Below are 56,020 nucleotides of genomic sequence, written 5' to 3'. Positions count from 1 at the left end.
TCTTCGGCAACAAGACGCAGACGCAGATCGCCGAGCAGATCGGACTGTCCCAGATGCACGTCTCCCGGCTGATCCGCGCGACCCTGGACCGGCTCCGCACCGGCCTGCTGGCGGAGCGGTGACCACCCGCCCCCGGCTCGTCAGGGCCTGGGCAGCGCGCACGCCCTGCTCAGCACGACGTCGCCGCCCTGGCCCAGGCATCGGGCGAGCAGGTACGTCTGCTGCCCGTAGTGGATGCCCTGCCGGACGGTGACGTTCCCGGCGCGGTCGACCTCGCACGGGTTGTTGAGCGTGCAGCGCTCGCCGTCGTCGTTGCCGGTGTTGTTGACGCCGACGACCTGGTGCGTCCGGACGTCGATGACGGGCGACCCGGACGTCCCGTGGACGGTCCGACATTCCGGCCTGTAGCGGATGGAGTCCTTCCACGTCCAGTCCGCCTCGCGCAGCCGGTAGACGGTCGCGTCGGTCGCGCAGCCGTAGATCTTCCGCCAGTAGCCGGACACGATCCGGATCGGCGTCCCGTCGTGCGGCCTGGCCGTCGACAGGCGCAGCGCGGGGATCCCGTAGCGCTTCTGGATCGCCGCGTAGGTCGTGCTGAGCCGGTACACCGTCACGTCGGTGTCGGTCATCGTGGCGTACTCGACCCTCGTGGCCTGGAGGGTGCCGAGGTTCCGGCCGCCCGTCCGGTCGAGGAGCGTGAAAGTCCGGGACGACCTCTGGTCCACGATCACCTCGCCGGCCCCCGGCATGCCCGACTCCAGGCAGTGGCCGTTGGTCAGCACCAGCGCCGCGTCGGTGTCCCGCGACCGCGGCCCGCGCACGAGGGAGCCCGAGCAGTTGCTCAGCGCGACGATCCCGGTGAAGTCGACCGCAGCCCGCTGGGCGCGCGGTGCCTGCGGCCGGGCGGGTGCGGCCTGCGCGGGACCGGCGGTGAGCGCCCCGGCGCCCGCGAGGGCGAGCGCCCCGGCGGCGGCGAGGGCGGCTGCGGCGATGCGGCTGGGCATGCGGGTCCTCTCGGATGGGCCGGCGGCGGAGACCGCCCCGGCCGGGACGGTCTCGGCGGATGCTAGATCATTTGATTCCCGCTGAGAAGCACCGCCGACCTTCCCCGCGAGGCACCCTTCTCAGTCGACCTCGACCCATCCGTACGTGCGCTCGACGGCCTTTTTCCAGCCTGCGTAGCCTTGTTGGCGTTGGTCGTTGTTCCAGGTGGGTTGCCAGCGTTTGTCTTCGTTCCAGTTCTGGCGGAGTTCGTCGGTGGTGTTCCAGAATCCGACGGCCAGGCCGGCGGCGTAGGCGGCGCCCAGGGCGGTGGTTTCGGCGACGACGGGTCGGGAGACCGGGACGCCGAGGATGTCGGCCTGGAGTTGCATGCACAGTTCGTTGGCGGTGACGCCGCCGTCGACCTTGAGGACGTCCAGGGAGACTCCGGAGTCCTCGCGCATGGCTTCGACGACGTCGCGGGACTGGTAGCAGATGGATTCCAGGGTGGCGCGGGCCAGGTGGGCGTTGGTGTTGAAGCGCGAGAGGCCGACGATGGCGCCGCGGGCGTCCGATCTCCAGTAGGGGGCGAACAGGCCGGAGAAGGCCGGGACGAAGTAGACCCCGCCGTTGTCGTCGACCTGCCGGGCCAGCGACTCGCTCTGCGCCGCGCCGGAGATGATGCCGAGCTGGTCGCGCAGCCACTGCACCGCCGACCCCGTCACCGCGATCGAACCCTCCAGCGCGTAGACGGGCGCGTCGTCGGCGAACTGGTAGCAGACCGTGGTGAGCATCCCCGCCTTGGAGCGGACGAGTTCCTCACCTGTGTTGAGCAGCAGGAAGTTGCCGGTGCCGTAGGTGTTCTTGGCCTCGCCCGGAGAGAAGCACACCTGCCCGACCGTCGCCGCCTGCTGGTCGCCGAGGATGCCGGTGAGCGGGACCTCGCCGCCGAGCGGGCCGTTCGCGCGGGTCGTCCCGTAGGCGTCGGGCGCCGAGGACGGCTTGATCTCCGGCAGCATGGAGCGCGGGATCCCGAAGAACGACAGGAGCTGGTCGTCCCAGGAGAGGGTCTCCAGGTCCATCAGCATGGTGCGGCTGGCGTTGGTCGGGTCGGTGACGTGCACGCCCCCGTCGATCCCGCCGGTGAGGTTCCACAGCACCCAGGTGTCGATGTTGCCGAAGACCGCGTCGCCGTTCTCGGCCGCCTCGCGGACGCCGTCGACGTTCTCCAGGATCCACTGGATCTTCCCGCCGGAGAAGTACGTCGCGGGCGGCAGCCCGGCGCGGTGCCGGATCGTCTCGCCCCGGCCGTCGCGTTCGAGCGCGGACGCGATGCGGTCGGTGCGGGTGTCCTGCCAGACGATCGCGTTGTAGTAGGGGCGCCCGGTGCGCCGGTTCCACACCACGGTCGTCTCGCGCTGGTTGGTGATCCCGAACGCGGCCAGGTCGCCGTGGGACAGGTTCGCCCTGTTCAGCGTGCTCTCGATGACGGAACGGGTGCGCTCCCAGATCTCGGTCGGGTTGTGCTCGACCCAGCCGGCCTGGGGCAGGATCTGCTCGTGTTCGAGCTGGTGGCGGGCGATCTCGTTGCCGCCGTGGTCGAAGATCATGAATCGGGTGCTGGTCGTGCCCTGGTCGAGGGCCCCGACGAAGTCGGCCATGGACTCTTCCTTTCCGCCCGCGGGAACGGGCCCGTCAGGTGACGTCGTATTCAGGCTCCGGCCCCGTGGGCAGGCCGCCCTCCTCTTCTGGAAGGTGGCGCCCGACGAGCACCAGGTACAGGCCGGCGCCGAGCGGGCCGCCGATCAGCGGGGCGACGATCGGCACCCAGAAGTACAGGTCGCCGTACTGGTCCCGCCAGGCGGTGTCGTAACCGGTGATGTACTGGGCGAGCCGCGGCCCGAAGTCGCGGGCCGGGTTGATCGCGTAGCCGGCGTCGGAGCCCCACGCCATCCCGATCGCCACCACCACGATGCCGATGATCAGCGGCGCCAGGTTGGCCAGTGGCGGCGCGTTGCGCAGGTCGGTGAGGGCCAGGACGAGGAAGAGCAGGATGGCGGTGCCGATCACCTGGTCGCGGAACGCGCCCCAGGTGCCGATCGGCAGCGAGCCGTTGCCCGGCAGGGTGGAGAACACGAACTGGGTCTTCAAGGTGTGGCCGGGGTCGAACTTGGCGAGGATCTCGCTGTAGTCCCATCGGACGATCAGCGCGGCCACGAAGGCGCCGAGCGTCTGCGCGAACCAGAACGGCAGGACCTTGCGCCAGGGGAACCCCTTGAACACCGCGAGCGCGAGCGTCACGGCGGGGTTGAGGTGCCCGCCGCTGGTCCGGGCCGCGACGTACACGCCGAGCGTGACGCCGAAGCCCCAGGCCCAGGCGATGCTGTCGTGGTCGCCGAGGCTCTGCGGCTCACCGAGCCCGCTCCCGGCCACGACCTGGGCGACGACGGCGACGCCGAACAGGATAAGGATCAGAGTGCCGGCGAACTCCGCCGACATCTCCTTGGCGAGTTCGGGCAGCCTCGGCCCTCGCGTCATGTCTCCTCCTCGGGCGTGTGAAGCAGGCCACGGCGGCCGTGATCGTGATCGTTCCCAAGGAGAGCGCAGCTACACAGGGTCAGCTAATGACCACGGAACGCCTCCTCCAGCCACCATGAGGGACAACGGCGGGTGACCTTGGCGTCCACGACCATCGGCCGGTCGCGCGGCCCCGCCAGCCAGCCGGCCACCGCCGCGAGATCGTCCGCCGTCCGGACGGTCGCCGCCGCGCAGCCGAACCCGCGCCCGATCGCGGCCAGGTCCGCGGGCGGGAACGTCACGGCGTCGAGGGGGTGCCCGCCCGGACCGAAGTGGTGCACCTCCGCCCCGTAGGCCTCGTCGTCGTAGACGAGCACGAGCAGGCCGAGCCCGAGCCGGACGGCCGTCTCCAGCTCCGCGACCGACATCAGCGCGCCGCCGTCGCCGAGCGCGGCGACGGTGAGCCGGTCCGGGCGGGCCACGGCCGCGCCGATGGCGGACGCGAGGCCGAGCCCCACCGACTGGAACGCCTGCGTGAACACCAGGCCGTCGTCATCGGGGACGTCCAGGAACATCGCCGGGTAGCCCATGAAGTTGCCGGAGTCGACGGCCACCGTGCGCTCGCGGGGCAGCATCCCGTCCAGGGCGATCGTCAGCGTGCGCGGGTCGATGCGGGGGCCGTCGCCGCCGTCCTCGCAGGGGTGCTCGTCGTAGGGGACGTCCTGCCAGCGGCCCTCGCGGGCGAGCCGCTCCGCCACCTCGGGCGTGCGGTAGCCGGTGGCCCGGTGCCCGCGCGCGCCGAGCTCGGCCGAGGCGGCCCGCGCGGTCTCGGCGGCGTCGCCGATCAGGCCGAGGTCGACGGGGCGGTGCGCGCCGAGCGCGTGCGCGTCCACGTCGACCTGCACGACCGCGGCGTCCCGGCCGATGAGGGCGCCGTGCCGCGTCGTCCACATGTTCAGCGAGCAGCCCCAGGCGACGACCAGGTCGGCGCCGCGGATCAGCTCCGCGGCGGCGGGGGTGGCGAAGCCTCCGCTGACGTCCAGGGCGAACGGGTCGCCCGCGAACAGCCCGCGCGCCACCGCCGACGTCGCGGGCAGCGCCCCGCAGCGTCCGGCGAGCTCGGCCAGGGCGTCGCGCGCACCCGACAGGCGCGCGCCGCGCCCCGCGACGAACACCGGCCGCCGCGCCGCCTGGAGCGCGTCGGCGAGGCCGGCGATCGCGGCGGGCGGCGGCACCGGCAGCGCCGGCACTCTCCCCGGCCGGGCGCGCGGGGACGTCCGCGCGGGCGGGTCCGGCAGGTCGGCGGCCTGGACGTCCAGCGGCAGCCCGAGCAGCACCGTGCGGCGCTCGGCGACCGCCGTCCGGCACGCGCGCGCCACGTCGGCCAGGGCGGTCTGCGGGGAGTGGACCCGCTCGGGGACGGCGCCCACCGCCGCGGCGATCGCCGCCTGGTCGACGCGGAAGTTGGAGCGGACCGCGGCCGCGGCCACCTCGCCCGCGACCACCAGCAGCGGCGTGCGGCTCTTGGCGGCCTCCGCCATGCCTGTGACCGCGTTGGTCAGGCCGGGCCCCTGGTGGACGGTCACGACGCCGAGGCCGCGGCTCACCCGCGCGTACGCGTCGGCCATCGTCACGGCGCCGCCCTCGTGGCGGGCGGCGACGAACCGGGCGCCGTTCGCCGCGAGGGCGTTCGTGACGTGGAAGTTGCCGCTGCCGACGACTCCGAAGACGGTGCCGGCGCCGAACCGCGCGAGGGTCTGCCCCACCGCCTCGGCGACGTTCATCGCTCGATCAGCGCGAGCACCCGGGCCGGGCTCCCCGAGCCGCCGACGATCGGCAGCGGCGAGGCGAGCAGCACGGCGCCGCGGGCCGGGAGCCGGTCGAGGTTCCGCAGCTGGGTGAGCCCGTACTTGCCGGCGCCGAGGAAGTAGGAGTGGCACGGGAAGGGCGGGTCGAAGCCGTGGGCGCCGCCCGCGTCGGTGCCGACGGTCTCGACGCCGAGGCCGAGCAGCGGCGTCTCCTCGGCCAGCCACCGGGCGCACTCGGCCGAGATCCCCGGGGTGTGCGGGCCGTTCTCGTCGGCGTTGAGGAAGGCGTCCTGGTCGGCGGCGCGGGCGTCCCAGCCCGTCCGGTAGAGGAGCCAGCCGCCGTCCGGGAGCGGGCCGTGCGCCCGCTCCCAGTCGCGGACGTGGTCGATCTCCAGCAGGAAGTCGGGATCGGCGGCTGCGCGCCCGGAGGCGTCCAGCACCACGGCGGGGGCGACGAGCCGGGCGGGCGGGACCTGCGAGACGTCCTCGCCGTCGCGGCCGGTGGCCCAGTGCACCGGGGCGTCGAAGTGGGTGCCGACGTGCTCGCCGGTCTCGATGTCGTTCCAGTACCAGGCGGGTCCGCGGTCGTCGTAGCGGCTGATCTCCCTCAGCCGGAACGGGACGGTGTTGGCGAACGGCTCCGGCAATCGCAGGATCGGGGTCCGTTCCGACAGCGGTGCCGTCAGGTCGACGATCTCCACGGAGCCGTCGGCGACGGCGGCGAGCAGCTGGGCGAGCACGGACATCGTTCCTCCGGCGGCACGGGCGGCTGAGGGGACGCGGGGCCCGACGAACGTACCGCAGAGGGCCCTGTTCGGAGGGTCACCGGCCCCGGGCCGCGGGCCTTTGTGCCGCGACGCCATGTCCGCCTCCGGATTTCGTCGCCCCGCACCATGGACGCGGCGGCGTGTCGCGATCACCATCGGTGAGGAACCCGGCCGATCCCGCCCCCCACGGAGGTCCGATGCGCCGCAGGCCCTGGACGCTCGCACTCGCCGCAGCCGCCGTCACCGTCGCCCTCGCCGCTCCCCCGGCGAACGCCGCTCCCCCGGCGCCCGCGCCGCCGCCCCCGCCGTCCGTCGGCGTCACCGAGGCCGCGCGCGGCTTCGACCCCCTGCTGCCCTCGTCCGATCCCGTCGCCCTGCGCGAGGCGTACCGGCCGCTCGCGGTCACCTACACCTACGAAGGCCAGAGGCACACCCTCGACGACTACCTCGCCCGTACCGGTACGCAGGGGTTCGTCGTCCTGGACCGAAGCGACGTCGTCTTCGAGCGGTACGTCACCACCAACCGCGACACCCTGTTCCAGTCGTGGTCGATGGCGAAGTCGTTCACCTCGGCCGCGGTCGGCATCGCGCTCGGCGAGGGTTTCATCGACTCGGTCGACGACCCGGTCACCCGGTACGTCCCGGAGCTGGCGGGCTCGGGCTACGACGGCGTCTCCCTGCGGGACCTGCTGCGGATGTCGTCGGGCATCCAGTGGACGGAGACCAACGACGTGCCGTTCGTGCACGTCGCCGCGAGCCTCGGGTATCCGCTGACCGAACTGGCCAAGCAGCGCAAGCGCGGATGGGAGCCGGGGACGAGGTTCGAGTACACGAGCATGAACTCGTTCGTCCTCTCCTGGGTCGTGGCCAAGGCCACCGGGGTCCCGTACCACGCCTACGTCCAGAAGAAGATCTGGGGACCGGCCGGGATGGCCGCCAAGGCGTACCTCGGCAACGACTCCAACGGCAACAACATGGGGTACTGCTGCTACTACGCCACCGACCGCGACTTCGCGCGGTTCGGCCTGCTGTACCTGAACGGCGGCAGGGCGAACGGTCGCCAGGTCGTTCCCGCCTCGTGGGTGACGGAGTCGACGCAGCCGTCCGCCACGTTCAACAGGGGGTACGGCCTGCAGTGGTGGCTCGGCGAGAACGGCGACTTCTCGGCCAACGGCCTCGGCGGCCAGCTCATCTGGGTCTCGCCCCGGTACGGCGTCGTCATCGTGAAGTCGACGCTGGCGACCGTCCTCGCCGGAGAGGAGACCGACGCCGCGTTCGCGGCGATCGCCGCCGAGGTCGCACGGACCCGCACGGCCCGCCTGGCCTCGGCTCACTGATCGCCGGAATCCATCGGGGAACATTCGGGATCCGGCAGTGGTTAGGCTTGCCTAAGCACTGTGATCCGGATCATCTGAGGGGACCCTATGGCGACGGAACCGGCACGCAAGGGACGCAGGCTCCACCGGGGAACGGTGCTGCGCACCGAGCGCCTCACACCGCACATGATCCGCGTGGTCCTCGGCGGTGACGGGCTCTCGGACTTCGGCGCGGGCGAGTTCACCGACCACTACGTGAAGCTGCTGTTCCCGCGGCCGGGCGTCGCCTACCCCGAGCCGTTCGACATGGAGCGGGTGCGCGCCGAGCTGCCGCGCGAGCAGTGGCCCAGCACCCGCACCTACACCGTCCGCGCGTGGGACGCCGGGGCCGGCGAGCTGACGATCGACTTCGTCCACCACGGCGACAAGGGCCTCGCCGGTCCGTGGGCGGCGAGCGTCCGGCCGGGCGAGGAGATCTTCTTCAACGGCCCGGGCGGCGGCTACGCGCCCCGCGCCGACGCCGGCTGGCACCTGCTCGCCGGCGACGAGAGCGCCCTGCCCGCGATCGCGGCCTCCCTGGAACGCCTCCCGGACGGCGCCCCCGCCCGCGTGCTGATCGAGGTCGCGGGGCCCGAGGAGGAGCAGGACCTGCGCACGCCCGGCGACGCGGAGATCGTCTGGCTGCACCGGGGCGGCGGCCAGGTCGGCGACCTGCTGGTCGAGGCCGTCCAGAAGCTCGACTTCCCCGAAGGGGAGGTGCACGCCTTCGTGCACGGCGAGGCCAACCTCGTCAAGGCGCTCCGCCGCCACCTGCGCGTCGAGCGCGGCCTTCCCCTGGACCGGCTGTCGATCTCCGGCTACTGGCGGCGCGGCCGCGACGAGGACGGCTGGCAGTCCGGAAAGCGCGAATGGAACCAGCGGGTGGAGCAGGAGGAGGCGCAGGCCCTGGCATGACCGCCGGACGGGGGGCATGACCGCCGGGCGGGCTCAGGCGGTGATCTGCGCCTTGTCGTCGAGGTCGGGATCGGTGTCGGTGTCTGTGGAGAAGCCGGGGAGCCAGCGCTCGGCTTCGGCACGGTACTCGCCCTCGGCCTCCAGCTGGCACAGGACGCCCCCGCAGCCGGAGAGGGCGCGGCTGACGGCGAGGTACTGCGGCGGCAGGCGGAACGCGCGGGCGAGTGCGCCGGGCCGCAGGTCGGAGGCCAGGCCGAGGCCGCGGGCCGTCTGTTCGCGCAGCCATTCGCGGGAGTAGCGGAAGCGCTCCACGGCGAACGGGGCGGCGTGCGGGGCGACGAGCGCGGCGACCTCGTCGGGGTCCACTTCGGCGTCCCCGATCAGGAAGCCCTCCTCGAACAGCGCGTCCACGATGTCGTCGGGGTCGCCGAGGGTGCCGATGCGCAGCAGGCGCCCGATCGACCACTGGAGCTCGGCGGGGACGCGGGCGGCGCCGCCGAAGTCCATGACGCCGAGGCGGCCGTCGTCCAGCAGCCGGAAGTTGCCCGGGTGCGGGTCGATGTGGATCATCTCGCAGCGGGCCGGGCCGGACAGCAGGAAGCGGAACAGCAGCAGGCCGGCGCGGTTCCGGGCCTCCTGGTCGCCCTCGGCGATGACCTTGGCGAGCGGGGTGCCCTCCAGCCACTCGGTGACCAGCACGTTGCCCGACTGGGCGACGACGGCGGGGACGGTGAAGTCCGGGTCGCCGTCGTAGGCGTCACGGAAGGCGGTCTGGGCGCGGGCCTCGTCGACGTAGTCGAGCTCCTTCTCCAGGCGTCGCTTGAGGTCGGCGATGACCGGCTTGACCTCCACGCCCGGGAACAGCGGCGTGACGAGGCGGCTGAGGCGGGAGATCTGGTTGAAGTCGCTCATGAGGGCCTGGGCGGCGCCGGGGTACTGGACCTTGACCGCGACCGTGCGGCCGTCGTGCCAGACGGCCTTGTGGACCTGGCCGATGGACGCGGCGGCGGCCGGGCGGTCGTCGAACTCGGCGAACATCGCACGCCAGTCCTCGCCGAGCCCCTCGGCGAGGACGCGGTGCGTCGTCGCGGCGGGCATGGGCGGCGCCGCCTCCTGCAGCCGGGTCAGGCTGGCGCGGAACGGGCCGGCGACCTCCTCGGGCAGCCCCGCCTCGAAGATCGACAGCAGCTGGCCGACCTTCATGGCGCCGCCCTTCAGCTCGCCGAGCACGGCGAACAGCTGCTCGGCGGTGCGACGCTGGACCTCCAGCGCGACGGCCTCGGCGGGACGGCCGATGGTCCGCTTGCCGAAACCGAGGGCGGTGCGCCCGGCGAAGCCGAGCGGCAGGCTCGCCAGCTTGGCGGTCCGCGTCACCGCGCGGCGGGGGATGTCGCTCACGGCCCCTCTTTCGACGATGCGTCCAATGACTTTCAGCCTCTCACGGGGAGCAATGCCGCGAAACGGTCACGTCCCCAGAGATTCAGCGTCCCGCCGCGCCCGGTGATTCCCCGCCGCCCGGGCAGGGCCGCAGCAGCAGCTCGACGACCTCCAGCGCCTGGTCGATCTCCGGCCGGTTCCCGCCCAGGTAATGGGCGTACATGAAGGAGTCGGCGATCCGGACGATGGCCTGTGCGAGCGTCCGGGTCGGCAGCCGGGTGCGCAGCGCTCCACGGTCGATCTCCGCCTGGAGCTCGCCGGTGAGCAGCTCGGTGGCGCGGTCCTCGATGGTGCCGGGCATGGTGGCCAGCCTGATGAACAGCCGGGGCTCGCGCTCGGTGAACGCCTTCAGCGGCTCGGCGTCCACCACCGCGCGCATGAACCGGTCCAGCAGGGCGAGGATCCGTTCGGTGCCGGCGCCGCCGACGCCGCGCGCGGCGACGCGGTAGGTGCGCTCGGTCATCTCCCCGAGCAGGGCGGCCAGGAGCTGCTCGCGGCTGCCGACCCACCGGTAGAGGGTGGCGCGCCCGACGCCCAGTTCGGCGGCGAGCGCGGACATGTCGATCGGCTCGCCCCGCAGGTAGTGGGCGGACGCGGCGGCCAGCGCGGCGGCACGGCCGCCCTGGTGCGGCCATGGGCGGGCCGCGCCGGACGGCGGCCGCACGGCGTCGTCCGCGGGAACGGGGCCGCTCACCGGCACAGCATGTCACAGCACGACGCACCCCATCCCATGACTTGTCGCGTTCGCGCGACTACAGGCGGTTATCAGGGGTAGCTAGCACGTGTGAACCACAAACACGGAGGCGCCGGACGCAAGGGCCGGCTGCTGATCATCGGCGGTGCGGAGAACCGGATCTGCGGCTCCGGCCCGCTGGAGACGTTCGTCGAGCTTGCGGGCGAGGAGGACGCGCGGATCGTCGTCATCACCACGGCGACGGAGGTGCCCGAGGAGGTCGCCGACGAGTACACCGCGGTGTTCGGGCGGCTCGGCGTGTCCTCGGTGCGCGAACTGCGGCTGCTCGGCCGGGCGGCGGCCGACGACGCGGCGACGCAGCGGGCGCTGGAGACCGCGACGGGGGTGCTGTTCAGCGGAGGCGACCAGTCGCGGATCCGCACCCTGGTCGGTTCGAGGACCAACGAGCTGCTCAAGCGCCGGCTCGACCAGGAGGGTCTGGTGATCGCCGGGACGAGCGCGGGCGCCACCGCCATGGGCCACTGGATGATCCTCGGCGGCCGCGGCCACGATGTGGCCGCCTCCACCGTGAAGGTCGGCCCCGGGCTCGCCCTGCTCGACAACGTGCTGATCGACATGCACTTCAACGAGCGGGGGCGGCTGCCGAGGCTGATGAGCGGGATAGCGCTGGACACCCGGCTGCTCGGCGTCGGGATCGACGAGGACACGGCGATCGTGGTCGGCGACGGGCGGTTCGACGTCGTCGGGACGGGCGTCGTCACGGTCGTGGACGCCGGGCAGGCCACGGTCGCCTACGCCGCCTCCGACGACGAGCCGATGGCCATGCTCGACGTGTCGCTGCACCTGCTGCCGGCCGGCTGCGCGTTCCAGATGAACGACCGGCTCCCGGCGATCGGCAACATGCGCGGCCCGGAGGAGGGATAGCGGTGCGACTCGACCATGTGCGCCGCCTCGGCGGCCCGAACATCTACCTGTCCCGCCCGGTCGCGATCGCGCGGCTGGACCTGCAGGGCCTGACCGGCCACGAGACCACCGACCATCCCGGCTTCGCCGAGCGGCTCGTCGACGCCCTGCCCGGACTGGCCGAACACCACTGCTCGGCGGGCCGCCCGGGCGGGCTGCTGGAGGCGATGGCGCGCGGCACCTACTTCGGCCACGTCACCGAGCACGTCACGCTGGAGCTGTCCGGGCTGATCGGGCGGGAGGTGTTCTTCGGCCGCACCGTGCGCGCGGGCGGGCCCGCCGAGTACGACGTGATCCTGGAGTGCCCGCCCGACGAGCCGTCCCAGAGCCCGGTGGTGGAGCGGCTGATCACCCTGGCGGTGCGGATCGTGAACGGGGCGCTCGCCGGGCTCGTCCCGGGCACCTCGGCCGACCTGGCCCGGATCGCCGCCGTCCACGAGGAGGAGCGGCTCGGGGTGAGCACGGCGGCGCTGGCGCGGGCGGCGCGCGAGCGGGGCGTGCCGGTGCGCCGGGTCGGCGGGCTCAACCTGCTGCGCCTGGGGTACGGGCGGTACCGCCGGACGGTGTGGGCGGCGATGACCGACGCCACCTCGGCGATCGGGATGGAGGTCGCGGGCGACAAGCGGCTCGCGCACCGCCTGCTCGCCGACGCCGGCCTGCCCGTGCCGGAGGGGCGCGTCGCGGCGTCCCCGGGCGAGGCGCTGGAGGCGCTGCGCGCCGTCGGGAGCCCGGTGGTCGTCAAGCCGCTGGCGGGCCACCAGGGCGAGGGCGTGCACATCGAGCTGACCACGCCGCCGGAGGTGGTGGCCGCGTTCGCGTCGGCGGCCGGGGACGGCGGCGAGGTCCTCGTCGAGAGCTACATCCCGGGCAAGGACTACCGGGTGCTGGTGGTCGGCGGCCGGGTCGCGGCGGCGGCCGAGCTGACCGCCGCGTGCGTGACCGGCGACGGCACGGCCACGGTCGCGGCGCTGGTGGAGCGGGTCAACGCCGACCCTGCGCGCGGCCAGGGCCACGACCGGCCGCTGACCCGGCTCGTTCTCGGCCCCGCCGAGCTGGCGCTGCTGGAGCGGCAGGGGCACGGCCCGCGGTCGGTGCCCGCCGACGGGGAGCGGGTGTGGCTGCGCCGCAACGCGAACCTGTCCACCGGCGGCACCAGCCGGGACGTGACCGCGGACGTCCACCCCGAGGTCGCCGCGATGTGCGTGCGGGCCGCCGCGGCCGTCGGCATGGACGTGTGCGGCATCGACCTGCGGCTGCCCGACGCCGCCTCCCCGCCGCCCGCCGAGCGCGGCGCCGCCGGGATCCTGGAGGTCAACGCCGCGCCCGGCCTGCGGATGCACCTGGCGCCGCACCAGGGCGCGGGACGCGACGTCGCCGGCGACATCATCGGCCTGATGTACCCGGAGGGGACGCCCTCGCGGGTGCCGGTCGTGTCGGTCACCGGCACCAACGGCAAGACCACGACCGTCCGGATGATCGCGCACATGCTGGAGCTGGACGGGCGCCGGACCGGGATGACCAGCACCGAGGGCGTGTACGTCGGCGGGCAGCTGGTCCACCGGTCCGACGCGTCCGGGCCGCGCTCGGCGGAGATGGTGCTCGGCGACCGGTCGGTGGAGGCGGCCGTGCTGGAGACCGCGCGGGGCGGCATCGTGCGGCGCGGCCTCGGCTACGACCGCGCCGACGTCGCGGTCGTCACCAACGTCACCCGCGACCACCTCGGCGTCGACGACACCGAGACCGTGGACGACCTGGTCGACATCAAGTCCCTGGTCGCCGAGGAGATCCGGCAGGGCGGCCACGTGGTCCTCAACGCCGAGGACGCGGCGTCGGCGGGCCTCGCCGGGCGGCCGGGGGTCCGCGAGCGCGACCCGGTGCTGCGCTACTTCGCCCTGTCCCCCGACGCCCCCGTCCTCGCCGGGCACCTGCGCCGCGGCGGCGCCGGCTACAGCGTCAGGGACGGGTGGCTGACCGAGGCGCGCGGCGATCGCCGGACCCCGATCCTGCCGGCCGCCGAGGTGGCGGGCTCGTTCGGCGGGCACGCCCGCCACGTGATCGCCAACGCGCTCGCCGCGGCGGCCGCCGCCCGCGCCCTCGGCGTGCCGGTGGAGGTGGTGGCGCGGGCGCTGCGCTCGTTCGACCCGCACACGCGCAACCCCGGACGGGGCTGCGTGTACCAGGTCGGCGCCAACCCCGTCCTGGTCGACTACGCCCACAACCCGGCGGCGGTCGGGGCGATGGGCGCGTTCGTCGAGCGGTGCTGGGGCGGCGTCGGGGTCGCGGCGGTGACGCTGCCGGGCGACCGCTCCGACGAGCTGGTGAGCGAGACCGCCCGGGCGCTGGCGGGCTCGTTCGGCCGCGTCGTCGTCTACGAGGACGAGGACCTGCGGGGGCGCCGCTCGGGCGAGATGACCCGGCTGATCGTCCAGGGGCTGCGGGAGGTCCGCCCGGACGTGCGCCACCACCCGGCCGGGGACCTGAAGGGCGCGCTGACCTCCGCGCTGGACATGGCGGCGCCGGGCGAGCCCGTCCTGCTGCTGTACGAGAAGCTGCAGCCGGTGACCGAGCTGCTCGAGACGCTGGGCGCCGAGCCCGCGGGCTAACCGGCGGGCTCGTCCGCCGGCGGCGGGCGCAGCAGCAGGACGGTGACCGACAGCAGCGCCAGCACCACGATCCCGTCCAGCCAGTAGTGGTTGGCGGTGCCGACGACGACCGCGATCGTCGCGATCGGGTGCAGGAGCCACATCCACCGCCACCGCGTCCGGGACGTGACGACCAGCCCGAGCGCGATGACGGCCGCCCAGCCGATGTGCAGGGACGGCATGGCCGCGTACTGGTTGGCGATCGTGTCGGTCTGCGGCGCCCCGTACACCGAGGGCCCGTACCGGGCGGCGGTGTCGATCAGCCCCGCCGCGGGCAGCATGCGCGGAGGCGCCAGCGGCACGAGCAGGTGCAGGACGAGCGCCGCGGCGGTGAGCGCCACGAGCACCCGGCGCACCCACCGGTAGTGGACGGGCCGCCGCAGGTAGATCCAGAGCAGGAACAGCACGGCGGCTGGGAAGTGCACGTAGGCGTAGTAAGAGTTGGCCGCGTGCACGAGGAACTGGCTGTGAAGCAGCCCGTGCTGGACGCCCGCCTCGCCCGGCAGGCCGAGGACGTGCTCCAGGCGCAGGACGCGGTGGGCGTTGTCGAACGCCTCGCTCACCCGCCCGTCCGCCAGCAGCCGACCGAGCTTGTAGGCGGCGAACAGCACGATGATCAGCAGGAGCTCGCGGACGGGCCGCGGCCGGCCGCCGGGGCGTCCCGCGGCCGCGCCGGCCCGTCCCGGCCTGCGCAGTCGTGATAACGCGCCGACCTGGCGGGGCGGCTTGTCGAGGAGGCTCACTGCGCTGTCCTTCGCATCGGGTTCTGCGCCGGTCAGGGCCGGGCGGGGGCGGGCTCGCGGCCGCCGCCGGGCGGGCGGCGACGTCGAGCAGATGCCGAAGCCTTTCACCTTCCGCGTCCACGTGGGGGCACGGCACGCGCCGACGGCCGCCGGGCCGGGGGCCGGCGGCGCCGCCACGCGTCTCACCGTAGACCGAACTTGCCTACGTGGCAAAATGTCAGGGGCTGCTAATTTCGGTGACGTGCATCTCACCCGGGCGCCGTGAGCGCGCGGCTAGGTGAGGGGAAGGCCGGTGTAGTTCTCGGCCAGGGAGGTCTTGGCCGCCTCGGAGGAGGCCACGTAGTCCAGGTGGGAGCGCTGGAGCCGGCGCTCGAAGCCGGTCGCGGCCGGGTCGGTGTGCAGCAGCGTGGTCATCCAGTACGAGAAGTGCTCGGCCCGCCACACCCGCCGCAGGCACGCGTCGGAGTACTCGTCCAGCAGGGTGTGCGATCCGGAGGCGTACCGTTCGGCGAACGCCCGCGCCAGGACGGTCACGTCGGACACCGCCAGGTTGAGGCCCTTCGCCCCGGTCGGCGGGACGATGTGCCCCGCGTCGCCGGCGAGGAACAGCCGGTCGTGCCGCAGCGGCTCGGCCACGAAGCTGCGCATCGGCGTGATCGACCTGTCGGTGATCGGGCCCTCGCGCAGTTCCCAGCCGTCGTCGGTGGCGAACCGCGCCGCGAGTTCGTCCCAGATCCGGGCGTCGGGCCACGCGGCGATGTCCTCGTCCGGCGGCACCTGGAGGTAGAGGCGGCTGACCTGCGGGGAGCGCAGGCTGTGCAGCGCGAACCCGCGGTCGTGGTGGGCGTAGATCAGCTCGTCGGTGGAGGGCGGGACGTCGGCGAGGATCCCGAGCCAGGCGAACGGGTACTCGCGCTCGAACGTCCGCAGGCCCGGCACGGCGGGGCGGCCGACGCCGTGGAACCCGTCGCAGCCGGCGATGTAGTCGCAGTCCAGGGTGCGCGTCCGGTCGCCGTCGCGGAAGGTCACGCTCGGCGCGGAGGCGTCCAGGGCGACGACCTCCGCCTCGAACCGCACGTCGCCGCCGTCGGCCAGCCGCCGGGCGACGAGGTCCTTGACGATCTCGGTCTGGGCGTAGACCGTCACGGTCCGGCCGGTGAGGTCGGTCAGCGGGACCCGGTGCCCGGCGCCGCCGAACCGCAGCTCCAGCCCGTGGTGGACCAGGCCCTCCCGGTCCAGCCGCTCGCCCGCGCCGCTCTCGCGCAGGACGTCGGTCGTCCCCTGCTCCAGCATCCCGGCCCGCTGCCGGTGCTCCACGTAGTCGCGGTCGCGGCTCTCCAGGACCACCGAGTCGATCCCCTGGAGATGGAGCAGATGCGACAGCAGCAGCCCCGCCGGTCCTCCGCCGATGATCGCGACCTGGGTCCGCATCGATCCTCCTCGTGATGGCCTCGCGCCGATGGTCGCGCGCGTCGCCGCAGGTTCAGGCGCCGGCGTTCCGCTCAGCGGAAAACAGGTCGGGGCCTCCGGGCCAGTGCGCCGCCACGTCCCGGGACAGGGCGCGCACCGCGGTCGTCAGCGGCGGCAGCAGCCGCCGCAGGTCGGCGCTGCGGGTGCTCGACACCAGCGACACCGCCGCGACCACGTCGCCCGCGCCGTCGCGCACGGGGGCGCCGACGGACGACGCGCCCAGCGTCATCTCGTCGCGGGTCACCGCGTAGCCGGAACGGCGGACCTGCTCGACGCAGCGCCGCAGCTCGCCGGGGTCGGTGATGGAGCGCGCCGCGTGCCGGGGCAGCTCGCCGGCCAGGACCTTCTCCAGCACCCGCGGCGGCGCGAACGCCAGCAGCACCTTCCCGACGCCGGTGGTGTGCAGCGGCAAGGTCGCGCCGACCTGGGTCACGACCGGCACCGACCGCGTCCCGCGCAGCCGCTCCACGATCAGCACCCGCTCGTCGCGGAGCACGCCGAGCTGGACGTTGTCGTGGGTGGCCTCGTACAGGTCCTCCATGTGCGGGAGGGCCAGCTCTCGCAGCCCGGTGACCGCCGGGGCCTGGCTTCCGATGCGCCACAGCCGGGTGCCGATGCGGTATGTGCCGTCCGGCACCCGCTCCAGGAACCCGCCGCCGACCAGCTCCCCGACGAGGCGGTGGCCGGTCGCCAGCGGCAGGCCGGCGCGGCGGCAGATCTCACTCAGGTTGAGGCGGACGCCGCCCTGCGCGAAGGCGTTCAGGATGGCCATGACCTTGCCCGTCACGCTGACCGGCCGCGCGCGTTCCGCCCTGTCCCCTCTCCTGGGGTCCGCTCCCACGTGGCTCCTCCGCCCGGGCCCGTCACTCCTGTTCGGTGAGTACCCGCTGGGCGACGGCGAACGCCGAGTTCGCGGCGGGCACTCCACAATAGATCGCCGTCTGCAGGAGCACCTCCCCGATCTCGTCGGGGGTCAGTCCGTTGCGGAGCGCGGCGCGCACGTGCATGGCCAGTTCGTCCAGGTGGCCGCCCGCGACCATGGCGGTCAGCGTGATGCAGCTGCGGGTCCTGCGGTCCAGGCCGGGACGGCTCCAGACCTCCCCCCACGCGTAGCGGGTGATCAGGTCCTGGAAGTCGGCGGTGAAGCCGTCCTTGCGGGCCTCGGCGCGGTCGACGTGGGCGTCGCCGAGCACCTCGCGCCGCGTCCTCATGCCCAGCGCGTGCCGTTCCCCGTCGGACATGCGCTCGCTCATCGGCGGGCTCCCTTCCACGTGCGGTCCAGGTGCGCGGTGATCGCCTCGGTGACCTCGGCCGGGCGTTCGGCGTTCGCCAGGTGCCCGGCGCCCTCGACCACCGTCAGCCGGGCGCCCGGGATGCCGGCCGCGAGCCGGTCGGCGTGGCCGCGCGGCGGGGTCGGGCCGTCCTGCGCACCGGCGACCACCAGGGCCGGCGCGCGGATCTCGGCCAGGCGCTCGGTCGCGTCGAACGCGGCCAGGGCGTCGCAGCAGCCGGCGTAGCCCTCGGCGTCGGTGGCGCGGAGCATCGCCACGTAAGGGTCCGCTCCGGTGAAGGACGGCGTGAACCAGCGTCCCGCCGCGCCGTCCACGACCGGGCCGACCCCCTCGCGGCGGACGAGCGCGGCGCGTTCGCGCCAGGGCCCCGGGTCGCCGAAGCGCGGGGACGTGCAGCACAGGACCAGGCTGGCGACGCGCTCCGGGGCGCGCAGCGCGAGGGCCGTCCCGACCGCGCCTCCGAGCGACACCCCGGCGTAGGCGGCCCGCTCGACGCCGAGGCCGTCGAGCAGGGCGACGACCCCGCCGGCGAGGTCCTCGACGGTGAACGGGCCGCCGGGCGCTGGCGTGCCGCCGTGGCCGGGCAGGTCGTAGCGCAGCACGCGCCAGGCACGCGTCAGCGCGGGCATCTGCGGCAGCCACAGGTCCATGGAGGTGCCGAGGGACGGGCCGAGGACGACGACGGGCGCGCCGTCCGGTCCGTCCAGACGGTGGTGCGGTGCGGCGGTCACGCGCGGCTCCTGCGGTACGCGTCGAGGGCCTGGCCGACGAGGGCGGCGGCGGCGCCGGTCCCGGGGTCGTCGCCGAGGAGGTCCAGGAGGTCGTCGAGGTCGGCGCGCATCAGCTCGGTGGACACCTCCAGGCCGTCCAGCAGCTCGGCGGCCGTCTCGGCGGCGCCGCCGGTCAGCCGAAGGCACTCGCGCAGCGGCTGCCACTCGGCGTGCCACTCCCCCGCCGGCCGCTCGTGCGGCGCGGCCTGCGCGGCGAGGATCACCTGGACCTGCGCCGGGACCTGCAGGGCGGCGGACCGGACCAGCGCGGACAGCGCCGGGTTGCGCTTGTGCGGCATCGACGACGAGCCGCCCCGGCCCGCGCCCGCGGCCTCCGCGACCTCGCCGACCTCGCTCTGCGCCAGCAGCCACACATCGGTGGCGATCTTGCCGAGGGCGCCGGCGGCCACCGCCAGCGCCGCCGCGAGACGGGCGACGGGCGTTCGGCGGGTGTGCCACGGCAGGACGGGGCACGCCAGCCCGGTCTCCTCCGCGTAGGCGGCGACGAGGTCGAGGGCCCGGTCGCCGAAGGCGTCCAGCGTCCCGGCGGGGCCTCCGAGCTGGGCGGGCAGCAGGACGGCGGCCAGGCCCTCCCGCGCCTCCAGGCAGCCCATGAGCCAGCCCGCGGCCTTGGCGCCGAACGTCGTCGGCAGCGCCTGCCGGCCGAGCGTGCGGGCGGGCATCGGCGTGTCGCGGTACCGCGCCGCGAGCCCGGCCAGCGCGTCCAGTGCCCGGTCGAGGTGGGCGAGGACGACGCGCCTGGCACGGGCCGCGACGAGCATGGCGCCGGTGTCGGCGATGTCCTGGCTCGTGGCGCCCTTGTGGACGTGCTCGCCCGCGGCGCCCGCGAGCGCGCGCAGATCGGCGACCAGCGGCACGACGGGGTTGCCGGAGCCGCGGGCCCGGCGGGCGATGCCGGGCAGGTCGAACCGGTCCGCGTCGGCGGCGGCGGTGATCGCCTCCGCGGCGGGGGCGGGGACGAGACCGAGCCGGGCCTGCGCGCGGGCGAGCGCCGCCTCCGCGTCGAGCATGGCGGTCAGGTAGGCGAGGTCGCTGGTGGCGGCCTCAGCCTCCGTCCCCGCCCGGACGGGCGACAGCAGTCCCGCGTCCGGCGCCGGGCGGCGCTCCTGCGCCGGCCCGTGCCCGCCGGGCGGCGGCCCGTGCTCGTCAGAAGGCAAGGAACACCGTCTCCCGGTCCCCCTGGAGACGGACGTCGAACCGGTACTCCCGCTCGCCCTCACGTTCGGCGACCAGGGTCGCGCGCCGCTCCTCCGGGACGGCGTCCAGCAGCGGGTCGGCCGCGCGGGCGGCCCCGTCCTCGGGGAAGTACAGCCGGGTGAAGACCGGCTTCAGCAGGCCGCGGGCGAACACCAGCACGGCGATGTAGGGCGCGCTCCCGCCGACCGCGCCGGGCTTGACGGTGCTGAACCAGTAGCCGCCGTCGGCGTCGGTGCCGCACCGGCCGAAGCCGGAGAAGCCGTGCCCGGCGCGCACGATGCCGCCGGGGCGGTGCGGGACCTCGCCGTTGCCGTCGGCCTGCCAGATCTCCAGCAGCGCGTCCGGCACCGGCTGTCCCGCGCCGTCCAGGACGCGCCCGCGCACCCGGATCGCGTCGGGCCGCCACGGCGGGACCACCTGCGGGCCCGCCTCGTACGGCAGCGCGTAGCCGAAGAAGGGGCCGACCGTCTGGGAGGGCGTCACGGCCGAGGGCGTGGGGGAAGGCGTGCTCATCAGGCCTCCATCGGGGTGTCGCCGAGGACGATGTCCCACTGGTAGCCGAGCGCCCACTCCGGCGTGGTGGTGTCCATGTCGAACCGGGAGACCAGCTTCTCCCGGTCCCGCTCGTCCGGGATCGACTGGAAGATCGGGTCGTGGGCGAACAGCGGGTCGCCGGGGAAGTACATCTGGGTGACGAGCCGCTGGGTGAACGCGGTGCCGAACACCGAGAAGTGGATGTGGGCGGGCCGCCACGCGTTGTGGTGGTTGCCCCACGGGTAGGCGCCCGGCTTGATCGTGACGAACCGGTAGCGGCCGTCGCCGTCGGTCAGGCAGCGTCCGGCGCCGGTGAAGTTGGGGTCGAGCGGCGCCGGATGGACGTCGCCGAGGTGGTGGTACCGGCCCGACGCGTTGGCCTGCCAGACCTCCACCAGCGCGCCGCGCACCGGGCGGCCCGCGCCGTCGAGCACGCGGCCGGTCACGACGATCCGCTCGCCGAGCGGTTCCCCGGCGTGCTGGACGGTGAGGTCGTGGTCCCTGCGTCCCAGTTCCTGGTGTCCGAAGACCGGGGAGGTCAGCTCGATGCTGTCCGGCCCCAGCTTCGGCATGAGCAGATCCTGCGACGGGGCGCGGAGCACGGTGCTCTTGTAGCCCGGGTACAGGTACGGCGGGTGCGTCATGCCCTCATCCCTTCCTGCTCGGTGATGCCGGCCGTGCCCCGCTCGTCGAGGCCGGAGATGAGGACCGGCGGCGCCCCGCGGGGCCCGAAGCCGCCGACGGCCGGGGACGATCCGTCACCGATGTCGGCGACGGCGTCCGCCGCCGAGGCCACGACCTTGTCCATAAGCCTCCCCTTCCCGCTCGGCGGGAGGCCGTCACGGCGTCCCCGCCCGGCCACCACCCTCGCAGCCGGCGCGGCGCGCGCCCCGCCCCCATTTCCGCCCAGTGGAAGGGCGGGGGCGCGATCAGAGGCTCTCGGCCAGCCCGAACACCGGGAACAGGGTCGTGTCGAAGAACACCGAGACGTGGGCGACGCCGTCGCCGGTGACGCTCAGCACCTGGAGCTGGTACGCGCGGTGAACGCCCTCGTCGTCGCGCTTGTAGAGCCCGAAGGCCGGCTGCCCGTTCGCGGCGGCCGGGACCATCCGGATGTCGCCGGGGGTGGGACCGCACTGGGCCAGGATGAGCCGGACGACGTGGTCGGCGCCGACGAACCACTGCGGGAACGGCGGCATCTCCCAGACGATGTCCTGCTTGAACAACTCGATCAGGCTCGCGATGTCGGCGGACTCGAACGCCTTCGCGTAGCGCTCCAGGAGGTCGCGCTGGCCGGGGTCGGTCGGCTCGACCAGCTCGTCGCGCAGGGGGGCGTTCTCCTCCAGCTGCGCGCGCGCCCGCTGCAGCGCGCTGTTGACCGCGGCGGTGGAGGTGTCGAGGAGCTCGGCGACCTCGGCGGCCCGCCACTTCAGCACGTCCCGCAGGATCAGCACGACCCGCTGCTTGGCGGGCAGGTGCTGCAGGGCCGCCACGAACGCCAGGCGGGTGCTCTCGCGCGCGGTGACGATGGTCGCCGGGTCGGTGGCGTCGGCCCCGAGAACGGCGTCGGGGGCGGGCTCCAGCCACGGCACCTCGTCCGAGGCCACCACGGGCCGCTCCGGCTCCTCGCTCGGCGCCCCGAGACCGGACGGCATGGGCCGGTTGCCGCGCTGGTCGATGGCGGTCAGGCACACGTTCGTGGCGATGCGGTACAGCCACGTGCGCAGCGAGGAGCGGCCCTCGAAGCCGCCGTAGGAGCGCCATGCCCGCAGGTAGGTCTCCTGCACCAGGTCCTCGGCGTCGTGGATGGAGCCGAGCATCCGGTAGCAGTGCGCCAGCAGCTCCCGCCGGTACGGGTCGGCCAGCGACTGGAAGTCACGGTCTGTCTCGATGGTGTCGGGCATGGTGTCGGGCATGGTGGTCGTCACCTCTGCTGGGCGGCATCGCCAGGGCGGCGAGGGCGGCGGGCGCCGTCGCCTCCGACCGTAGACGAGCCCACTGACAGAACACGGGCGTCACCCCTGATCCTACGCCCGCGCCCCGTGGACGCCACCGGCGCCGTCGCCGGGGGGACGCCGGCGCCGAGGTTCGATCACCGTGATCCCGGCCCCGGACATCGCGGCGAGGGCGGCCGGGGCGTCGTCCAGGGTCAGGACGCGCCCCACCAGCAGGTCGGGGCGCAGCGCTCCGGAGCGGACCAGCTCCATCATCGGGCCGTAGGCGTGGGCGGCCATCCCGTGGCTGCCGACGATCTCCAGCTCCCATCCGATCACCCGCTCCATCGGCAGGTCGGCGCGGCCCGCGCCGGGCGGCAGCAGCCCGACCTGGACGTGCCGGCCGCGGCGGCGCAGGGACTCGACCGAGGCGCGGGCGGTGGCCGGGCTGCCGAGCGCGTCCAACGAGACGTGGGCGCCGCCGTGGGCCGCCTCGCGCACGGCCTCGGCCACGTCGTCGTGAGCCGCGGCGTCGACGACGGCGGACGCGCCGCAGCGGCGCGCCAGCTCCAGCGCCTGCGGCGACACGTCGACCGCCACGACCCGCGCGCCGGCCGCCGCGGCGATCATGACGGCGGACAGCCCGACGCCGCCGCAGCCGTGCACCGCCGCCCACTCGCCCGCGCGGACGCGTCCCTGCGCGAGGACGGCGCGGAACGCGGTGGCGAACCGGCAGCCGAGCGCGGCCGCGGTCGTGCAGGCCATCTCGTCGGGCAGGCGCACCAGGTTCACCTCGGCGGCGTCGATCGCGACGTAGTGGGCGAACGAGCCCCAGTGCGTGAAGCCGGGCTGGGTCTGGGCCTCGCAGACCTGCTGGTCGCCCGCCTGGCAGGACGGGCAGCGGCCGCAGGCGCACACGAACGGGACGGTCACCCGGTCGCCGGGCCGCAGGCCGGCGACGCCGGCGCCGGTCTCCTCGACCGTGCCCGCCAGTTCGTGGCCGGGGACGTGCGGGAAGGCGCGGATGTCGGGATCGTGGCCCTGCCAGCCGTGCCAGTCGCTGCGGCACACGCCCGTGGCCTCGACCCGGATCACCGCGCCGCCGGGCGGCACCCGCGGGTCGGGCAGCTCCCGGATCTCCAGCGGCCCGGCGAAGGCGTCGTAGGCGACCGCCAGCACTAGAACTCGAAGCCGCCGGGGCGGCCGTTGCGGTCGGCGATCAGGCCGGCGAGGGTCGCCAGGGCGATCTCGGCCGGCGTCCTGGAGCCGATGTTGAGCCCGATCGGGCGGTGCACGCGCGCGATGTCGGCCGCGGGAACGCCGAGTTCTGTGAGGGCCGGGATGTGCGGGGCGGGGTGCCGCGGGTTGCCCATGACGCCGACCCACCGGACGGGCTGCGTCAGCACGTCGCGCAGGACCGGCCCGAGCTCGGGCCGGTGGTGGTCTGTGACGACGACGTCCGCGGTGGCGTCCAGGGGCGGCAGGTCGGACGTGCCGTCGCGGTCCTTGTCGGGGTCGACGAGGAACGTGCGGTAGCCGAGGCCGGCGGCGTAGCGCAGCAGGTGGTCGGCGACGGGGCCGGCGAACACCGCGACCAGCGTCCGCTCCCCCGTTTCGGGCTGGACGTCGCCGTGCGCGACGGCGCAGGAGGAGTCGTGCTCGTGCGGTGCGGCCATACCGGAAGTCTGCCCCGCGCGGCGCCGGAAGGTCCAGCGCCCACGCCCTCGCCGCGGGTTCGTCGCGAACCGGTGCCCCCGGAACCTGGAACTCTCGCGCCGGAACGGGTATGCCTTCTGTCTAGACTGCTGTCACCCGGCGGCCACAGGAGGGACCGTGATCGCGAGACCGGAGGGCGGGCCCCGCGTCGTGGTGGGGGTGGACGACTCCGCGGGTGCGCGCTGCGCCCTCTCCTGGGCGATCGGCGAGGCGCGGCTGCGCCGGCTGCCGCTGCTGGTGGCGCACGCCGCGCCGCTGCCCCCGCACGTGTCGGCGGCGGGCCAGCTCGGCTGCGGCATCACCGAGGCGCTGCGCGGTTCCGGGGCCGAGCTCATCGCCCGGCTGCTGGCGGAGGTGTGCGGGGGCCCGCCCGAGGGCGTGGAGATGACCGCGCTGGCGCTCGTCGGGGAGCCGGGCGCGACGCTGGTGCGGCTGGCGGGCGACGACGACATCCTGGTCGTCGGGCGTGGCACGCGGGGCCCGTTCTCGCGGCTGCTGCGTCCGTCGGTGCGGCTGCACTGCGCCCGCAGGGCCCGCGCGACGCTGGTGTGCGTCCGCCCGCCCGCGTTCGACACGCTGCTGGAGAACCTGATGGTGCGGGACGAGTCGCCCGAGAGCGCTCCCGACTCCCGGTTCCGGAGGCTGGGCCGCCGCCTGCGCCTCCCCCTCTGACCGGGACGGCGCGCATAGGCTCTCCCCCATGCGCAAGTACGTCATCATCGGCGCTGTCGGAAGCGGCAAGAGCACGCACTCCGAGTTGCTCGCGCGCGATCTGGACATCGTCCACATCAGCGTCGGCGACATCTTCCGCTGGCACGTCAAGAACCACACCAAGCTCGGGGCGCAGGTGCGGCGCACCATGGCGGCCGGCGAGCTGGTCGGGGACGATCTCGCGGAGAGCGTCGTGCGGGACCGGCTAGCCCAGCACGACTGGAACTACGGGTTCGTCGTCGACGGCTTCCCCCGCAGCCGGCGGCAGACGGAGTTCTTCCTGGAGAGCTACGACATCGACGGCGTGATCCATCTGGACCTGCCGGACGAGGAGGTCCGCCGCCGGGTGCTGGCCCGCCGGCTGTGCAACGGGTGCGGGATGGACTACAACCTGATCGCCGACCGCCCGACGCAGGAGGGCCGCTGCGACGTGTGCGGGGGCGAGCTGGTGTCCCGCGAGGACGATACGGAGCAGGCGCTCGCCGAGCGGCTGCGCGAGTACCACGAGAGGACCGACCCCATCCTGGAGCTGTTCGGCCGCAAGGAGTACGTGGTCACCATCGACGCGCGGCCGGGCATCGAGGAGGTGCAGCGTACGCTCCGCGGGAGGCTCGGCCTGCCGATGCCATGACGCCTTCCCCCGAGACGACCTCACCCGTGGTGGAGCTGGCGGACGAGCGGGCGGCGCGCCGCGGTCTCCGGCTCTTCCTGAAGCGGGACGACCTGATCCACCCGGAGCTGCCGGGCAACAAGTGGCGCAAGCTCCGGCACAACCTCGGGCCCGCGCGCGAGCACGGGACGGTCCTGACGTTCGGCGGCGCCTATTCCAACCACATCCGGGCCGTGGCGGCTGCGGGCAGGATCCACGGGTTCGCGACCATCGGCGTGATCCGTGGCGAGGAGCGCCTGCCGTTGAACGACACGCTCGCGCGCGCCGAGCACATGGGCATGCGCCTCACCTACCTGGACCGCGCGGCCTACCGGCGCAAGCACGAGCCCGACATCATCGAGGCGCTGCGGGAGCGGTGGGGCGGCTTCTACCTCCTGCCGGAAGGCGGAAGCAACGCGCCGGCCGTCCGGGGCTGCGCCGAGCTGGGCGCGGAGGTGCCGGATTTCGACGTGGTGTGCTGCCCCTGCGGGACAGGCGGGACGCTGGCCGGCCTCGCCGCCGGGCTCGCCCCGGGGCAGCGCGCCGTCGGGTTCTCCGTGCTGAGGGGCGGTTTCATGACCGGGGAGGTGGCGCGTCTCCAGCGCGAGACCTACGGTGGGCGGCGCGGGGACTGGAGCGTCCAGGACGGCTTCCACTTCGGCGGCTACGCGAGGAGCACCCCCGAGCTGGACGCGTTCGCCGACGACTTCGCCGGCCGGCACGGGATCGTCCTCGACCGGATCTACACGGCGAAGATGATGTTCGGCGTGCTGGCGCTGGCCGAGCGCGGCGCGTTCCCCGAGGGCGCCCGGATCCTGGCGGTCATCACCGGTTAGCCGGACGGCCCCGTGGTCGCGGCCCGGGGCCGTCCGCCCGCCGTCAGGCACCGCCGTCAGGCCGGAGGAAGGTTCACCAGTTCGGCGAGGAGCGCGCGGTGCCGGTCGGGCGTGCCGAGGGCGATGGAGTCGGCCTTGGCGCGCTTCAGGAACAGGTGCGCCGGGTGCTCCCAGGTGAAGCCGATGCCGCCGTGCATCTGCACGCACTCCTCGGCCGCCTTCAGGGCGACCGCCGAGCAGTGCGCCTGCGCGACGGCGACCGCGATCGGCGTGTCCTCGTCGCCCGCGGCCACGCAGGACGCGGCGTGGCGGGCGACCGCGCGGGCCTGGGTGATCGAGGTCCACAGGTCGGCGAGCCGGTGCTTGAGGCCCTGGTAGGAGCCGACCGGGCGGCCGAACTGGTAGCGCGTCTTCACGTAGGCGACGGTGTCGTCCAGGCAGCGCTCGGCGAGCCCGAGCTGCTCGGACGCCAGCATCGCGGCGCCGGTGCGCAGCGCGGCCCGCACGGCGCCGGCCCCTTCGGCGACGCGCCGGGCCGGCGCGGCGGAGAAGGCGAGGTCGGCGAGCCGGCGCGTCATGTCGAGCGAGGTCGCGGCGGTGCGGCGGGCGTCGGCGGCGTCCACCGCGTACAGGCCGTCCCCGGCCGGGACGAGCAGCACCTCGGCGGCCATGCCGTCGGCCACGCTGGTGACCTCGCCGGTCAGCGTCCCGTCGGCGACTCGGACCGTCGCCGGGACGTCGCCCGGCGCGGCGCTGAACGGGACGGCCAGCACCGCGATCCGCTCCCCCGCGGCCAGCCGCGGAAGCAGCTCCCGCTCCCCGGCGGCCAGCAGCGCCGCCGTGGCGATCACGGCGCTGGCGAGGAACGGGACGGGCGCGGCGGACCGGCCCAGCTCCTCCATCACGACGGCGGTCTCGCGCCAGGTGGCGCCGGCGCCGCCGAGCTCCTCGGGGACCGGCAGGCCCGCGCAGCCGAGCTGGCCGGCGACCGCCCGCCACAGCGGCGCGTCGTAGGGCTCGTCCTTCTCGGTGCCGGCGAGGACGGAGGTCCAGGGCGCCTTGTCTCCCAGCACGTCGCGGACGCTCGCCCGCAGGTCGTTCTCGATCTCGCCGTACAGCAGGTCGCTCATCGGGGCAGGTCCTTCCACGCCACGTCCTTGTCGACGCGGATCTCGCCGGGCAGGCCGAGGACGCGCTCGGCGATGATGTTGCGCAGGATCTCCGAGGTGCCGCCCTCGATGGAGTTGCCCTTGGCGCGCAGGTAGCGGTAGCCGGGCGAGCGGCGGGTGAAGTCGACCTCGGTGGGGCGGCGCATCGTCCAGTCGTCGTAGCGCAGGCCCTCCTCGCCGAGCAGCTCCAGTTCCAGGCCGGACACCTCCTGGTTGAGCCTGGCGAAGGCCAGCTTGGCGCCCGACCCCTCGGGGCCGGGCTGCCCGGCCGTGAGCTGCTGGCGCAGCCGCGCCCCGGTGAGCCGGGCCGCCTCGGTGTCCACCCACGCGCGCAGCAGGGCGTCGTGCAGGCCGGGGGTGCGCAGCTCGGGACGGTCCCGCCAGAGCGCGGCGACGACCCCGATCATGCCGCTCTCGCGCGGCACGGCGCTGCCGCCGATCGCGACCCGCTCGTTCATCAGCGTGGTGGTGGAGACCTGCCAGCCCTGCCCGACCTCGCCGAGCCGGTGCTCGTCGGGGATCCGCACGTCGGTGAGGAACACCTCGTTGAACTCGGCCTCGCCGGTGATCTGCCGCAGCGGGCGGACCTCGACGCCCGGCGCGGTCATGTCGCAGACGAAGTAGGTCATGCCGCGGTGCTTGGGGACGTCCGGGTCGGTGCGGGTGACGAGGATCGCCCAGCGCGCCTCGTGCGCCATGGACGTCCACACCTTCTGGCCGTCGACCGTCCAGGCGTCGCCGTCGCGGACGGCGCGGGTGGCGAGCGCGGCGAGGTCGGAGCCGGCGCCGGGCTCGCTGAACAGCTGGCACCACAGCTCCTCGCCGGTCCACAGCGGGCGCAGGAAGCGGCGCTTCTGCTCCTCGGTGCCGAAGGCGAGGATCGTCGGCGCGGCCATGCCGAGCCCGATGCCGTTGCGCTCGGGGTGGTTGGTCGGGGCGCCCGCCTCGGCGAACCGGCGGTCGACGGCGGGCTGCAGGTGCCGCGGGGCGCCGAGCCCACCGAGTCCCTCGGGGTAGTGCACCCAGGCGAGCCCGGCGTCGAACCGGGCCCGCAGGAACTCCAGGGGCCCGGTCGCCGCGGGGTCGTGGCCGGCGAGGAACTCGCCGACCCGCCTGCTCAGATCGTCGGCGTCGGGCGGTGCTGTGCTCACGGGGCCTCCGCGCGGGGCGTGGGTGGCGGCGGCCACCCGGAACGGGACATACCAACCGGTCGGTATGCCGACGTCCAGCCTAGGAACGGCCGGGACGGCCAGTCAACCGCCCGCGCCCGGCAGCCCCTGCGGGTCCTCCCCGCGCGGTCCTCCCCGCTCAGCCGTCCATCATCGCCCGCGCGAAGCCCGGGTGGTCGTGGTAGTCGCGGGTCTCGGCGATCTGGCCGTCGCGCACCCGCAGCACCTGGACGTTGGCGACGCGGAACGCGCGGCCCGAGGTGGTCACGCGCCCGTCGTAGCCGAACTCCGCGATGATCACCTCCGGGTCTCCGGTCTCGTGCACCACCACGTCGCGGGCGCGCAGTTCGAGGGGCCCGCGCGCGGCGGCGCGGAAGTGCCGGTCGATCGCCGCGCGGCCCTCCAGGCGCGGCGGCGCGGGCGGGAGGGCGAAGGGCTGCTCGACGACCGCGTCCTCGGCGTAGAGGGCGGCGAGCTCGTGCCAGCGGCCGGCCGAGATGCCCGCGCTGAGCCGCGCGAACACCTCGCGGGGGGACGCGGCGGACGGGGGCCTCACGCCATCGCCTCGTCGAACGCGCGGTGGTGGGCGTAGTCGCGGGACTCCACGATGTGCCCGTCGCGCACCCGCAGGACGAAGATGTTGGGCACGACGAACTCCCGTCCGTTCTCGGTGTTGCGTCCCGCGTACTCGAACTCCGTGATGATCACCTCGGGGTCGGCGGTCTCGTGCACGACGACGTTGCGCGCCTTCAGCTCCACGGGCAGCGTCTCCAGCTGCGCGAAGTGCCGGCGCAGCGCCTCGCGGCCCTCCAGGCGCGAGGCCGGGTGGGCGAACGGGTGCACGACCACCGCGTCCTCCGCGTAGAGCTGCGGCAGGCCCTCCGGCCGGAGCGCGGTTATCCCGTCGATCAGCCGCTGGAGGACGGCCCGGGGGCTGGCGAACTCTGACATGCGATCTCCCCTAGAATCGGAGTACGTGCTCCGCATGAGAAAATATGGAGCCAAGACTCCACTTGTCAACGGAAGGCCGCGATGACATCACCCGCCTCCGGCAGGCCGCTGCGCGCCGACGCCCTGCGCAACCGCGCCAAGGTCCTCGCCGCGGCCGAGGAGGTCTTCGCCGTCCAGGGGACCTCCGCCTCCACCGAGGAGGTCGCGCGCAAGGCGGGGGTCGGCATCGGGACGGTGTTCCGGCACTTCCCCACCAAGGAGTCGCTGCTGGAGGCCGTGCTCGTCGCCCTGCTGGAGCGGCTGGCGGCCGAGGCGCGGGACCTGCGGTCCGCGGACGACCCGGGCGCGGCGTTCTTCGGCTTCTTCACCCGGGTGGTCTCGCAGGCGGCGACCAAGCAGGCCGTCACCGAGGCGCTGGCCGAGGCCGGCATCGACGCCCGGAAGGCCACCGGGCGCGCCGGGCCGGGCCTGAAGGCCGCCCTCGGGGTCCTTCTCGAACGGGCGCAGGAGGCCGGCGCCGTCCGAGCCGACGTCGGGCCGGGCGAGGTCATGGCGCTGCTGGCGGGCATGTCCTACGCCGCCGGCCGCGCCGGGGCCCGCGAGGACGTCCTGCGGATCGCCTTCGACGGGCTGCGCCCGCGGGTGCGCCCGGACCTGCCGGGCGCGCCCGGCTAGGGCACCGGCTCCGCCAGCTCGGCGGGCAGGTCGTCCTCGTGCAGCACGGTCAGCGTGGTGACGGCCCGGGTCAGCACGACGTACAGGCGGGCGAGGCCGCGCGCCTCGGCCGCGGCGATGGCGGCGGGCTCGGCGACGATCACGTGGTCGTACTCCAGGCCCTTGGCGAGGGTCGCGGGGATCACGAGCAACCGTCCGGTCCCGGCCGACTCCGGCCCGAGGACCTCGTGCTCCAGCCCGGCGGTCTCCAGCGCGGCCGCGTGCTCGCCCGCCCGCGCGTCCGGGACGATCAGGCCGACCGAACCGGGGCGGGCGAGGGCGGCGCGGGCGGCCTCGACCGTCGCGGCGGCCAGGCCGGGGACGCGCCGCACGGTGAGCGCTCCGGCGCCGGGCCGCAGCGAGCGCGGCCGCTCCAGGCCGGGCGCGACGTGCGGGAGCAGGCGGGCGGCGAAGTCGAGGACGGTGCCCGGAACGCGGAACCCGAGGGTCAGCTCGGTGACCTCCCCGTCCTGCCCGAGATGGGCGAGAACCTCCTTCCACGTGCGCGCCGACCACGCGGTCGTGCCCTGCGCGAGGTCGCCGAGGACGGTCGCCGAGCCCGTCGCGCAGCGGCGGCCCAGCGCCCGCAGCTGCATCGCGGACAGGTCCTGCGCCTCGTCCACCACCAGGTGGCCGAGCGAGGTGGTGCGCTCGATGAGGTCGTTCAGCTCGTCCAGGAGGGCCCGGTCGGCGGCGGTCCACGCGGCGGAACGGTGCGAGCGGGCGGGCCTCGACGGCCGGAGGGCGGCCTGCTCGTCCTCGTCGAGCACGCCCTTCGCGGCCCCGCGCAGCAGATCGGCGTCCGAGAGCAGCCGGTGCAGGACCTGCTCGGCGCTCACCTTCGGCCACACCGCGTCGAGGACCTGCTTGACCGGCCCGCTCCGCGCGACCTGGTCCTGGACGCGGTCGTCGGGGGCCTCGCCGCGCCGTTCCATCCGGACGAGGATCTGGTGCGCCAGCCGCTGCGCGAACGCGGCCCGGCCGCTGCCGTACCGGGTCGTCCCGCGCAGCGCGGCGGCGATCTCGCGGATCTCGTGGTCGGCGAGCCGGTAGCGCGCCGCGCCCCGCGTGACGACGAGCCCCTCCTCCGGTTTGCGGACGTGCAGCCACAGCGCCCTGCGCAGCACGTCGGCCATCCGGGCGTCGCCCTTGAGGGCGGCCACGTCCGCGGGCTCGTCGCGGAGCGGCGGGCCGAGCAGGTCGTCGATGGTGGCCTGCTCGACCCGGACCTCGCCGAGCGCGGGCAGCACCGCCGAGATGTAGGCGAGGAACGCGCGGTTCGGCCCGACGATCAGCACGCCGGACCGCGACAGCCGCTCCCGGTGCGTGAACAGCAGGTAGGCGGCGCGGTGCAGGCCGACGGCCGTCTTGCCGGTGCCGGGCGCGCCCTGGACGCAGACGCTCCGGGGCAGGTCGGCGCGGACGATCACGTCCTGCTCGGGCTGGATGGTGGCGACGATGTCGCGCATCGGGCCGGTCCGGGGGCGCTCGATCTCCTCGGTCAGGATCCGGGACGGGCCGATGTCGCCGCCGTCGAGGGGCTCGTCCTCGAACGCGGTCAGCTCGCCGGCCCGGAACCCGAAGCGCCGCCGCAGCCGCCAGCCCATCGGGTCCGCGGGCCCGGCCTGGTAGAACGCCCGGGAGACGGGGGCGCGCCAGTCCAGGACGAGGGGGCGTCCCTCGTCGCCGTCGTGGACGTGCCGCCGCCCCACGTACATGACCGCGGGCAGGTCGGGGCCGGCCGCGCCGGCACGGTCCATGCGGCCGAAGAACAGCGGAGTGTCGGGGTGGTCGGCGAGGGCCTCGACCCGCTGGTCGAGCAGCGACTCCAGGAACTGCTTGGAGACCCAGTCGGCGGCGACGTCCGCGGAAAGGCTCGCGGCGTGCTCGCGCATCCGGCGCAGGGCGGCGCGGGACTCGGCGAGGTGGGCGCGTTCGGCAGCGAGGACCGCGGGTTCGGAAGGGGCGGCGGACTCGGCGGGCATGCGGACAGACCTCCGGCTGCGAGGGTGGTGGGGGGCCAAACCCACGACCTTACCGACATGGCGCGGGCGCCGCTGGACATTTCGACGGGCCGCTTTCCGGGGGCGGCGGCGCTGCGTCTTGCCGGTGGGGCCGGGGTGTGTGACGTTGGTCCGCATGGCGACTCTCACCGGACGGTCCGCTCTGGTCACGGGAGCCTCGTCGGGCATCGGCGCCGTGGTGGCGGAGGCGCTCGCCGCCGCCGGGGCGCGGGTCGGCCTGGTGGCGCGGCGCAAGGACAGGCTCGCGGAGGTGCTCTCCCGGTGCCGTGAGCACGCCCCGGACTCGGCGATGTGGGCGGCCGACCTCGCCGACCTCGACGCCGTCGCCGACCTCGCCGCCGAGGCCGAACGCGAGCTCGGCGGCGTCGACGTGCTGGTCAACAACGCGGGGATGCCGAAGCGGCGCCGCGTCCAGGACCTGTCCCCCGCCGAGGCCGACGAGGTGATGCGGCTCAACTACCTGTCCCCCGTGCGGCTCACGCTGGCGCTGCTGCCCGGCATGGTCGCGCGCGGGCGCGGGCACCTGGTGGCGATGGGCTCGGTCGCGGCGCGGCTGGGCCCGCCGCACGAGGCGGCCTACTCCGCGTCCAAGGCCGCGCTCACGGCGTTCTGGGAGAGCATGGCGGTCGATCTGGACGGCACCGGCGTGCAGGTCCACGTGATCCAGCCCGCGCTCATCGCCGGGACGGAGCTGTTCGCCCTTCCCGGCAACGAGCCGCCGCTCAGCGACGTGTCGGACGCGCTGCCGCCGCAGGAGGTGGCCGCGGCCGTGCTGGAGGTCCTGGAGAGCGGGCGGTTCGAGCGGTACGTGCCGGGCTGGTTCGGCGAAATGGCCTCCGGGAAGGCCGCCGACGTCGAGGCGTTCGTCGCCGGGGTCAAGGAGTGGACCCGCGGCAGGCTCGCACCCCCGGCGCCCTGACCGTCCCCCCGCCTTCTCCACGCTTCGTTGCCGCCGCCCGCGCGCCTCAGTAGGGTGTGAATCCGCCAGTGATCCACATCACACGAGGCGTGAGGGGCGGATGCCATGGCCGCTGCGGAGGGCCTGCGGGTGCGGGACGTGACGGTCCGCTTCGGCCCGCTGACGGCGGTCGACGGGGCGGGGCTGACCGCTCCGCCCGGCGCGGTCACCGGCCTGGTCGGCCCGAGCGGCGCCGGAAAGACGACGCTGTGCGACGTGATCACGGGGTTGCGGCGCCCGGCGGCGGGCGCCGTCCTGCTGAACGACGCCGACCTGACGCGCAGCGCGGCGCGGGAACGGGCCCGGCGCGGCATCGCGCGCACGTTCCAGCGGTCGGACGCGGCCGGGCCGGCGACCGTCCGGGAGGCGGTCCAGGCCGCCGCGGCCAGGCACGCGATGACGCGGGAGCAGCCGGGGCGCACCGCGCGGGACCGGTGGCGGCGCCGCTTCGAGGCGCGGCGCGACGCGGGCGCCGTCGCCGAAGCGCTCCTCGCCCGGGTCGGCATCCGGGACCACGCGGACAGGCCCGTCCGGGACGCGCCGACCGGCGTCGCCGGGTTGGTGGACCTGGCGCGGGCCCTGGCCGCCGAACCGGCCGTGCTCGTGCTGGACGAGCCGTGGGCGGGCCTTCCGGTGCGGCACGCGCGGGCGCTGGAGGTCCTGCTGCGGGACCTGGCCGAGGAGGGGCTGGCGGTGCTGGTCGTCGAGGACGAGATCGAGCCGGTGCTCGGCGTCTGCGACGTCCTGCATGTCCTGGACGACGGCAAGGTGATCGCCGCCGGGCCCCCGGCGGAGGTGCGGGCCGATCCCCGTGTGCGCGACGCCTACCGCACCGGCCCGCCCTTCACCACGTGTCGATCCACGGGCGCGGACGGTCGCCGGTCTGCGGGGCGGCGGCCAGCACGGCGGTGATCCAGCGCCGCGTCTCGGCGGGGTCGATGACGTCGTCCAGCTCGAACACGGTGGCCGCGTGGAGCGCCTTGCCGTGCTCGTAGGCCGCGGCGACCATCTGCTCGAACATCGCGCGCGGATCCTCGGCGGCCTCCAGTTCGGCGCGGAACCCGAGCCGGACGGCGCCCTCCAGCCCCATGCCGCCGATCTCGCCGGTGGGCCAGGCGAGGGTCGCGAGCGGCGCCGTGAACCCGCCGCCCGCCATGGCCTGCGCGCCGAGCCCGTAGCCCTTGCGCAGCACGATCGTGACGATCGGGACGCGCAGGTTGGCGCCGATGACGAACAGGCGGCTGAAATGCCGGACGGTGGCGGTCCGCTCGGCGTCCGGGCCGACCATGAAGCCGGGGGTGTCGCACAGGGACACCACCGGCAGGCCGTGCGCGTCGCACAGCTGCAGGAACCGGGCGGCCTTGTCCGCGGCGTCGCGGTCGATGGCGCCGCCGAGGTGCGCCGGGTTGCTGGCGATCAGGCCCATCGGGCGGCCCTCGACGCGGACCAGCGCGGTGATGATCCCGACCCCGAACGCGCGGCGCAGCTCCAGCACCGACCCGGTGTCGGCGAGGTGGGCGACGGCGCGGCGGACGTCGTAGGCGCGCAGCCGGTTCTCCGGGACGAGGTGCCGCAGGATCCGCTGGTCGTCGCAGGTCCAGCCGTCCGTCGGGCCCCGGAAGTAGGACAGGTAGCGGCGGGCCGCCCGGACCGCCTCGGCCTCGTCGTCCACCACGATGTCGATGACGCCGTTCGGTTCCTGGTCGCCGACCGGGCCGATCTCCTCGGGCGTGAAGACGCCGAGGCCGCCGCCCTCGATCATGGCGGGGCCGCCCATGCCGATGTTGGCGTCCCGGGTGGCGATGATGACGTCGCAGCAGCCGAGCAGGGCCGCGTTCCCGGCGAAGCAGCGCCCGCTCGCGACGCCGACGGACGGGACGGCGCCGCTGAGCCGCCCCATCGCGTGGAACGTCGTCACGTCCAGGGCCGAGACGGCGGTGGTGTCGGTGTCGCCGGGGCGTCCCCCGCCGCCCTCGGCGAACAGCACCAGCGGCAGGCGGCGGCGCTGGGCGATGTCGAGCATGCGGTCGGTCTTGCGGTGGTTCAGGTGGCCCTGCGTCCCGGCGAGGACGGTGTAGTCGTAGGACACGACGACGGCCTGCGCGCCGTCGACGTCGCCGATCCCGCAGACCATGCCGTCGCCGGGGGTGCGCTCGATGAGGTCGTCGAGGGAGCGGCGCCGCCGCTGCGCGGCGATGACGAGGGCGCCGTACTCGACGAACGTGCCCGCATCGCACAGGTCGTCGATGTTCTCCCGCGCGGTGCGGCGACCGCGCGCGTGCCGCTTGGCCACCGCCTCCGGGCGGGCCGCGTCGAGCCCGATCTCGTGCCGGCGCAGCGTCTCGGCGAGGTCGGCGCGGATCAGGTCGAGGTCGGCCGCCTCGTCCTCGGCGGCGTGGCCGCCGCCTCCCTCGGCGGGCTCGGTGAACAGCAGCGGCGCGCCCTCGGCGACGGTGTCGCCGGGCGCGGCGGCCAGGGCCCGGACGATGCCCGGCTCCCCCGCGCGGACGACGTGCTCCATCTTCATCGCTTCGAGGATCAGCACCGGCGCCCCGGCCCGGACGAGGTCGCCTTCGGCCACCTCGACGCTCACGACCGTCCCCTGCGTCGGCGCGGGGACCGCGACCGTGCCGGGCGGCGCGTCCGGGACGGTGGCGGGCTCGGGCCCGGCGGTGCTCCGGGCCGTCTCGACGTAGTACCGGCGGTGCTCGCTCTCCAGCAGCTCGGGCAGGTGGTCGGCGATGAACGACGTGCCCGCGCCGCCGGACGTGAAGCCGGGGTGGCGCAGCACGCCCTGCAGCAGCGGAATGCTCGTCGCCACGCCCGCGATCTCGAACTCGCCGAGGGCGCCGTGGGCGCGGGCGGCGGCGGACGGCAGGTCCTCCGCGCGGGCGATGACCTTGGCGAGCAGCGGGTCGTAGCGCGGGCTCGTGCGGTGGCCGGCGTACCCGTGGGTGTCGACGCGGACGCCGGGCCCGGACGGCGGCGCGAACGCGGTGAGCGTCCCGGCGCTCGGACGCGGCGCGCCGTCCGCACCGATCGTCTCGGCGTTGACCCGCACCTGGACGGCGCAGCCGGACGCCCGCGGCGGCGCGGCCAGGCCCACCCCGGCGAGATCCTCCCCCATCGCCAGCCTGATCTGCGCCTTCACCAGGTCGACGCCGGTGATCTCCTCGGTCACGGTGTGCTCGACCTGGAGCCGGGGGTTGGCCTCCAGGAACCAGAACCCCTCGCCGCCGACGAGGAACTCGAAGGTGCCGAGGCCCTCGTAGCGGACCCGGGCCGCCATCCGCAGGGCGGCGTCCAGCAGCGCGTCCCTGACGCGGCCGGGCAGCGCGGGCGCGGGGGCGATCTCGATCAGCTTCTGGTGGCGGCGCTGGACGCTGCAGTCGCGCTCCCACAGATGGGTGACGGCGCCGGAGCCGTCGCCCGCGACCTGGACCTCGATGTGGCGGGCCCGCGGCACGTACTTCTCGGCGTACAGCTCGCCGCCGCCGAAGGAGGCGAGCGCCTCCGACCGGCACCGCTCGTAGGCGTCCGCCACGGCGGCGGGCCCGGTGACGACGCGCATGCCGCGGCCGCCGCCGCCCGCGAGCGCCTTGATCACGACGGTGCCGTGCTCGCGCGCGAACGCCTCGGCCTCGGCCAGGCTCGCCGCGCCGGGCGTGCCGGGAGTCACGGGCACGCCCGCCTCCCGCGCCAGGCCGCGCGACCTGGTCTTGTCGCCGAACAGCTCCAGCAGCTCCGGGCGAGGGCCGACGAAGGCCAGCCCGGCCGCGGCGCAGCCGGCGGCGAAGCCCGCGTTCTCGCTCAGGAAGCCGTAGCCGGGGTGGACGGCCGTGGCGCCGGCGTCCGTCGCGGCGGCGATGAACGCGTCGGCGTCGAGGTATCCGGCGACGCCTTCGCCGGGCAGGACGCGCGTCTCGTCGGCGCGCCGGATGTGCGGCGCGGCGGCGTCGTCGCGGGTGTGCACGGCGACCGTCCGCAGGCCCAGCTCGGACGCGGCCCGGACGACCCGCAGCGCGATCTCTCCCCGGTTGGCCACAAGGATCCCGCCCACCCGGCCTCCTCACCTCGCCCGCACCGGTCGGCCCTCACTCTAGGGAGCGGGACGCCAGGGGCCGCGCCCGGAGGTCCCGGTGCGCGCGGATGATCTCGGCGTAGCGGCGCCCGCTGTCCTTGACGCGGCGCTCCTGGGTGGCGAAATCGACGTGCACGAGACCGAACCGCTGCGCGTACCCGTAGGCCCACTCGAAGTTGTCCAGCAGCGACCAGGCGAAGTAGCCGTCCAGGGGGACGCCCGCGCGGATCGCCGACGCGCACGCCGACAGGTGCCCCTCCAGGTAGGCGGTGCGCTCGGCGTCGTGGACGGCCCCGCCGGGCGCCACGGTGTCGGCGTAGGCGGCGCCGTTCTCGGTGACCATGATGCTGCGCGGCGCGTAGTCCTCGGTGACGCGGACGAGGATCTTCGCCAGCCGGTCCGGATGGATCTCCCAGTCCATGCCGGTGCGCGGCGTTCCCGCCGGGGTGATCTGCCGCACGTGCGGCGGCGGGCCGCCGGGGTCGGCGACGGTGACGGACCGGCGGTAGTAGTTGACCCCGAGCCAGTCCAGCGGCGCGGCGATCGCCTCCAGGTCGCTGGTCCGCACCGGCGGCTCCACCCCGTACACCTCGATCATGTCGGCGGGGAACCCGCGGCCGTGGATCGGGTCGAGCCACCAGCGGTTGTGGTGGCCGTCCTCGCGCCGCGCCGCCGCCGCGTCCGCCTCGTCCTCGCCGCCCGGCTCGCAGTCGGTGAGCAGGTTGACGACGCCGACGCGGGCGCCGGGGGCCGCCGCGCGCACGGCCTGCGCACCGAGGCCGTGCGCCAGCAGCAGGTGGTAGGCGGCGGGCACGGCCGCGCGGATGTCGGCGACGCCGGGCGCCATGGTCCCCTGCAGGTGCCCGATCCAGGCCGCGCACACCGGCTCGTTCAGCGTCGCCCACGACGTGACGCGGTCGCCGAGCGCGGCGGCGACGACGGAGGCGTACTCGGCGAACCGCCCGGCGGTGTCGCGGGACGGCCAGCCGCCGCGGTCCTGCAGCGCCTGCGGCAGGTCCCAGTGGTACAGGGTCGGGTGGGGCTCGATCCCGGCCGTGAGCAGGGCGTCCACGAGCCGGTCGTAGAAGGCCAGGCCGGCCGCGTTGACCGGGCCGCCGCCGGCGGGCAGCACCCGCGGCCAGGCGATCGAGAACCGGTAGGCGCGCAGCCCGAGCTCCGCCATCAGCGCCAGGTCCGCGGGCCAGCGGTGGTAGTGGTCGCAGGCGACGTCGCCGGTGTCGCCCCCGGCGATCGCGCCCGGGACGCGGCAGAACGCGTCCCAGATGGAGGGGGCGCGGCCGTCCTCAGCGACGGCCCCCTCGACCTGGTAGGCGGAGGTGGCCGCCCCCCAGGCGAAGTCGGGGCCGAAAGCGGTCAGGTCGTCGATGGGCACGGGTCTCCCTCGGGGTCGTCGAGACGGGTCACTTGACGGAGCCGGCGGTCAGCCCGGCCACCAGGAAGCGCTGGAGCAGCAGGAACCCGGCGACGACGGGGACGCTCACCACGAGGGAGGCGGCCATCACCTGGTTCCAGTACACCTCGTGCTGCGTGGAGTAGCCCTGCAGCCCGATCGCGAGGGTGCGGGTCTGGTCGTTGGTCATGACCGAGGCGAACAGGACCTCGCCCCAGGCCGTCATGAACGCGTAGACGGTCACCGCGACGATGCCGGGCAGCGACGCCGGGACGATCACCCGAAGCAGCGCGCCGACCGGCCCGCAGCCGTCCACCCGGGCCGCCTCGTCCAGCTCCCGCGGGATCGACTCGAAGTAGCCGGCGAGCATCCAGATCGAGAACGGGAGCGAGAACGTCAGGTAGGTCAGGATGAGCGCGCCGCGGCTGCCGTAGAGGGCGACGCCGGTCGCGTTCCCCGCGTTCACGAAGATCAGGAACAGCGGGAGCAGGAACAGGATCCCCGGGAACATCTGCGTGGACAGCACCGTCACCGTGAACGCCCGGCGGCCGGCGAACCGGTACCGGCTGACGGCGTACGCCGCGCCGATCGCGATCGCCACGGACGCCAGCGTCGCGCCGCCCGCCACGATCACGCTGTTGGCGAAGTAGCGGGCCAGCGGCACGGTCGACCACATGTCGACGTAGGGGCGGATCGTCGGCTGCGACGGGATCCACCGGAACCGCCGCTGCACGTCCTCCAGGGGCTTCAGCGACGAGCTGACCATCGCGTAGACCGGGAGGAGGGTGAACGCGGCGAGCAGGGCCAGCACGATCCGCCGCGTCCAGACGAACGAGGCGGGCGGGTCGGTCGGCGCCCGCCCCGTGCGGACGGGGCGCGTGTCAGCCATGCGCGGGCCTCCTCCTCGACGTGGCGAACAGGTACGCCGCCGTGGCCAGCAGCAGGAACAGCAGGAGCAGCACCGACATCGCCGAGCCCGTCCCGAAGTTCCAGGTGACGAACGAGGCGTGGTAGATGTGCACCGAGACCAGGTCTCCGCCGTCCGGCGCGGCCTTGCCGAACAGGACGAACGGCGTGTTGAAGTCGTTGAACGTCCACAGGAACAGCACCAGGACGAGCACCTGGTTGACGGGCCGCAGCGCCGGAAGCGTGATGTGCCGGATCTGCCGCCACACGCCCGCGCCGTCCAGCGCCGAGGCCTCGTACAGGTCGCGGGAGATGCTCTGCATCCCGGCGGTCAGCACCAGGAAGGCGAACGGCCACGACCGCCACACGACGACGGTGACCAGGGCCCAGAAGCTGTTGCCGCCGATCAGCCAGAACGGCCGGTCCCCGCCGGTCAGGTGCAGCTGGTCGGCCAGCAGGTGGTTCACCAGCCCGTTGTCGCGCTGGAACATGAACGCCCAGGTCATCACGGCGGCGTAGACCGGCAGCGCGTACGGGACGAGGAAGAGCGCGCGCAGCGGCCCGCGCCCCCGGAAGCGGTCCTGCATGAGGATGGCCGCGGCGGTGCCGAACAGCCACGACAGCGCGACCGCCAGGAGCGTGACGGCGAGCGTGACCAGGAACGAGCGCAGCAGGTCCGCGCCGATCGCGCCGTCGGCGTCCACCGCGACGCGGTAGTTGCCGAGTCCCCTGCCGGGCGCCTTCGACCAGTCGCGGATGTAGAAGAGGGTGAGCTCCTTGAAGCTCATCCAGACCCCGACGGCGATCGGGACCACGTGGACGATCAGCTCGGCGACGACCGCGGGCGCGAGCAGCAGGTACGGCAGCGCGCCCGGCGGCAGCCGCGGCCGCCTCCCGCGCCGCGTCCCGGCGGGCCCCCGCCCGCCGGGCCCGGTCTCCCCCGGCCGCGCCGTCCCCCCGGCGGAGACGGCGGCGGCCGACACCTCGGCAGAGGTCATGCGGCTAGCCGCCCATCTGCTGCTGGGCGGCGGCGAGCCGCTCCCGCACCTTGGCCTCGGTGATCGGGCGGCCTGCTGCGGCGTCGGCGAACAGCTCCTTCATCGCGGTGCCGACGGCCGTCTCGAACTGGCTCTCCTGCGGCACCTGCGGCAGCGGCGCCGCGCTCGTGGCGAGAACGCGCTTGAAGACCTTGAGGTCGGCGGTGTCGAAGGCCGGGTCGCTCTGCGCGGAGACGACCGAGGGCAGCGAACCGTACGCCCTGTTGAGGATCTTCTGCTCCTCGTCGCCGGTCATGAACTTCACGAACTTCAGCGCGCCTTCGCGATTGCCGGTGCTCTTGAAGACCGCGATGTTGATGCCGGCGACCATGGAGGTGATGTTCCGGCCGCCCGGCGGCGCGGGGGACGGCCTGGGGGTCGGCACGACGCCCCAGTCGCCGGGCTTCATGCCGAGGTTGGTGAGCCCGCTGGTGGTGGCCTGCCACAGCAGCATCGCGGCCTTGCCGGTGGCGAAGTCGTTCAGCGACTGGTTGGCCGAGTACTCGGCGTTGCCCGGCGCGGCGATCTTCTCCTTGCCGAGCAGGTCGACGTAGGACTTGACCGCCGCGACGGCCTGCGGGGTGGCGAACTGGGGCCTGCCGTCCGGGGTGAAGAAGTCGGCGCCGTACATCTGGCCGAGCGTGAACGCCTGGTGGACGTTCTCGGGGATGCTGGCGCCCTCGATCGCGATGCCGTACCTGCCGTCCTTGGTGAGCTCGCGGCCGGCGTCGATCAGTTCCCGCCACGTCCCGGGCGGTTCCAGGTTCGCGTCCGCGAACATCTTCTTGTTGTAGTAGAGGCCGTAGGCGAGGGAGTAGAGCGGGACGGCGGCCGGGTCCCTGCCCTTGGCGCCCGCGGCGGCGAGCGCGGCGGGCACGAACCGCCGCGCGCCGCCGACCTCGGCCATCGCGGCGGAGTCGAAGGGCAGCAGGCCGCCGGTCGCCTGCAGCGACGCCGACCAGGTGTTGCCGATGTTGAGCACGTCCGGTCCCTGGCCGGAGGTGGTGGCGGCGAGGATGCGGTTGAGCAGGTCGGTCCAGGGGACGACCTCCAGCTTCACCTTGATGCCGGTCTGCTTCTCGAACTTGGCCAGCTCGGGGTCCAGCACCTTCCGGTCGGCCGCGAGGTCGGTGCCCTGGTTGCTGGCCCAGTAGGTCAGCGTCTTCGGGTCGCCGTTCCCGCCGCCGGACGTGGTGCCGCCGCCGCAGCCCGCCGCGGAGGTGGCCAGGAGCCCGGCCGCGAGGACGGCGAGGGCCCGCGAGGGGGTAGGACGCATCGGCTCGGCCTTCCGATCAGGTGACGAGGGTCACTCGGAGAGTTAGATCACACCTTATTTCACGCCGTGATCTAAGCAGTGACATAATGGTGGGGTCAAGACCTGAGAACCTGCGGGGGACGCGGCCCGGCCCGGGCCGCGGGATGAGGGGGGCCGATGCCGGAACGGCGCCGGAGGACCGTGCGCGACCTGCGCCGCACCAACCGGTCGGTACTGCTGAGGCGGCTGTACTTCGACGGGCCGCTCAGCCGCCAGGACCTGGCCCGCGAGACCGGCCTCAGCCCCGCGTCGGTCAGCAACGTGGTCAGCGAGCTGATCGAGGCCGGGCTCGTCGTGGAGGCGGGCAGCGTCGAGTCCGACGGCGGGCGGCCGCGCGTGCTCCTGAAGACCGCGGCCGGTTACGGCCACCTCGTCGGCGTGGACGTCGGCGAGACGCGGGTGATGGTCGAGCTGTTCGACCTGGGGCTGACCCAGCTGGCCAAGGCCGACCTGCCCCTCGGCGACGGCGGCCACGACGAGCGCGCCGTCGTCCGGCACATCCTGGACGGCCTGCCGGCGGTCATCGAGGGCGCGTCGGTCGACCCGGCGTCCATCATCGGCGTCGGGGTCGGCGTCCCCGGCGTGATCGAGCACGGCCCGGAGGCGGTCGTGCACTGCCAGACCATCGGCTGGGACGGCGTGCCGCTGGAGCGGATGCTGCGCGAGGGCACCCGACTGCCGCTGTTCGTGGACAACGGCGCGACGGCGCTCGGCCAGGCGGAGATGTGGTTCGGCGCCGGGCGCGGGCATCGGGGCGCCGTCGTCGCCCTGATCGGATCCGGCGTCGGCGCGGCCGTCATGATCGACGGCTCGCCGTACCGGGGCGCGGCCGGCAGCGCGGGCGAGTGGGGCCACACGACGTCCCGGGTCGGCGGCGCGCCGTGCCGGTGCGGGTCCCGCGGGTGCCTGGAGTCCTATGTCGGCGCGACCGCCCTGCTGGAACACTACAGGGCCGCGGGCGGTCCGGCCGGGACCGACGAGGAGGCGGCGCTCGCCGGGCTGCTGGCCGACCCGTCCGAGGCGGCGGCCGCCCTGCGCGAGGACATCACCGAACACCTCGGCGCGGGCATCGCCGACCTGGTCAACCTGTTCAGCCCGGAGAAGATCATCATCGGCGGCTGGGCGGGGCTGCTGATCGGCGGCCGGATGCTGGACCGGATCGTCGCGGCCACCGCCGCCTACGCGCTGCGCCAGCCGTTCGCGCAGACCTCGATCGAGCTGTGCCACCTCGGGCCGGAGGCGGTGGCCGTGGGCGCGGCCACCCTCCCGCTCGCGCACCTGCTCGACGGCGGCGACCCGGCGGTCTCGCGATGGCCCGGCGGCGGCGCGCGGGGGATAATGGCGTACTGACCAGCATCCTGGAGGGCGACGACACATGGGCACCGCCGGCCGTTCCGTGCGCGAATCCCTGCTGGACGCCGCCGCGGACCTCCTGGTGGAGCGCGGCTACCGGGCCGTCCGGATGCGCGACGTCGCGTCCGCCGCCGGGGTGAGCCGGCAGACCGTCTACAACGAGTTCGGCGACAAGTGGGGCCTCGCGCAGGCGGTCGTGATCCGCGACAACGAGCGCTACCTCGACGGCATCGACGCGGTGCTGTCCGAGCACACCGACCTGTACTCGGCGGTGGTCGCCGCGGTCATGTTCACGCTGGAGACCTCCGCCGACGACCAGCTGAAGAAGGCGGTGCTGACGGGCGCGGGCGGGGACGAGATGCTGCCGCTGCTCACCACGCAGGCCGAGCCGGTGCTGTTCTCCGCCAGCGCCCGCATCGCCGAGCACGCCCTGCGCCAGTGGCCGGATCTGGACCGCGCCGCGCTCACCGAGATCGCCGACGCGGCCGTGCGCCTGACGATGAGCCACATCATGCTCCCGTCCGGGCCTCCGGAGGTCTTCGCCCACTTCGTCGCCCGCATGGTGACCTGCTACATGGCCGCCCCCGCGGGGCACCGGGGCCCGGGCGCCGGATGAGGCTCAGGGGGCGGCGGCCTGGATGTGCACGACCTTGACGGCCGTCATCTCGTCCAGGAGCTCGGGGCCGTACCCGAACCCGTGGCCGCTGGCGCGGCGCGGGGTCGCGGCGCCTCCCGGCGCGCCCCCGAACACCGCGTTGATCTTCACGGTGCCGGCCTCCAGCGTGCGCCAGGCGGCCTGGGCGTGCGCCATGTCGCGGGTGAGGACGGTCGCGGCGAGGCCGTAGCGGGAGCGGTTCGCCGCCGCCAGCGCCTGCTCGAACCCGGTCACGGTGCGGACGGGGGCGACGGGGCCGAAGGTCTCCTCCGCCATGATCGCCATGTGGTCGGCGCAGCCCGCGAGGACGGTCGCCGGGTAGAAGCAGCCGGGGCCCTCCGGCAGGCGCGCGCCGGTCAGCACCCGCGCCCCCTCCGCGAGCGCCTTCTCCACCTGCTGGTGGACCTTGGTGCGGTGGCGCTCGTCGACGAGGGGCCCGAGCTCGGTGGACGGGTCGGCGCCGGGCCCCGGGCGCAGGTTCCGCGCGCGGGCGGCGAGCGCGTCCAGGAACGGCTCGGCCACGGCCTCGTGCACGTAGACGCGCTCGACCGAGGTACAGATCTGCCCGGCGTTGGCGAAGCACCCGAGAGCGGCCTGCCCGGCGGCCCAGGACGGGTCGACCCCCGCGTCCACGATCAGCGGGTCGTTGCCCCCGTTCTGAAGGACGGTCCTCGCGCCGGTCCGTGCGGCCAGCTCGGCGACGCGGCGGCCGGCGAGGGTGGAGCCGACGTGCGCGACGACGTCCGCGCCCCCGTGCCCGGCGAGGGCCTCGCCGACCGCGCCGCCGCCGGTGACCATGTTCAGGACCCCGTCCGGCAGGCACCCGGCGACGAGCTCGGCGAGCATCGCGCCGGTGTGGGGCGTGCGCTCGGACGGCTTGTGCACGACGGCGTTGCCCGTCGCCACGGCCGCGCCGACCAGCCCGCAGGCGATCACGACCGGATCGTTCCACGGCGTGATGGCGGCGACGACGCCCCACGGCTCGCGGACCATGAAGTCGGCGGCGTCCGGTCCGCCGGGGAGGCTGCGCCCCCCGTGCAGCGGCCCCAGCTCGGCGTACTGGCGCAGCGCGCCGATCCCGGCCTCCACGCCGCCGAGCGCGTCGCCGGTCGGCTTGCCCATCTCCACCGTCACCAGGGCGGCCAGCTCGTCCATGCGCTCCTCGACCGCGCGCGCGGCCGCGTGCAGGGCCGCGCCCCGTTCGGCCGCCGGGGCGGCCGCCCAGCCGGGTGCGGCGCCGCGGGCCGCGGCCACCGCCGTGTCCACGTCCGCCGCCGAGGAGGCGGCCACCACTCCCAGCGGCTCGCCGGTGGCCGGATCGGTCACCGTGAACGTCTCGTCCGCGGCGCCCTGGCTCCACCGTCCGCCGGCCAGCATCCACCTGTCGCGCGGCCGCATGGCCTCCCCCTCCCGTGTCGCCTCCCTCTGGCCGGGCCCCGTGCCGAGGTCCCCGTGTCGCCTACCCGGGGAGAGGCGCTTCAATGGCCCACCCCGCGTCAGTGAGCACTTACTCGCGTCCGCTACCGTGAGCGCAGGCGAGAACGTGTGAGGGAGGCGCGATGGACTTCGACCTGCCGGAGGGCGCGGCCGCGGTGCGCGAGGGCGTGCTGGCCGTCGCCGGGAAGTACGACCAGGACTACTGGGGCCGGTGCGACACGGACAAACGCTGGCCGGAGGAGGTCTGGCGGGAGCTGGTCGACGGCGGCTGGCACAGCCTGGCGATCCCCGAGGAGTACGGCGGCGGGGGCCAGGGTCTGCTGGAGCTCGCGGTGGCCCTGGAGGCACTCGCCGAGGGCGGGGCGGGTGGCGCCGCCTCCTTCATGTACCTGCTGACACCCGCCTTCGGCGGCCTCACCATCGCCCGGCACGGCACCGCCGAGCAGAGGCGCGAGCTCCTGCCGAAGATCGCCTCCGGCGAGGTCGAGACGTGTTTCGCCATCACCGAGCCGGACGCGGGCAGCAACGCCATCAACATCTCCACCCAGGCGCGCCGCGACGGCGACTCCTTCGTCGTCAGCGGCCAGAAGATCTGGATCTCCGGCGTCGAGCGCGCCGACTTCCTCGTCCTGGTCACCCGGACGATCCCGGCCGCCGAGGCCCGCCCCCGCACCGCCGGCTTCACCGTCCTGCTGGTGGACGTCAAGGAGGCCGTGGCCGCGGGAACGCTGACCTACCGGCCGATCCCGAAGCTCGGCACCAACACCGTCGCCTCCAGCATGGTCTTCCTGGACGGTGTGCGCGTGCCCGCCGACCGGGTCCTCGGCGAGCCCGACCAGGGCTTCGCCGTCCTGTGGGACATCCTCAACCCCGAGCGGATCCTGGCCGCGGCGGGCGGCGTCGGGTCCGGCGGCCTGGTGCTGAGGCTCGCCTGCGAGTACGCCGGCGAGCGCGCCCCGTTCGGCACGCCGATCGGGGCGAACCAGGCCGTCGCGTTCCCGCTCGCGCGGATCAAGGCGCAGCTGGAGCTGGCCCGGCTGATGACCTACAAGGCCGCCTGGCTGTGGGACCGCGGCCGGCCCTGCGGCTCGGAGGCCAACATCGCCAAGCTCACCGCGGCGGACGCGGCCTGGCAGGCGGCCGACCGGGCGTTCCAGACCTACGGCGGCATGGCGTACTCCCTGGAGTACCCGATCGCCCGGATGTTCCGGGACGCCCGCATCGCCAAGAACATCCCGGTCGCCGAGGAGCTCGTCCTCGCCCACATCGCCCAGCACGAACTGGGACTCCCCAAGTCGTACTGAGCCGGACCGCGCGGGGCGCACGGGATGCGCCGGCGGCGCCTCAGCCGAACCGGGGCGGGCGCTTCTCCCGGACCGCCGCGACGCCCTCGCGCACGTCCGGCCCGGTGAACCCGAAGAACTCCATCGCCAGGGAGGCGTCGAACGTCGGCCCGGCGAGGCGCAGCCAGTTGTTCAGCGCGTGCTTGGTGAACGACAGCGCCTCGGCGGGCCCGGCGGCGAGCCGGCCTGCGATCTCCAGCGCGCGCTCGTGCACCTGCGCGTCGTCCACGCACAGCGAGACCAGGCCGATCCGCTCGGCCTCCTCGCCGGTGAGGACGTCGTTGAGCAGCAGGTAGTACTTGGCCTTCGCGAGCCCGCACAGCAGCGGCCACACGATCGCCGCGTGGTCGCCGGCCGCGACGCCCAGCCGCGTGTGACCATCGATGATCTTCGCGGTGCGGCCCGCGACGGAGACGTCGGCCAGCAGCGCGACCGCGAGCCCCGCCCCCACCGCCGGGCCCTGGACGGCGCTGACCACCGGCTTGGAGCAGTTCAGCACGTTCATCACGATGTCGCGGGCCTCGCGCATGATCCGGCGGCGGGCGGCGTGGTCGGTCATCATCTCCTCGATCATGGCGAGGTCTCCGCCGGCGGAGAACGCCGTCCCCTCCCCCCGCACGAGCACCACGCGCGCCTCGTCGTCGGCGTCGGCGTCGCGCCAGATCTCCGCCAGCTCGCGGTGCCCGGTGGTGTCGACCGCGTTCAGCTTGCCCGGCGTGCTGATGGTGACCCGCAGCACCCCGTCCGCCGCCCAGTCGATCTTCAGCCGCTCGTACGCGTCGTACCGCGTCATGCCGCACTCCCCTGCCGCGAGTGGTCGTCGAATGCCGCGCGCAATCGTCGCACAGCGAACTCCACCGCCTCGGCGCCGGCGTCGAAGATCTCGGGCAGCAGGAAGAAGGAGTGCACGACGCCGTCGTAGCGGCGCAGCTCGACCGGCACGCCGGCCGCGGCGAGGCGGCGCGCGTAGCCCTCGGCCTCGTCGCGAAGGATGTCGCACTCGGCGGTGATCACGGTGGCGGGCGCGGCGCCGGCCAGGTCCGGGGCGCGCAGCGGGGCGAGCCGGGGGTCGGACGGGTCGGCGCCGTCCCGGTAGAGGTCCATGAACCGGGCGAGCGACCCGGCGTCCAGCCCGTAGCCCGTCCCGTACTCCCGCCAGCTCGGGGTGTCCTTCGCCGTGTCGGTCACCGGGTAGACGAGCAGCTGGTGGGCGAGGGGGACCCCGGCGTCCCTGGCCAGCAGCGCGGCGACGGCGGCGAGGTTCCCGCCGGCGCTGTCGCCGGCGACCGCCACGGCCCCGCTCAGCACGCCGTACCGGCCGGGCTCGCGCGCGACCGAGGACACCACGGCCCAGGCGTCGTCCACCGCCGCGGGGAACGGGTGCTCCGGAGCCAGCCGGTAGCCGACGTTCAGCACGACGCACCCCGCCGAGTCCGCCAGGTCGCGGCAGAAGGCGTCCACGTTGTCGAGGCCACCGAGCACCCACCCCCCGCCGTGCAGGTACACGACGGCCGGCAGCGGCCCCCGCTCGGGCGGCGCCGGCCGGTACAGGCGCACCGGCACGGGCCCCCCTGGGCCGGGCACCTCGATGTCGCCGACCCACGGAAGCTCGCGCCGCACGACCGGGAAGGCCGCGCCGATCCGCTCCCGCATCTCCGCGATCGTGGGCTCGGCGGGCCCGTCCCGCCCCGATGGCGCGGCGGTCCACGAGGCGAGCTGCTCCAGAAAGCTCACGGTCTGCGGGTGCAGGGGCATGCGGCGGCCTCCGGTGGGGGGACAACGGCGGAAATCCACCCGTCGACTTGCCCGGTGACCCGGCCGCCAATCCCCTGCGTCGGCTCCCCCGCGTCAGCGTCCGGCGGCTGCGACGACGAGGGCCTCGAACAGCCGCCTGTCGTCGCCCTCCTCGGGGTGCCACTGCACCCCGAGCCCGAAACGGTGGCCCTGCAGCTCCACCGCCTCCACCACCTGGTCCTCGGTCCAGGCGACGGCGGTCAGGCCCTTGCCGAGGCGGCTCACCGCCTGGTGGTGGTAGGTGGGGACGTCGGACGAGGCGCCGAGGATCCCGCCGATCCGGCTCCCCTCGCCGATCCGCACGCGGTGCGAGCCGACGAGCCCGACCTCCGGGGCGTGCCCCCTGTGGCCCACCGCCTCCGGCAGGTGCTGGACGAGGGCACCGCCGCGCGCGACGTTCAGCACCTGCATGCCCCTGCAGATCGCCAGGAAGGGCAGGTCGGCGTCGACGGCGGCGCGGGCGAGGGCCAGCTCGAACCGGTCACGCTGCGGCTGCGGCGGCCCGGTCTCGGGATGCCGGACGGCGCCGTACAGCTCCGGGTCGAGATCGCCGCCACCCGCCAGCACGACGCCGTCCAGCCGGGAGACCAGGGTGTCCAGTCCGCGCAGGGTCGCGGCCGGGGGCAGCAGGACCGGGACGCCGCCGGCCCGCTCGACCGAGCGCGCGTACGGCACGGGCAGCAGGGCCGCCTCGCGCACCCAGACCCCCCAGCGAGCCGGCTCCTGGTAGGTGGTGATGCCGATGAGCGGCGGCCCGCCCTCACCGGCCGCCGGATGCGGCGCTCCGCGCGCGGCTCCTGACATGCGTTTCTCCCCCCGTGCTGGACACCGGCCCAGGGCGCCTGCCGGCACGGGTGATCTGCCTGCCGGCCGCACGTCACCGTGCGTCACCCGCCCCTGTGCCGTCCGCCCACGGCCCTCCTCCTGGGTCAGCTTGCCGCACGGCGCGGATCTCCGCCGCCGGAAGCGGCGAGATCGCCGCACCGCGATGCCGGGGTCGGTGGCCGGGCTCCCGGGACGGCACGGAGCAGGAAACACCGAATAATTCTGAAATCTTCTTCCCTGATGCAGGTTCTTCCTCCCCTTCCGGACGGTTCTTCCCGAACATTCCCTCCCAGATCGGATACCGATCAGTATGCGTTGACCGTTTCACTTACCGTCTGTCACGCTGAATTGACGCGCCATTACGTTGAGTAGCGATCTTGTATCCCCGTGAGAGCGATCCATTGAACACCTGCGGAGATGAGTGAGAGAATCTCACCAACTCGGGCAGCATGCACGCCCGGATCGTCCGTCAGCCCTGCCGTCCGACCGCCGAAAACCGCCCGATGGGGAGGCGAGCCGACCGAATGTCACCGGAAACTCGCGTTATCAAAGAATGCTTCGCACGCCTTGAGGCCGACTCTGCGAGCGCCATGCGCTATTTCTACGGGCGCCTTTTCGCGGCGCGGCCGCGGCTGCGAACCCTGTTCCCGCCCGCGATGGGCGACCAGCACGACCGGTTCTTCAACGCGCTCAGCCGGATCGTGTGGAGCCAGGACAACCCCGAGGAACTCGCCCGTCACCTGGAGGGCCTCGGCCGCGGCCACCGCAAGTACGGAGTGCTGCGCGAGCACTATCCGGCCGTCGAGGAGGCCCTGACCGCGACGCTGCGCGCCTTCGCCTCCGACGTCTGGACGGCCGAGGCCGAGGCCGCCTGGCGCGCCGCCTACCGCTCCGCGGCCGACGCCATGGCCGGCGCGGCGGAGCGGGACGCCCTGGACGCCCCGCCGTGGTGGGTCGCCGAGGTCGTGCGGCACGAACGCCGCGCCTTCGACCTCGCCGTCCTCACGCTGCGCCCCGAGCGGCCCCTGCCGTTCACGCCCGGGCAGCACGTGAGCGTGCAGGCGGCCCGCTGGCCCCGGGTCTGGCGGCCGTACTCGATCGCGAACGCGCCCCGCCGGGACGGCACGATCTGCCTGCACGTCCGGGCCCGCCCCGCCGGGTGGGTGGGCGGCGCGCTGGTCCGGCACACCGGCCTGGGCGACAGCGTGCTGCTGGGCCCGCCGGACGGCACGATGACCCTCGACCCTGGCTCGGACCGCCCGCTCCTGCTGATCGGCGGCGGCACGGGCCTGGCCCCCGTGAAGGCGCTGGCCGAGCAGGCCCTCGCCTCGGATGCGGGCCGCGAGGTCCTGCTGGTCGTGGCGGCCCGCACCGAGGGCGGCCTCTACGACCTCCCCGCGCTGCGGCAGCTGGAGTCCGCCCACGCCCGGCTCCAGGTCGTCCCCGTGGTGTCCCGCGAACCCGCGGCCGGCGCCCTCACCGGCCGCGTGCCGGACGTCCTGCCCCAGCTCCTGGACGGATCCGGCGGCCACGACGCCTACGTGGCCGGGCCCGCCCCGCTCGTCCGCGCGACGGTCACCGCCCTGCAGCGGCTCGGCGTGCCGCTGACGCGCGTCCACCACGACCTGCTCACGGCCGGGGACTGACGCCCGTCACCAGCCGGCGCGCTCCCGCAGGAACTCGGTCGTCTTCGCGTCCGCCGGGTAGAACGACTCGATCGCCAGTTCCGCCACCGTGATGTCGACCGGCGTCCCGAAGGTCGCGATCGTGCTGAAGAACGACAGCTCCCGGCCCTCCACCCGCATCCGCAGCGGAACGAAGACCTCGTGGCTCGCGGGCGGGGCGATCGCCTCCCCCACGTCGCCGGGGAAGCTCCGCAGTTCCTTGTACAGCTGGGCGAGCGCCGCGTCCGCGGTCAGCGCCACATGCCGCCGCACGCGGTCGATCATGTGGGCCCGCCACTCCGCCAGGTTCAGGATGTTCTTCGCCATCCCGTCCGGGTGCATGCTGAGCCGCAGCACGTTCAGCGGCGGCTCCAGCAGCTCCGGCGGCGCGCCCTCCATGAAGAACGCCGCCGCGCCGTTGGCGTCGATCAGGTTCCAGAACCGGTCCACGACCACCGCCGGATAGGGCTCGTGGCCCTCCAGCACCTGCCGGAGCGCCGCACGGACCGTGTCCATCTTCGGTTCCTCGATCGGCGTCTCGTCGAACACCGGCGCGTACCCGGCCGCCACGAGCAGCAGGTTGCGGTCGCGCAGCGGCACGTCCAGGTGCTCGGCCAGCCGCAGCACCATCTCCCGGCTCGGCGCCGAGCGCCCCGTCTCCACGAAGCTGAGGTGCCGCGTCGACACGTCCGCCTCCGACGCCAGCTCCAGCTGGCTCAGCCTGCGCCGCTGCCGCCAGGCCCGGAGCTGGTCCCCGATCGGGCGCACGTCGCTCAACCCCGTCGTCATCGTCATCACGTCTCGACGGTAGCCGCTTCCAGGTCAGGTCCACGATGACGTGCGAGGTAATGGACGCGGCGAGGGCGGGGCGGCCAGGGTGGGGAGCCGACCACCCCCGCCGCAGGAGGCCTCATGACGACCGGGCTCACCCCCGACCAGCTGACCGACGCCATGCCGTTCGCCCGCGCGCTCGGCATGGAGATCGACACCGCGGGGCCCGAGGAGGTCACCGGCCACCTGGAATGGGCCCCCGACCGCTGCACCGCCGGCGGGCTCATGCACGGCGGCGCCCTCATGGCCATGGCCGACACGCTCGGCGCGGCGTGCGCGTTCCTCAACCTCCCGCCGGACACCTTCACCTCGACGCTGGAGTCCAAGACCAACTTCTTCCGCGGGGTCAGGGAGGGGCGTGTCCGGGGCGTCTCCCGCCCGCTGCACACCGGCCGGACCTCGATCGTCGTCCAGACCGACCTCTTCGACGCGACCGGGCGCCGTGCCGCCCAGGTGACCCAGACCCAGGCCGTGCTCCGTCCCTGATCTCGCCGGTCAACGGCCGGCGCCTTTACGTTGTAGATTTTTTGGTGACGTGCTCGGCGAAGAACGCGAGGATGCGCTCCCAGCCGTCCGGGGCGTTCTCGCGGCCCCTCCCGAACCCCATGACGATCTTCGCGATCGGGCCGAACGGGGGCGGCGGCGTGAGGTCGGTGAGGAACCCGTGCCCGGTCCCCGGGTACTCCTTCACGTCATGCGCCACGCCGGCGGCCGTGAGGGCGCTCTCCAGCCTGCCCGCGGCCCCCCGCAGCGACGGGTCGGCGGCGCCGTAACTGCCGACGATCGGGCACGCGCCCCGCAGGGACTCCTCCGGCCGGCGCGGCAGGATCCCGTAGTTGGCCGCGGCGGCCTGGAAGTCGTACTTCGCCGCCGCGACCAGCGCGAACCCGCCGCCCATGCAGAACCCGCACACCCCGATGCCACCGGTGCAGTCGTCCCGGCCGGCGAGCCATGCGCGGGCCGCCTCGATGTGGTCGTAGGTCGGCCCGCGCTGGGCGCGCATGTCGCGCATCGCCTTGGCGACGCAGCGCACCCAGGGCGCCCCGTTGTAGAGATCGGGCAGGACGGCGAGATACCCGTGGGCGGCGAACCGGTCGGCCTGGGCGCGCATGTCGTCGTTCGCGCCCATCGCCTCGAACACGATCACGACGCCCGGCCAGGGCCCCTCCCCCTCGGGGACGGCGAGGTAGCCGGGCAGCTCGGCGGCGCCCACCGGAATAGAGATGTCAGACATAGCGTCCAATAATCCCTCAGGCGGACCGGGTGCGCCTAGGCCCGACACGGACGGCGCGGGATCAGACCTTGCGCCACTGCGGCACCCAGGAGCCGTCCTCGACGACGTAGTCGCCGAACAGGTCCGGGGCCTCCGCCCGCATCACCTCGCCGATCTTGCTGAAGAGCAGCCGGATCTCCTCCTCGGCGCCGGGCGCGGTGCGGTTCTCCAGGGTGTGGCGCAGGGTGCGGACGTTGGCCGTCCAGACCAGGCCGGTGCCGACTCCCTCGGGGGCGAAGCGGCGCATGAACGAGGTCTTGTGCTTCTTCTCCTTGAACGGCACGCCCGCGTCGTCCAGGCCGAAGTGCGCGGCCATCCAGCCCTGGAACTCCTCCATCTGCTCCAGCATGGCGGTGGCGCGCTTCATCAGCTCGGGGTCCTCGCGGGCCCACTCCGGGAACCAGAAGGGGATGTCCTGCAGCCGGACGAACCGCAGCGACTCCTGTGAGATGGCCACGCCCGGACGGTGCCGGACGAGCTCGTGGGTCAGCACCCGGCTCACGTTGTGCAGGACGAAGCTGAAGCTGACGTGCTCCAGCACCGAGCCGTGCAGGCTGCGCAGGATGTTCTCCAGGTACTGGCCGGAGTCGGTGCGGATCTTGGTGACATTGGGATTGAGGCCCGGCTCCCAGGAGCGGTAGCAGAGCCGGCCCGCGAACTCGGCGAGGTTCTGCGGGTCGTTCAGCTCGTCGTCGAGCTCGCCCCGGTCGAGCCGCTCCAGCCAGCCCTCCCCGCCCACGTCCCGCAGGTACCGGGCGACCTCGTCGTAGTCCAGTTCGGGCCGCGCAACGAGGAACACCTCGGGCTCGACGCTCTTCACTCTCGTTCCCCCTACGGGTCGTTTCCGTCGCCCCTTAGGAAACCACCCCGGCACCCCGGCCGCGACCCGGGGCACGGCCATCGAGGGTAATGAACGTCCTGGATGACGCTCATGGTGTCATGCCGCACACTGGAGAGGTTCGTCCAGCTAGGGGAGGTTCTATGCCATCGGAGCTGACAGTACTGGGGGCCTGCCCGCTGGACTGCCCCGACGGCTGCTCGTGGGTGGTCACCGTGCGGGACGGGGCGGCGGTCCGGCTGCGCGGCAATCCCGACCACCCCTACACGCGCGGGGCGCTGTGCGCGAAGGTGAACCGGTGGCTGGAGCGCGCCGCCCAGCCGGACCGCATCCTTCACCCGCTGCGCCGGGTGGGCGCCAAGGGCGAGGGGCGGTTCGAGCGCATCGGGTGGGACGAGGCCCTCGACGAGATCGCCGCGCGGCTGGAGGACGTCGCCCGGGAGCACGGCGGCGAGGCGATCTGGCCCTACTGGGGGACGGGCACGCTCGGCTACCTGCAGGGCCTCGAAGGGTACTCCGGCCGGCGGTTCTTCAACCTGCTCGGAGCCTCGGCCCACGACGCGAACATCTGCTCGGCGGCGGGCAGCGCCGGGATGACCGAGGTGGTCGGCTCACCGGGCGGCATGGACCCCGAGGACCTCGCGCACGCCCGGCTCGTCCTGCTGTGGGGCACGAACCCCCTGACCAGCGGCCACCACGTGTGGAAGTTCGTCCAGGACGCGCGGAAGGCGGGCGCGCACCTGGTGGCGATCGACCCCGTGCGGACGCGGACGGCGCGGCAGGCCGACGAGCACCTGGCGCCCCTGCCCGGAACGGACGGGGCGCTCGCGCTCGGCCTGCTCCACGTCATCGTGGGCCTCGGCGCGCAGGACGCGGACTTCCTGGCCCGCAACACGCTCGGATGGGAGGAGTTCCGGGACCGGATCGCCGAGTACCCGCCGGACCGGGCTTCGCGGATCACCGGCGTCCCCGCGGACCGCATCGTCGCGCTCGGCGAGCGGATCGCCCGCACCCGCCCCACCGCGATCCGCGCGACGCAGGGGCTCCAGCGGCACTCCGGCGGCGGGGCCGCCCTGCGGCTGATCGCCGCCATCCCCGCCGTGACCGGCGACTGGGCGCGGCGCGGCGGCGGGCTCGCGTTCTCCACGTCCGGCCACGTGAGGCTGGACAAGGCCGCATTGTGGCGCGACGACCTGCGCCCCCACCCGGTGCGGACGCTGTCGATGAGCCGCCTCGGCGAGGGCCTGCTGGACGTCCAGGACCCGCCGGTCAAGGCCCTGTTCGTCATCGCGGCGAACCCCGCGGGCAGCACGCCGCACCAGAACAAGGTGCGCCGCGGCCTGGCCCGCGACGACCTGTTCACCGTGGTCCTGGAGCAGTTCCCGACCGACACCGTGGACTACGCCGACATCGTGCTGCCCGCGACGGCGCAGCACGAGCACACCGACCTGCACGAGGGCTACGGGCACCTGTACCTCACATGGAACGAGCCGGCGGTGGCGCCGCCCGGCGAGTGCCTGCCGACGACCGAGACCTTCCGCCGCCTGGCGCGCCGGATGGGCCTGCGGGAGCCGGCCCTGTACGACTCCGACGAGAGCCTCGCCGAACAACTGCTCGCGTCGGACCACCCGTGGATGGCGGGCGTCACGCTGGACCGGCTCCGCAAGGAGGGCTACGTGCGCATGTCGGTCCCGGACCCGTTCCTGCCGTACGCCGACGGCTTCCCGACCCCGTCGGGACGGTTCGAGTTCCGCTCCCCCGCCGCCGGGCTCGCCGGATACGTCCCGCCCGCGGAGGTCGCCGACGAGGAGCGGGCCGAGAAGTACCCGCTCGCCCTGATCTCGGCGGCGTCGCACGAGTTCCTCAACACCCAGTTCGCCAACAACCCGGAACTGCGGCGCCGCTCGGGCGGCCTCACCGTCCGCCTCCACGAGGACGACGCGAGGGCGCGGGGGCTGAGCGACGGGCAGCGGGTCGCCGTCGGCAACGACCGGGGCGCCTTCGAGGCCGTGCTGAAGATCACCGACGATGTCCGCCCCGGCGTCGCGGCGACCGACAAGGGCCACTGGGCCAAGCTCTCCGGCGGCTCCAACGCCAACGCCGTGGTCGACGAGCGCGACACCGACCTCGGCGCCGGCCCCGTCTTCCACGACACCCGCGTAGAGATCACCGCCCTACCGCCGCCACCGCGCCTGGCCGGGCCCCTTGCAGGTGTAGACCCGGTCGTTGGCGGTGCCGACCGCCCCGGCGGGTGAGCAGAACGCGCCCGGAACCTGATAAACCGCCGCGCGGCGCCGTCGGACGAGGAGATCGTGGCGGA

The 56,020-nt window shown here is 74.4% G+C and carries 53 protein-coding genes (1 of these 53 cut by a window edge); 17 read left to right on the top strand and 36 right to left on the bottom strand.

The genetic code is table 11. The features are described from left to right. Positions 1-122, top strand: partial view of a SigB/SigF/SigG family RNA polymerase sigma factor gene (locus BJ999_RS20485; protein WP_179834783.1) — the end only. Its footprint begins 667 nt before the window's first position; 122 of the gene's 789 nt are visible here — the last part of the coding sequence; its start codon lies off the left edge, out of view; it ends in the stop codon at positions 120-122. Positions 123-140: 18 nt separating this feature from the next. Here the strand turns inward: BJ999_RS20485 and BJ999_RS20480 are convergent, their stop codons facing one another. The 5 genes from BJ999_RS20480 to BJ999_RS20460 form a co-directional block, all read right to left on the bottom strand. Beyond that, on the bottom strand, positions 141-1,004 hold the full coding sequence (locus BJ999_RS20480; RefSeq protein ID WP_179834782.1) for a S1 family peptidase: 864 nt from the start codon (positions 1,002-1,004) through the stop codon (positions 141-143). Positions 1,005-1,124: 120 nt separating this feature from the next. Further along, positions 1,125-2,642 carry a glycerol kinase GlpK gene (gene glpK, locus BJ999_RS20475; RefSeq protein ID WP_179834781.1) on the bottom strand — a complete coding sequence of 506 codons (1,518 nt, stop codon included), beginning with the start codon at positions 2,640-2,642 and terminating at the stop codon, positions 1,125-1,127. Between the two features lie 34 nt (positions 2,643-2,676). Continuing rightward, positions 2,677-3,519, bottom strand: a complete 843-nt coding sequence (locus tag BJ999_RS20470) for an MIP/aquaporin family protein (protein ID WP_229810677.1) — start codon at positions 3,517-3,519, stop codon at positions 2,677-2,679. Between the two features lie 83 nt (positions 3,520-3,602). After that, positions 3,603-5,282 carry a thiamine pyrophosphate-binding protein gene (locus BJ999_RS20465; RefSeq protein ID WP_179834780.1) on the bottom strand — a complete coding sequence of 560 codons (1,680 nt, stop codon included), beginning with the start codon at positions 5,280-5,282 and terminating at the stop codon, positions 3,603-3,605. Then, entirely contained in the window at positions 5,279-6,052 is a 774-nt protein-coding gene (locus tag BJ999_RS20460; protein WP_179834779.1) for a cyclase family protein, read from the bottom strand. The genes BJ999_RS20465 and BJ999_RS20460 overlap by 4 nt, the downstream gene beginning before the upstream one ends. A 218-nt stretch (positions 6,053-6,270) precedes the next feature. Here BJ999_RS20460 and BJ999_RS20455 point away from each other — a divergent pair, with 218 nt between their 5' ends. Then, positions 6,271-7,410, top strand: a complete 1,140-nt coding sequence (locus BJ999_RS20455) for a serine hydrolase domain-containing protein (protein WP_179834778.1) — start codon at positions 6,271-6,273, stop codon at positions 7,408-7,410. Between the two features lie 87 nt (positions 7,411-7,497). Further along, positions 7,498-8,343: a siderophore-interacting protein gene (locus tag BJ999_RS20450; RefSeq protein WP_179834777.1), complete on the top strand. Its 846-nt coding sequence runs from the start codon at positions 7,498-7,500 to the stop codon at positions 8,341-8,343. 33 nt (positions 8,344-8,376) lie between these two features. On the opposite strand, the gene BJ999_RS20445 is transcribed toward BJ999_RS20450, so the two are convergent. Continuing rightward, a complete protein-coding gene (locus tag BJ999_RS20445; protein ID WP_179834776.1) occupies positions 8,377-9,741 on the bottom strand; it encodes an ABC1 kinase family protein in 1,365 nt (454 codons plus the stop codon). 82 nt (positions 9,742-9,823) lie between these two features. Then, positions 9,824-10,474: a TetR/AcrR family transcriptional regulator gene (locus tag BJ999_RS43650; RefSeq protein WP_218935152.1), complete on the bottom strand. Its 651-nt coding sequence runs from the start codon at positions 10,472-10,474 to the stop codon at positions 9,824-9,826. A gap of 90 nt (positions 10,475-10,564) precedes the next feature. Between BJ999_RS43650 and BJ999_RS20435 the strand changes: the two genes are divergently transcribed. Both BJ999_RS20435 and cphA read left to right on the top strand, forming a co-directional pair. After that, a complete protein-coding gene (locus tag BJ999_RS20435) occupies positions 10,565-11,398 on the top strand; it encodes a cyanophycinase (RefSeq protein ID WP_179834775.1) in 834 nt (277 codons plus the stop codon). 2 nt (positions 11,399-11,400) lie between these two features. Beyond that, a complete protein-coding gene (gene cphA, locus BJ999_RS20430) occupies positions 11,401-14,040 on the top strand; it encodes a cyanophycin synthetase (RefSeq protein ID WP_179834774.1) in 2,640 nt (879 codons plus the stop codon). On the opposite strand, the gene BJ999_RS20425 is transcribed toward cphA, so the two are convergent. The 12 genes from BJ999_RS20425 to BJ999_RS20375 form a co-directional block, all read right to left on the bottom strand. After that, positions 14,037-14,822, bottom strand: coding sequence for a phosphatase PAP2 family protein (locus BJ999_RS20425; RefSeq protein ID WP_229810676.1), 786 nt, complete (start codon positions 14,820-14,822; stop codon positions 14,037-14,039). The genes cphA and BJ999_RS20425 overlap by 4 nt on opposite strands. Positions 14,823-15,095: 273 nt before the next feature. Beyond that, positions 15,096-16,253 carry a 4-hydroxybenzoate 3-monooxygenase gene (locus BJ999_RS20420; protein ID WP_179834773.1) on the bottom strand — a complete coding sequence of 386 codons (1,158 nt, stop codon included), beginning with the start codon at positions 16,251-16,253 and terminating at the stop codon, positions 15,096-15,098. A 52-nt stretch (positions 16,254-16,305) separates the two neighbouring features. Continuing rightward, positions 16,306-17,133, bottom strand: coding sequence for an IclR family transcriptional regulator (locus BJ999_RS20415; protein ID WP_229810675.1), 828 nt, complete (start codon positions 17,131-17,133; stop codon positions 16,306-16,308). A gap of 22 nt (positions 17,134-17,155) precedes the next feature. Continuing rightward, positions 17,156-17,545 carry a 4-carboxymuconolactone decarboxylase gene (gene pcaC, locus BJ999_RS43645; protein WP_218935151.1) on the bottom strand — a complete coding sequence of 130 codons (390 nt, stop codon included), beginning with the start codon at positions 17,543-17,545 and terminating at the stop codon, positions 17,156-17,158. After that, a complete protein-coding gene (pcaD, locus tag BJ999_RS42175; RefSeq protein WP_308427293.1) occupies positions 17,542-18,315 on the bottom strand; it encodes a 3-oxoadipate enol-lactonase in 774 nt (257 codons plus the stop codon). Before pcaD ends, pcaC begins: the two co-directional genes overlap by 4 nt. Then, positions 18,312-19,532 (bottom strand): 3-carboxy-cis,cis-muconate cycloisomerase, encoded by a 1,221-nt coding sequence (gene pcaB, locus BJ999_RS20405; protein WP_179834772.1) that lies wholly within the window; start codon positions 19,530-19,532, stop codon positions 18,312-18,314. Before pcaB ends, pcaD begins: the two co-directional genes overlap by 4 nt. Further along, a complete protein-coding gene (pcaG, locus tag BJ999_RS20400; protein ID WP_179834771.1) occupies positions 19,522-20,085 on the bottom strand; it encodes a protocatechuate 3,4-dioxygenase subunit alpha in 564 nt (187 codons plus the stop codon). Before pcaG ends, pcaB begins: the two co-directional genes overlap by 11 nt. Continuing rightward, on the bottom strand, positions 20,085-20,750 hold the full coding sequence (gene pcaH / locus BJ999_RS20395; protein WP_179834770.1) for a protocatechuate 3,4-dioxygenase subunit beta: 666 nt from the start codon (positions 20,748-20,750) through the stop codon (positions 20,085-20,087). The genes pcaG and pcaH overlap by 1 nt, the downstream gene beginning before the upstream one ends. Further along, positions 20,747-20,914 carry a sugar phosphate isomerase family gene (locus tag BJ999_RS20390; protein ID WP_218935150.1) on the bottom strand — a complete coding sequence of 56 codons (168 nt, stop codon included), beginning with the start codon at positions 20,912-20,914 and terminating at the stop codon, positions 20,747-20,749. The genes pcaH and BJ999_RS20390 overlap by 4 nt, the downstream gene beginning before the upstream one ends. Positions 20,915-21,035: 121 nt before the next feature. After that, entirely contained in the window at positions 21,036-22,022 is a 987-nt protein-coding gene (locus tag BJ999_RS20385) for a sigma-70 family RNA polymerase sigma factor (RefSeq protein ID WP_179834769.1), read from the bottom strand. Positions 22,023-22,133: 111 nt separating this feature from the next. After that, the gene (locus BJ999_RS20380) at positions 22,134-23,219 is read right to left on the bottom strand and encodes a zinc-dependent alcohol dehydrogenase family protein (protein ID WP_179834768.1); all 1,086 of its coding nucleotides are present in this window, start codon (positions 23,217-23,219) and stop codon (positions 22,134-22,136) included. Further along, positions 23,219-23,716 (bottom strand): XdhC family protein, encoded by a 498-nt coding sequence (locus BJ999_RS20375; protein ID WP_179834767.1) that lies wholly within the window; start codon positions 23,714-23,716, stop codon positions 23,219-23,221. Before BJ999_RS20375 ends, BJ999_RS20380 begins: the two co-directional genes overlap by 1 nt. 157 nt (positions 23,717-23,873) lie before the next feature. Between BJ999_RS20375 and BJ999_RS20370 the strand changes: the two genes are divergently transcribed. The 3 genes from BJ999_RS20370 to BJ999_RS20360 are packed head-to-tail and all read left to right on the top strand — an operon-like array spanning position 23,874 to position 25,952. Then, positions 23,874-24,428 carry a universal stress protein gene (locus BJ999_RS20370; protein ID WP_179834766.1) on the top strand — a complete coding sequence of 185 codons (555 nt, stop codon included), beginning with the start codon at positions 23,874-23,876 and terminating at the stop codon, positions 24,426-24,428. 28 nt (positions 24,429-24,456) lie between these two features. Beyond that, positions 24,457-25,098, top strand: a complete 642-nt coding sequence (locus tag BJ999_RS20365; protein WP_179834765.1) for an adenylate kinase family protein — start codon at positions 24,457-24,459, stop codon at positions 25,096-25,098. Then, positions 25,095-25,952, top strand: coding sequence for a 1-aminocyclopropane-1-carboxylate deaminase/D-cysteine desulfhydrase (locus tag BJ999_RS20360; RefSeq protein WP_179834764.1), 858 nt, complete (start codon positions 25,095-25,097; stop codon positions 25,950-25,952). Before BJ999_RS20365 ends, BJ999_RS20360 begins: the two co-directional genes overlap by 4 nt. A 56-nt stretch (positions 25,953-26,008) precedes the next feature. On the opposite strand, the gene BJ999_RS20355 is transcribed toward BJ999_RS20360, so the two are convergent. The 4 genes from BJ999_RS20355 to BJ999_RS20340 all read right to left on the bottom strand — a co-directional run bounded on the left by BJ999_RS20355 (position 26,009) and on the right by BJ999_RS20340 (position 29,241). Next, complete coding sequence (locus tag BJ999_RS20355; RefSeq protein WP_179834763.1) at positions 26,009-27,082, bottom strand: acyl-CoA dehydrogenase family protein; 1,074 nt, start codon at positions 27,080-27,082, stop codon at positions 26,009-26,011. Then, positions 27,079-28,272: an acyl-CoA dehydrogenase family protein gene (locus BJ999_RS20350; protein WP_179834762.1), complete on the bottom strand. Its 1,194-nt coding sequence runs from the start codon at positions 28,270-28,272 to the stop codon at positions 27,079-27,081. The genes BJ999_RS20355 and BJ999_RS20350 overlap by 4 nt, the downstream gene beginning before the upstream one ends. 157 nt (positions 28,273-28,429) lie before the next feature. Further along, entirely contained in the window at positions 28,430-28,846 is a 417-nt protein-coding gene (locus BJ999_RS20345) for a nuclear transport factor 2 family protein (protein WP_179834761.1), read from the bottom strand. After that, positions 28,843-29,241, bottom strand: a complete 399-nt coding sequence (locus BJ999_RS20340) for a nuclear transport factor 2 family protein (RefSeq protein WP_179834760.1) — start codon at positions 29,239-29,241, stop codon at positions 28,843-28,845. The genes BJ999_RS20345 and BJ999_RS20340 overlap by 4 nt, the downstream gene beginning before the upstream one ends. Positions 29,242-29,322: 81 nt before the next feature. On the opposite strand from BJ999_RS20340, the gene BJ999_RS20335 reads away from it, so the two are divergent. Next, on the top strand, positions 29,323-29,916 hold the full coding sequence (locus tag BJ999_RS20335) for a TetR/AcrR family transcriptional regulator (protein WP_179834759.1): 594 nt from the start codon (positions 29,323-29,325) through the stop codon (positions 29,914-29,916). On the opposite strand, the gene BJ999_RS20330 is transcribed toward BJ999_RS20335, so the two are convergent. Beyond that, positions 29,913-31,940, bottom strand: a complete 2,028-nt coding sequence (locus BJ999_RS20330; protein ID WP_179834758.1) for a HelD family protein — start codon at positions 31,938-31,940, stop codon at positions 29,913-29,915. The two genes, BJ999_RS20335 and BJ999_RS20330, sit on opposite strands and share 4 nt — an antisense overlap. 154 nt (positions 31,941-32,094) lie before the next feature. On the opposite strand from BJ999_RS20330, the gene BJ999_RS20325 reads away from it, so the two are divergent. Both BJ999_RS20325 and BJ999_RS20320 read left to right on the top strand, forming a co-directional pair. Continuing rightward, positions 32,095-32,898, top strand: a complete 804-nt coding sequence (locus BJ999_RS20325; protein WP_179834757.1) for an SDR family NAD(P)-dependent oxidoreductase — start codon at positions 32,095-32,097, stop codon at positions 32,896-32,898. 105 nt (positions 32,899-33,003) lie between these two features. After that, a complete protein-coding gene (locus tag BJ999_RS20320; protein WP_179834756.1) occupies positions 33,004-33,849 on the top strand; it encodes an ATP-binding cassette domain-containing protein in 846 nt (281 codons plus the stop codon). Here the strand turns inward: BJ999_RS20320 and BJ999_RS20315 are convergent. The 5 genes from BJ999_RS20315 to BJ999_RS20295 are packed head-to-tail and all read right to left on the bottom strand — an operon-like array spanning position 33,782 to position 41,648. Continuing rightward, positions 33,782-36,997 (bottom strand): acetyl-CoA carboxylase family protein, encoded by a 3,216-nt coding sequence (locus tag BJ999_RS20315; protein WP_179834755.1) that lies wholly within the window; start codon positions 36,995-36,997, stop codon positions 33,782-33,784. The two genes, BJ999_RS20320 and BJ999_RS20315, sit on opposite strands and share 68 nt — an antisense overlap. A gap of 34 nt (positions 36,998-37,031) precedes the next feature. Further along, on the bottom strand, positions 37,032-38,405 hold the full coding sequence (locus BJ999_RS20310; RefSeq protein WP_179838682.1) for a GH1 family beta-glucosidase: 1,374 nt from the start codon (positions 38,403-38,405) through the stop codon (positions 37,032-37,034). A 34-nt stretch (positions 38,406-38,439) separates the two neighbouring features. Then, a complete protein-coding gene (locus BJ999_RS20305; RefSeq protein WP_179834754.1) occupies positions 38,440-39,318 on the bottom strand; it encodes a carbohydrate ABC transporter permease in 879 nt (292 codons plus the stop codon). Beyond that, positions 39,311-40,333, bottom strand: a complete 1,023-nt coding sequence (locus tag BJ999_RS20300) for a carbohydrate ABC transporter permease (RefSeq protein ID WP_179834753.1) — start codon at positions 40,331-40,333, stop codon at positions 39,311-39,313. Before BJ999_RS20300 ends, BJ999_RS20305 begins: the two co-directional genes overlap by 8 nt. 4 nt (positions 40,334-40,337) lie before the next feature. Further along, positions 40,338-41,648: an ABC transporter substrate-binding protein gene (locus tag BJ999_RS20295; RefSeq protein WP_179834752.1), complete on the bottom strand. Its 1,311-nt coding sequence runs from the start codon at positions 41,646-41,648 to the stop codon at positions 40,338-40,340. A gap of 156 nt (positions 41,649-41,804) precedes the next feature. On the opposite strand from BJ999_RS20295, the gene BJ999_RS20290 reads away from it, so the two are divergent. Both BJ999_RS20290 and BJ999_RS20285 read left to right on the top strand, forming a co-directional pair. Further along, complete coding sequence (locus BJ999_RS20290) at positions 41,805-43,037, top strand: ROK family transcriptional regulator (protein WP_179834751.1); 1,233 nt, start codon at positions 41,805-41,807, stop codon at positions 43,035-43,037. A gap of 25 nt (positions 43,038-43,062) precedes the next feature. Continuing rightward, the gene (locus BJ999_RS20285) at positions 43,063-43,656 is read left to right on the top strand and encodes a TetR/AcrR family transcriptional regulator (RefSeq protein WP_179834750.1); all 594 of its coding nucleotides are present in this window, start codon (positions 43,063-43,065) and stop codon (positions 43,654-43,656) included. A 3-nt stretch (positions 43,657-43,659) separates the two neighbouring features. Here BJ999_RS20285 and BJ999_RS20280 read toward each other — a convergent pair whose 3' ends face one another. Continuing rightward, positions 43,660-45,093: an aldehyde dehydrogenase family protein gene (locus BJ999_RS20280; protein WP_218935149.1), complete on the bottom strand. Its 1,434-nt coding sequence runs from the start codon at positions 45,091-45,093 to the stop codon at positions 43,660-43,662. Between the two features lie 161 nt (positions 45,094-45,254). Between BJ999_RS20280 and BJ999_RS20275 the strand changes: the two genes are divergently transcribed. Continuing rightward, entirely contained in the window at positions 45,255-46,436 is a 1,182-nt protein-coding gene (locus BJ999_RS20275) for an acyl-CoA dehydrogenase family protein (RefSeq protein WP_179834749.1), read from the top strand. A gap of 40 nt (positions 46,437-46,476) precedes the next feature. On the opposite strand, the gene BJ999_RS20270 is transcribed toward BJ999_RS20275, so the two are convergent. The 3 genes from BJ999_RS20270 to BJ999_RS20260 form a co-directional block, all read right to left on the bottom strand. Then, the gene (locus BJ999_RS20270; protein WP_179834748.1) at positions 46,477-47,268 is read right to left on the bottom strand and encodes an enoyl-CoA hydratase/isomerase family protein; all 792 of its coding nucleotides are present in this window, start codon (positions 47,266-47,268) and stop codon (positions 46,477-46,479) included. Beyond that, on the bottom strand, positions 47,265-48,230 hold the full coding sequence (locus tag BJ999_RS20265; protein WP_179834747.1) for an alpha/beta hydrolase: 966 nt from the start codon (positions 48,228-48,230) through the stop codon (positions 47,265-47,267). Before BJ999_RS20265 ends, BJ999_RS20270 begins: the two co-directional genes overlap by 4 nt. 93 nt (positions 48,231-48,323) lie before the next feature. Continuing rightward, complete coding sequence (locus tag BJ999_RS20260; RefSeq protein ID WP_179834746.1) at positions 48,324-49,073, bottom strand: gamma-glutamyl-gamma-aminobutyrate hydrolase family protein; 750 nt, start codon at positions 49,071-49,073, stop codon at positions 48,324-48,326. A 611-nt stretch (positions 49,074-49,684) separates the two neighbouring features. On the opposite strand from BJ999_RS20260, the gene BJ999_RS20255 reads away from it, so the two are divergent. Next, complete coding sequence (locus BJ999_RS20255; RefSeq protein WP_229810674.1) at positions 49,685-50,740, top strand: globin domain-containing protein; 1,056 nt, start codon at positions 49,685-49,687, stop codon at positions 50,738-50,740. 6 nt (positions 50,741-50,746) lie between these two features. On the opposite strand, the gene BJ999_RS20250 is transcribed toward BJ999_RS20255, so the two are convergent. Further along, positions 50,747-51,553: a helix-turn-helix domain-containing protein gene (locus BJ999_RS20250; protein WP_179834744.1), complete on the bottom strand. Its 807-nt coding sequence runs from the start codon at positions 51,551-51,553 to the stop codon at positions 50,747-50,749. A gap of 117 nt (positions 51,554-51,670) precedes the next feature. On the opposite strand from BJ999_RS20250, the gene BJ999_RS20245 reads away from it, so the two are divergent. Continuing rightward, on the top strand, positions 51,671-52,075 hold the full coding sequence (locus tag BJ999_RS20245) for a PaaI family thioesterase (RefSeq protein WP_179834743.1): 405 nt from the start codon (positions 51,671-51,673) through the stop codon (positions 52,073-52,075). A gap of 25 nt (positions 52,076-52,100) precedes the next feature. On the opposite strand, the gene BJ999_RS20240 is transcribed toward BJ999_RS20245, so the two are convergent. Both BJ999_RS20240 and thyX read right to left on the bottom strand, forming a co-directional pair. Then, entirely contained in the window at positions 52,101-52,823 is a 723-nt protein-coding gene (locus tag BJ999_RS20240) for a dienelactone hydrolase family protein (protein WP_179834742.1), read from the bottom strand. Positions 52,824-52,884: 61 nt separating this feature from the next. Continuing rightward, on the bottom strand, positions 52,885-53,682 hold the full coding sequence (gene thyX, locus BJ999_RS20235; protein WP_179834741.1) for an FAD-dependent thymidylate synthase: 798 nt from the start codon (positions 53,680-53,682) through the stop codon (positions 52,885-52,887). A 161-nt stretch (positions 53,683-53,843) separates the two neighbouring features. On the opposite strand from thyX, the gene BJ999_RS20230 reads away from it, so the two are divergent. After that, positions 53,844-55,955 (top strand): molybdopterin-containing oxidoreductase family protein, encoded by a 2,112-nt coding sequence (locus tag BJ999_RS20230; RefSeq protein ID WP_179834740.1) that lies wholly within the window; start codon positions 53,844-53,846, stop codon positions 55,953-55,955. Positions 55,956-56,020 lie beyond the last annotated feature (65 nt).

The organism is Actinomadura citrea, assembly GCF_013409045.1.
In the GTDB taxonomy this organism is placed as follows: domain Bacteria; phylum Actinomycetota; class Actinomycetes; order Streptosporangiales; family Streptosporangiaceae; genus Spirillospora; species Spirillospora citrea.
The sequence above is the reverse complement of the archived record's forward strand: the minus strand, read 5'-3'. Positions and strand labels throughout refer to the sequence as shown.

Coding starts and splice junctions, on each gene's coding strand:
- BJ999_RS20285 (WP_179834750.1), top strand. CDS start 43,063: ATGGGCACCGCCGGCCGTTCCGTGCGCGAATCCCTGCTGGACGCCGCC.
- BJ999_RS20335 (WP_179834759.1), top strand. CDS start 29,323: ATGACATCACCCGCCTCCGGCAGGCCGCTGCGCGCCGACGCCCTGCGC.
- BJ999_RS20340 (WP_179834760.1), bottom strand. CDS start 29,241: ATGTCAGAGTTCGCCAGCCCCCGGGCCGTCCTCCAGCGGCTGATCGAC.
- BJ999_RS20295 (WP_179834752.1), bottom strand. CDS start 41,648: ATGCGTCCTACCCCCTCGCGGGCCCTCGCCGTCCTCGCGGCCGGGCTC.
- BJ999_RS20460 (WP_179834779.1), bottom strand. CDS start 6,052: ATGTCCGTGCTCGCCCAGCTGCTCGCCGCCGTCGCCGACGGCTCCGTG.
- BJ999_RS20270 (WP_179834748.1), bottom strand. CDS start 47,268: ATGACGCGGTACGACGCGTACGAGCGGCTGAAGATCGACTGGGCGGCG.
- BJ999_RS20275 (WP_179834749.1), top strand. CDS start 45,255: ATGGACTTCGACCTGCCGGAGGGCGCGGCCGCGGTGCGCGAGGGCGTG.
- BJ999_RS20355 (WP_179834763.1), bottom strand. CDS start 27,082: ATGAGCGACCTGCTGTACGGCGAGATCGAGAACGACCTGCGGGCGAGC.
- glpK (WP_179834781.1), bottom strand. CDS start 2,642: ATGGCCGACTTCGTCGGGGCCCTCGACCAGGGCACGACCAGCACCCGA.
- BJ999_RS20305 (WP_179834754.1), bottom strand. CDS start 39,318: ATGGCTGACACGCGCCCCGTCCGCACGGGGCGGGCGCCGACCGACCCG.
- BJ999_RS20480 (WP_179834782.1), bottom strand. CDS start 1,004: ATGCCCAGCCGCATCGCCGCAGCCGCCCTCGCCGCCGCCGGGGCGCTC.
- BJ999_RS20420 (WP_179834773.1), bottom strand. CDS start 16,253: ATGCGGACCCAGGTCGCGATCATCGGCGGAGGACCGGCGGGGCTGCTG.
- BJ999_RS20250 (WP_179834744.1), bottom strand. CDS start 51,553: ATGACGATGACGACGGGGTTGAGCGACGTGCGCCCGATCGGGGACCAG.
- BJ999_RS20260 (WP_179834746.1), bottom strand. CDS start 49,073: ATGTCAGGAGCCGCGCGCGGAGCGCCGCATCCGGCGGCCGGTGAGGGC.
- BJ999_RS20300 (WP_179834753.1), bottom strand. CDS start 40,333: ATGACCTCTGCCGAGGTGTCGGCCGCCGCCGTCTCCGCCGGGGGGACG.
- pcaC (WP_218935151.1), bottom strand. CDS start 17,545: ATGAGCGAGCGCATGTCCGACGGGGAACGGCACGCGCTGGGCATGAGG.
- BJ999_RS20465 (WP_179834780.1), bottom strand. CDS start 5,282: ATGAACGTCGCCGAGGCGGTGGGGCAGACCCTCGCGCGGTTCGGCGCC.
- BJ999_RS20325 (WP_179834757.1), top strand. CDS start 32,095: ATGGCGACTCTCACCGGACGGTCCGCTCTGGTCACGGGAGCCTCGTCG.
- BJ999_RS20230 (WP_179834740.1), top strand. CDS start 53,844: ATGCCATCGGAGCTGACAGTACTGGGGGCCTGCCCGCTGGACTGCCCC.
- BJ999_RS20450 (WP_179834777.1), top strand. CDS start 7,498: ATGGCGACGGAACCGGCACGCAAGGGACGCAGGCTCCACCGGGGAACG.
- pcaH (WP_179834770.1), bottom strand. CDS start 20,750: ATGACGCACCCGCCGTACCTGTACCCGGGCTACAAGAGCACCGTGCTC.
- BJ999_RS20360 (WP_179834764.1), top strand. CDS start 25,095: ATGACGCCTTCCCCCGAGACGACCTCACCCGTGGTGGAGCTGGCGGAC.
- BJ999_RS20280 (WP_218935149.1), bottom strand. CDS start 45,093: ATGCGGCCGCGCGACAGGTGGATGCTGGCCGGCGGACGGTGGAGCCAG.
- BJ999_RS20455 (WP_179834778.1), top strand. CDS start 6,271: ATGCGCCGCAGGCCCTGGACGCTCGCACTCGCCGCAGCCGCCGTCACC.
- pcaG (WP_179834771.1), bottom strand. CDS start 20,085: ATGAGCACGCCTTCCCCCACGCCCTCGGCCGTGACGCCCTCCCAGACG.
- BJ999_RS20265 (WP_179834747.1), bottom strand. CDS start 48,230: ATGCCCCTGCACCCGCAGACCGTGAGCTTTCTGGAGCAGCTCGCCTCG.
- BJ999_RS20245 (WP_179834743.1), top strand. CDS start 51,671: ATGACGACCGGGCTCACCCCCGACCAGCTGACCGACGCCATGCCGTTC.
- BJ999_RS20375 (WP_179834767.1), bottom strand. CDS start 23,716: ATGGCCGCACCGCACGAGCACGACTCCTCCTGCGCCGTCGCGCACGGC.
- BJ999_RS20255 (WP_229810674.1), top strand. CDS start 49,685: ATGCGCTATTTCTACGGGCGCCTTTTCGCGGCGCGGCCGCGGCTGCGA.
- BJ999_RS20320 (WP_179834756.1), top strand. CDS start 33,004: ATGGCCGCTGCGGAGGGCCTGCGGGTGCGGGACGTGACGGTCCGCTTC.
- BJ999_RS20365 (WP_179834765.1), top strand. CDS start 24,457: ATGCGCAAGTACGTCATCATCGGCGCTGTCGGAAGCGGCAAGAGCACG.
- BJ999_RS20390 (WP_218935150.1), bottom strand. CDS start 20,914: ATGGACAAGGTCGTGGCCTCGGCGGCGGACGCCGTCGCCGACATCGGT.
- BJ999_RS20470 (WP_229810677.1), bottom strand. CDS start 3,519: ATGACGCGAGGGCCGAGGCTGCCCGAACTCGCCAAGGAGATGTCGGCG.
- BJ999_RS20240 (WP_179834742.1), bottom strand. CDS start 52,823: ATGTCTGACATCTCTATTCCGGTGGGCGCCGCCGAGCTGCCCGGCTAC.
- BJ999_RS20385 (WP_179834769.1), bottom strand. CDS start 22,022: ATGCCCGACACCATGCCCGACACCATCGAGACAGACCGTGACTTCCAG.
- BJ999_RS20330 (WP_179834758.1), bottom strand. CDS start 31,940: ATGCCCGCCGAGTCCGCCGCCCCTTCCGAACCCGCGGTCCTCGCTGCC.
- BJ999_RS20290 (WP_179834751.1), top strand. CDS start 41,805: ATGCCGGAACGGCGCCGGAGGACCGTGCGCGACCTGCGCCGCACCAAC.